General features: G+C 66.4%; 69 protein-coding genes and 4 pseudogenes (1 of these 73 cut by a window edge). 28 read left to right on the top strand and 45 right to left on the bottom strand.

The window, feature by feature from the left end:
* Positions 1-28: 28 nt before the first annotated feature.
* Positions 29-520, top strand: a pseudogene (locus tag L1087_RS10575) (transposase); the annotation flags it as partial.
* A gap of 26 nt (positions 521-546) precedes the next feature.
* Here the strand turns inward: L1087_RS10575 and L1087_RS10580 are convergent.
* The 24 genes and pseudogenes from L1087_RS10580 to L1087_RS10690 all read right to left on the bottom strand — a co-directional run.
* Positions 547-1,316 (bottom strand): annotated as a pseudogene (locus L1087_RS10580) (hypothetical protein); the annotation flags it as partial.
* Between the two features lie 341 nt (positions 1,317-1,657).
* On the bottom strand, positions 1,658-2,197 hold the full coding sequence (locus tag L1087_RS10585; protein WP_234558864.1) for a YceI family protein: 540 nt from the start codon (positions 2,195-2,197) through the stop codon (positions 1,658-1,660).
* 430 nt (positions 2,198-2,627) lie between these two features.
* Positions 2,628-3,053 carry a c-type cytochrome gene (locus L1087_RS10590; protein WP_234558866.1) on the bottom strand — a complete coding sequence of 142 codons (426 nt, stop codon included), beginning with the start codon at positions 3,051-3,053 and terminating at the stop codon, positions 2,628-2,630.
* 14 nt (positions 3,054-3,067) lie between these two features.
* Positions 3,068-3,538, bottom strand: a complete 471-nt coding sequence (locus tag L1087_RS10595; RefSeq protein WP_234558867.1) for a c-type cytochrome — start codon at positions 3,536-3,538, stop codon at positions 3,068-3,070.
* Positions 3,535-3,969, bottom strand: coding sequence for a methylamine dehydrogenase light chain (locus tag L1087_RS10600; protein ID WP_234558868.1), 435 nt, complete (start codon positions 3,967-3,969; stop codon positions 3,535-3,537). The genes L1087_RS10595 and L1087_RS10600 overlap by 4 nt, the downstream gene beginning before the upstream one ends.
* A 56-nt stretch (positions 3,970-4,025) precedes the next feature.
* Entirely contained in the window at positions 4,026-4,622 is a 597-nt protein-coding gene (gene mauD / locus L1087_RS10605) for a methylamine dehydrogenase accessory protein MauD (RefSeq protein WP_234558870.1), read from the bottom strand.
* Positions 4,623-4,780: 158 nt separating this feature from the next.
* Positions 4,781-5,146 (bottom strand): annotated as a pseudogene (locus L1087_RS13410) (MauE/DoxX family redox-associated membrane protein); the annotation flags it as partial.
* Between the two features lie 3 nt (positions 5,147-5,149).
* Entirely contained in the window at positions 5,150-6,253 is a 1,104-nt protein-coding gene (locus L1087_RS10610; RefSeq protein WP_234558872.1) for an amine dehydrogenase large subunit, read from the bottom strand.
* 3 nt (positions 6,254-6,256) lie between these two features.
* Entirely contained in the window at positions 6,257-6,817 is a 561-nt protein-coding gene (locus L1087_RS10615) for a DJ-1/PfpI family protein (RefSeq protein ID WP_234558873.1), read from the bottom strand.
* Positions 6,810-7,445 (bottom strand): IclR family transcriptional regulator domain-containing protein, encoded by a 636-nt coding sequence (locus L1087_RS10620; RefSeq protein WP_234558874.1) that lies wholly within the window; start codon positions 7,443-7,445, stop codon positions 6,810-6,812. The genes L1087_RS10615 and L1087_RS10620 overlap by 8 nt, the downstream gene beginning before the upstream one ends.
* Positions 7,446-7,785: 340 nt before the next feature.
* A pseudogene (locus L1087_RS10625) lies at positions 7,786-8,404 on the bottom strand (transposase); the annotation flags it as partial.
* A gap of 514 nt (positions 8,405-8,918) precedes the next feature.
* Positions 8,919-9,248: a DUF5615 family PIN-like protein gene (locus L1087_RS10630; protein ID WP_234558875.1), complete on the bottom strand. Its 330-nt coding sequence runs from the start codon at positions 9,246-9,248 to the stop codon at positions 8,919-8,921.
* A gap of 30 nt (positions 9,249-9,278) precedes the next feature.
* On the bottom strand, positions 9,279-9,464 hold the full coding sequence (locus tag L1087_RS10635; RefSeq protein ID WP_234558876.1) for a hypothetical protein: 186 nt from the start codon (positions 9,462-9,464) through the stop codon (positions 9,279-9,281).
* Positions 9,452-9,616: a hypothetical protein gene (locus L1087_RS10640; protein ID WP_234558877.1), complete on the bottom strand. Its 165-nt coding sequence runs from the start codon at positions 9,614-9,616 to the stop codon at positions 9,452-9,454. The genes L1087_RS10635 and L1087_RS10640 overlap by 13 nt, the downstream gene beginning before the upstream one ends.
* Before the next feature lie 339 nt (positions 9,617-9,955).
* Positions 9,956-10,270: a putative toxin-antitoxin system toxin component, PIN family gene (locus L1087_RS10645; protein ID WP_234558878.1), complete on the bottom strand. Its 315-nt coding sequence runs from the start codon at positions 10,268-10,270 to the stop codon at positions 9,956-9,958.
* Entirely contained in the window at positions 10,254-10,463 is a 210-nt protein-coding gene (locus L1087_RS10650) for a hypothetical protein (RefSeq protein ID WP_234558879.1), read from the bottom strand. The genes L1087_RS10645 and L1087_RS10650 overlap by 17 nt, the downstream gene beginning before the upstream one ends.
* A 137-nt stretch (positions 10,464-10,600) precedes the next feature.
* Positions 10,601-11,023 (bottom strand): hypothetical protein, encoded by a 423-nt coding sequence (locus tag L1087_RS10655; protein ID WP_234558880.1) that lies wholly within the window; start codon positions 11,021-11,023, stop codon positions 10,601-10,603.
* The gene (locus tag L1087_RS13230) at positions 11,011-11,436 is read right to left on the bottom strand and encodes a hypothetical protein (protein ID WP_267964875.1); all 426 of its coding nucleotides are present in this window, start codon (positions 11,434-11,436) and stop codon (positions 11,011-11,013) included. The genes L1087_RS10655 and L1087_RS13230 overlap by 13 nt, the downstream gene beginning before the upstream one ends.
* A complete protein-coding gene (locus tag L1087_RS10665; RefSeq protein WP_234558881.1) occupies positions 11,426-11,599 on the bottom strand; it encodes a hypothetical protein in 174 nt (57 codons plus the stop codon). Before L1087_RS10665 ends, L1087_RS13230 begins: the two co-directional genes overlap by 11 nt.
* 3 nt (positions 11,600-11,602) lie before the next feature.
* Positions 11,603-11,746, bottom strand: a complete 144-nt coding sequence (locus L1087_RS10670) for a hypothetical protein (protein WP_234558882.1) — start codon at positions 11,744-11,746, stop codon at positions 11,603-11,605.
* 120 nt (positions 11,747-11,866) lie between these two features.
* A complete protein-coding gene (locus L1087_RS10675) occupies positions 11,867-12,169 on the bottom strand; it encodes a hypothetical protein (RefSeq protein ID WP_234558884.1) in 303 nt (100 codons plus the stop codon).
* Positions 12,170-12,229: 60 nt separating this feature from the next.
* A complete protein-coding gene (locus tag L1087_RS10680) occupies positions 12,230-12,583 on the bottom strand; it encodes a hypothetical protein (RefSeq protein ID WP_234558885.1) in 354 nt (117 codons plus the stop codon).
* Positions 12,576-12,836 (bottom strand): hypothetical protein, encoded by a 261-nt coding sequence (locus tag L1087_RS10685; RefSeq protein ID WP_234558886.1) that lies wholly within the window; start codon positions 12,834-12,836, stop codon positions 12,576-12,578. Before L1087_RS10685 ends, L1087_RS10680 begins: the two co-directional genes overlap by 8 nt.
* A gap of 5 nt (positions 12,837-12,841) precedes the next feature.
* Complete coding sequence (locus L1087_RS10690) at positions 12,842-13,144, bottom strand: hypothetical protein (protein ID WP_234558887.1); 303 nt, start codon at positions 13,142-13,144, stop codon at positions 12,842-12,844.
* A 214-nt stretch (positions 13,145-13,358) separates the two neighbouring features.
* On the opposite strand from L1087_RS10690, the gene L1087_RS10695 reads away from it, so the two are divergent.
* Positions 13,359-13,595, top strand: a complete 237-nt coding sequence (locus L1087_RS10695; RefSeq protein ID WP_234558888.1) for a type II toxin-antitoxin system HicA family toxin — start codon at positions 13,359-13,361, stop codon at positions 13,593-13,595.
* 31 nt (positions 13,596-13,626) lie between these two features.
* On the top strand, positions 13,627-14,100 hold the full coding sequence (locus L1087_RS10700) for a helix-turn-helix domain-containing protein (protein ID WP_234558889.1): 474 nt from the start codon (positions 13,627-13,629) through the stop codon (positions 14,098-14,100).
* On the opposite strand, the gene L1087_RS10705 is transcribed toward L1087_RS10700, so the two are convergent.
* The 3 genes from L1087_RS10705 to L1087_RS10715 form a co-directional block, all read right to left on the bottom strand.
* Positions 14,097-14,516: a hypothetical protein gene (locus L1087_RS10705; RefSeq protein WP_234558890.1), complete on the bottom strand. Its 420-nt coding sequence runs from the start codon at positions 14,514-14,516 to the stop codon at positions 14,097-14,099. The genes L1087_RS10700 and L1087_RS10705 overlap by 4 nt on opposite strands.
* Before the next feature lie 612 nt (positions 14,517-15,128).
* Positions 15,129-15,494 carry a DUF5615 family PIN-like protein gene (locus L1087_RS10710; RefSeq protein ID WP_234558891.1) on the bottom strand — a complete coding sequence of 122 codons (366 nt, stop codon included), beginning with the start codon at positions 15,492-15,494 and terminating at the stop codon, positions 15,129-15,131.
* The gene (locus L1087_RS10715) at positions 15,491-15,727 is read right to left on the bottom strand and encodes a DUF433 domain-containing protein (RefSeq protein WP_038044097.1); all 237 of its coding nucleotides are present in this window, start codon (positions 15,725-15,727) and stop codon (positions 15,491-15,493) included. The genes L1087_RS10710 and L1087_RS10715 overlap by 4 nt, the downstream gene beginning before the upstream one ends.
* A gap of 457 nt (positions 15,728-16,184) precedes the next feature.
* Between L1087_RS10715 and L1087_RS10720 the strand changes: the two genes are divergently transcribed.
* On the top strand, positions 16,185-17,846 hold the full coding sequence (locus L1087_RS10720) for an IS200/IS605 family accessory protein TnpB-related protein (RefSeq protein ID WP_456122533.1): 1,662 nt from the start codon (positions 16,185-16,187) through the stop codon (positions 17,844-17,846).
* A gap of 302 nt (positions 17,847-18,148) precedes the next feature.
* Here L1087_RS10720 and L1087_RS10725 read toward each other — a convergent pair whose 3' ends face one another.
* The gene (locus tag L1087_RS10725) at positions 18,149-19,615 is read right to left on the bottom strand and encodes a tetratricopeptide repeat protein (RefSeq protein WP_234558893.1); all 1,467 of its coding nucleotides are present in this window, start codon (positions 19,613-19,615) and stop codon (positions 18,149-18,151) included.
* Between the two features lie 60 nt (positions 19,616-19,675).
* On the opposite strand from L1087_RS10725, the gene L1087_RS10730 reads away from it, so the two are divergent.
* Positions 19,676-20,377, top strand: a complete 702-nt coding sequence (locus L1087_RS10730) for a tetratricopeptide repeat protein (RefSeq protein ID WP_234558895.1) — start codon at positions 19,676-19,678, stop codon at positions 20,375-20,377.
* A 45-nt stretch (positions 20,378-20,422) separates the two neighbouring features.
* On the opposite strand, the gene L1087_RS10735 is transcribed toward L1087_RS10730, so the two are convergent.
* Together L1087_RS10735 and ispF are read right to left on the bottom strand one after the other, a co-directional pair.
* A complete protein-coding gene (locus tag L1087_RS10735; protein WP_234554083.1) occupies positions 20,423-21,019 on the bottom strand; it encodes a trimeric intracellular cation channel family protein in 597 nt (198 codons plus the stop codon).
* Positions 21,012-21,470, bottom strand: coding sequence for a 2-C-methyl-D-erythritol 2,4-cyclodiphosphate synthase (gene ispF / locus L1087_RS10740; RefSeq protein WP_234554082.1), 459 nt, complete (start codon positions 21,468-21,470; stop codon positions 21,012-21,014). Before ispF ends, L1087_RS10735 begins: the two co-directional genes overlap by 8 nt.
* A 16-nt stretch (positions 21,471-21,486) precedes the next feature.
* On the opposite strand from ispF, the gene L1087_RS10745 reads away from it, so the two are divergent.
* Positions 21,487-22,038, top strand: a complete 552-nt coding sequence (locus tag L1087_RS10745) for an HD domain-containing protein (protein WP_038040910.1) — start codon at positions 21,487-21,489, stop codon at positions 22,036-22,038.
* A 36-nt stretch (positions 22,039-22,074) separates the two neighbouring features.
* Positions 22,075-22,395 carry an FUN14 domain-containing protein gene (locus L1087_RS10750; RefSeq protein ID WP_234558897.1) on the top strand — a complete coding sequence of 107 codons (321 nt, stop codon included), beginning with the start codon at positions 22,075-22,077 and terminating at the stop codon, positions 22,393-22,395.
* Between the two features lie 5 nt (positions 22,396-22,400).
* Here L1087_RS10750 and L1087_RS10755 read toward each other — a convergent pair whose 3' ends face one another.
* The 5 genes from L1087_RS10755 to L1087_RS10775 form a co-directional block, all read right to left on the bottom strand.
* The gene (locus L1087_RS10755) at positions 22,401-23,243 is read right to left on the bottom strand and encodes a carbohydrate ABC transporter permease (RefSeq protein ID WP_234554081.1); all 843 of its coding nucleotides are present in this window, start codon (positions 23,241-23,243) and stop codon (positions 22,401-22,403) included.
* Positions 23,240-24,115: a carbohydrate ABC transporter permease gene (locus L1087_RS10760; RefSeq protein WP_038040906.1), complete on the bottom strand. Its 876-nt coding sequence runs from the start codon at positions 24,113-24,115 to the stop codon at positions 23,240-23,242. The genes L1087_RS10755 and L1087_RS10760 overlap by 4 nt, the downstream gene beginning before the upstream one ends.
* A gap of 55 nt (positions 24,116-24,170) precedes the next feature.
* On the bottom strand, positions 24,171-25,460 hold the full coding sequence (locus tag L1087_RS10765; RefSeq protein ID WP_234558899.1) for an ABC transporter substrate-binding protein: 1,290 nt from the start codon (positions 25,458-25,460) through the stop codon (positions 24,171-24,173).
* Positions 25,461-25,613: 153 nt separating this feature from the next.
* Positions 25,614-26,594, bottom strand: a complete 981-nt coding sequence (locus tag L1087_RS10770) for an asparaginase (RefSeq protein WP_234558901.1) — start codon at positions 26,592-26,594, stop codon at positions 25,614-25,616.
* The gene (locus L1087_RS10775) at positions 26,591-26,872 is read right to left on the bottom strand and encodes a DUF309 domain-containing protein (RefSeq protein ID WP_234558903.1); all 282 of its coding nucleotides are present in this window, start codon (positions 26,870-26,872) and stop codon (positions 26,591-26,593) included. The genes L1087_RS10770 and L1087_RS10775 overlap by 4 nt, the downstream gene beginning before the upstream one ends.
* A 31-nt stretch (positions 26,873-26,903) precedes the next feature.
* On the opposite strand from L1087_RS10775, the gene L1087_RS10780 reads away from it, so the two are divergent.
* Genes L1087_RS10780 through L1087_RS10790 form a run of 3 tightly spaced genes read left to right on the top strand, consistent with a single transcriptional unit; the run spans position 26,904 to position 29,000 of the window.
* Positions 26,904-27,704 (top strand): substrate-binding domain-containing protein, encoded by an 801-nt coding sequence (locus L1087_RS10780; RefSeq protein ID WP_386083901.1) that lies wholly within the window; start codon positions 26,904-26,906, stop codon positions 27,702-27,704.
* On the top strand, positions 27,691-28,326 hold the full coding sequence (locus L1087_RS10785) for an ABC transporter permease (protein ID WP_038040897.1): 636 nt from the start codon (positions 27,691-27,693) through the stop codon (positions 28,324-28,326). Before L1087_RS10780 ends, L1087_RS10785 begins: the two co-directional genes overlap by 14 nt.
* Positions 28,323-29,000 (top strand): ATP-binding cassette domain-containing protein, encoded by a 678-nt coding sequence (locus L1087_RS10790; protein ID WP_234554078.1) that lies wholly within the window; start codon positions 28,323-28,325, stop codon positions 28,998-29,000. The genes L1087_RS10785 and L1087_RS10790 overlap by 4 nt, the downstream gene beginning before the upstream one ends.
* A 4-nt stretch (positions 29,001-29,004) precedes the next feature.
* Here L1087_RS10790 and L1087_RS10795 read toward each other — a convergent pair whose 3' ends face one another.
* Together L1087_RS10795 and L1087_RS10800 are read right to left on the bottom strand one after the other, a co-directional pair.
* Entirely contained in the window at positions 29,005-29,514 is a 510-nt protein-coding gene (locus L1087_RS10795; RefSeq protein ID WP_135343383.1) for a ubiquitin-like small modifier protein 1, read from the bottom strand.
* 56 nt (positions 29,515-29,570) lie between these two features.
* On the bottom strand, positions 29,571-31,394 hold the full coding sequence (locus L1087_RS10800) for an aldehyde ferredoxin oxidoreductase family protein (protein ID WP_234558905.1): 1,824 nt from the start codon (positions 31,392-31,394) through the stop codon (positions 29,571-29,573).
* Between the two features lie 133 nt (positions 31,395-31,527).
* On the opposite strand from L1087_RS10800, the gene L1087_RS10805 reads away from it, so the two are divergent.
* Entirely contained in the window at positions 31,528-32,436 is a 909-nt protein-coding gene (locus L1087_RS10805; protein ID WP_234558906.1) for a carbohydrate kinase family protein, read from the top strand.
* Here the strand turns inward: L1087_RS10805 and L1087_RS10810 are convergent.
* Together L1087_RS10810 and L1087_RS10815 are read right to left on the bottom strand one after the other, a co-directional pair.
* Positions 32,425-33,384: a quinone oxidoreductase family protein gene (locus L1087_RS10810; protein ID WP_234558907.1), complete on the bottom strand. Its 960-nt coding sequence runs from the start codon at positions 33,382-33,384 to the stop codon at positions 32,425-32,427. The two genes, L1087_RS10805 and L1087_RS10810, sit on opposite strands and share 12 nt — an antisense overlap.
* A 20-nt stretch (positions 33,385-33,404) precedes the next feature.
* A complete protein-coding gene (locus L1087_RS10815) occupies positions 33,405-34,454 on the bottom strand; it encodes an NADH:flavin oxidoreductase/NADH oxidase (RefSeq protein ID WP_234558908.1) in 1,050 nt (349 codons plus the stop codon).
* Between the two features lie 95 nt (positions 34,455-34,549).
* On the opposite strand from L1087_RS10815, the gene L1087_RS10820 reads away from it, so the two are divergent.
* On the top strand, positions 34,550-35,239 hold the full coding sequence (locus L1087_RS10820; protein ID WP_135260141.1) for a hypothetical protein: 690 nt from the start codon (positions 34,550-34,552) through the stop codon (positions 35,237-35,239).
* Between the two features lie 88 nt (positions 35,240-35,327).
* On the opposite strand, the gene L1087_RS10825 is transcribed toward L1087_RS10820, so the two are convergent.
* Positions 35,328-35,795, bottom strand: a complete 468-nt coding sequence (locus tag L1087_RS10825; RefSeq protein WP_038040882.1) for an NUDIX hydrolase — start codon at positions 35,793-35,795, stop codon at positions 35,328-35,330.
* On the bottom strand, positions 35,795-36,859 hold the full coding sequence (prfA, locus tag L1087_RS10830; RefSeq protein WP_038040880.1) for a peptide chain release factor 1: 1,065 nt from the start codon (positions 36,857-36,859) through the stop codon (positions 35,795-35,797). Before prfA ends, L1087_RS10825 begins: the two co-directional genes overlap by 1 nt.
* Before the next feature lie 65 nt (positions 36,860-36,924).
* Between prfA and L1087_RS10835 the strand changes: the two genes are divergently transcribed.
* Positions 36,925-37,722: a ZIP family metal transporter gene (locus tag L1087_RS10835; RefSeq protein ID WP_234558919.1), complete on the top strand. Its 798-nt coding sequence runs from the start codon at positions 36,925-36,927 to the stop codon at positions 37,720-37,722.
* 27 nt (positions 37,723-37,749) lie between these two features.
* Here the strand turns inward: L1087_RS10835 and L1087_RS10840 are convergent, their stop codons facing one another.
* The gene (locus L1087_RS10840) at positions 37,750-38,340 is read right to left on the bottom strand and encodes an SCO family protein (RefSeq protein WP_135260144.1); all 591 of its coding nucleotides are present in this window, start codon (positions 38,338-38,340) and stop codon (positions 37,750-37,752) included.
* Entirely contained in the window at positions 38,337-38,750 is a 414-nt protein-coding gene (locus tag L1087_RS10845; protein WP_038040874.1) for a copper chaperone PCu(A)C, read from the bottom strand. Before L1087_RS10845 ends, L1087_RS10840 begins: the two co-directional genes overlap by 4 nt.
* A 100-nt stretch (positions 38,751-38,850) precedes the next feature.
* On the opposite strand from L1087_RS10845, the gene L1087_RS10855 reads away from it, so the two are divergent.
* Genes L1087_RS10855 through L1087_RS10905 form a run of 10 tightly spaced genes read left to right on the top strand, consistent with a single transcriptional unit; the run spans position 38,851 to position 44,970 of the window.
* On the top strand, positions 38,851-40,038 hold the full coding sequence (locus L1087_RS10855) for a NosD domain-containing protein (protein ID WP_267964876.1): 1,188 nt from the start codon (positions 38,851-38,853) through the stop codon (positions 40,036-40,038).
* Positions 40,017-40,694, top strand: coding sequence for an ABC transporter ATP-binding protein (locus L1087_RS10860; protein ID WP_234558920.1), 678 nt, complete (start codon positions 40,017-40,019; stop codon positions 40,692-40,694). The genes L1087_RS10855 and L1087_RS10860 overlap by 22 nt, the downstream gene beginning before the upstream one ends.
* On the top strand, positions 40,678-41,379 hold the full coding sequence (locus L1087_RS10865) for a nitrous oxide reductase accessory protein NosL (protein ID WP_234558921.1): 702 nt from the start codon (positions 40,678-40,680) through the stop codon (positions 41,377-41,379). Before L1087_RS10860 ends, L1087_RS10865 begins: the two co-directional genes overlap by 17 nt.
* A gap of 3 nt (positions 41,380-41,382) precedes the next feature.
* Complete coding sequence (locus L1087_RS10875; RefSeq protein WP_267964877.1) at positions 41,383-41,898, top strand: nitrous oxide reductase accessory protein NosL; 516 nt, start codon at positions 41,383-41,385, stop codon at positions 41,896-41,898.
* Positions 41,895-42,644 (top strand): hypothetical protein, encoded by a 750-nt coding sequence (locus L1087_RS10880; RefSeq protein WP_234558922.1) that lies wholly within the window; start codon positions 41,895-41,897, stop codon positions 42,642-42,644. Before L1087_RS10875 ends, L1087_RS10880 begins: the two co-directional genes overlap by 4 nt.
* A 10-nt stretch (positions 42,645-42,654) precedes the next feature.
* Positions 42,655-42,993, top strand: a complete 339-nt coding sequence (locus L1087_RS10885) for a YbjQ family protein (protein ID WP_234558923.1) — start codon at positions 42,655-42,657, stop codon at positions 42,991-42,993.
* The gene (locus L1087_RS10890; protein WP_135260152.1) at positions 42,993-43,436 is read left to right on the top strand and encodes a hypothetical protein; all 444 of its coding nucleotides are present in this window, start codon (positions 42,993-42,995) and stop codon (positions 43,434-43,436) included. Before L1087_RS10885 ends, L1087_RS10890 begins: the two co-directional genes overlap by 1 nt.
* The gene (locus L1087_RS10895; protein ID WP_038040858.1) at positions 43,411-44,007 is read left to right on the top strand and encodes a MazG family protein; all 597 of its coding nucleotides are present in this window, start codon (positions 43,411-43,413) and stop codon (positions 44,005-44,007) included. The genes L1087_RS10890 and L1087_RS10895 overlap by 26 nt, the downstream gene beginning before the upstream one ends.
* A gap of 29 nt (positions 44,008-44,036) precedes the next feature.
* Positions 44,037-44,507, top strand: coding sequence for an NUDIX hydrolase (locus L1087_RS10900; RefSeq protein WP_234558924.1), 471 nt, complete (start codon positions 44,037-44,039; stop codon positions 44,505-44,507).
* A complete protein-coding gene (locus L1087_RS10905; RefSeq protein WP_135260154.1) occupies positions 44,470-44,970 on the top strand; it encodes a type 1 glutamine amidotransferase domain-containing protein in 501 nt (166 codons plus the stop codon). The genes L1087_RS10900 and L1087_RS10905 overlap by 38 nt, the downstream gene beginning before the upstream one ends.
* Here L1087_RS10905 and argB read toward each other — a convergent pair.
* Together argB and L1087_RS10915 are read right to left on the bottom strand one after the other, a co-directional pair.
* On the bottom strand, positions 44,936-45,706 hold the full coding sequence (gene argB / locus L1087_RS10910; protein ID WP_234558925.1) for an acetylglutamate kinase: 771 nt from the start codon (positions 45,704-45,706) through the stop codon (positions 44,936-44,938). The genes L1087_RS10905 and argB overlap by 35 nt on opposite strands.
* A complete protein-coding gene (locus tag L1087_RS10915) occupies positions 45,699-46,190 on the bottom strand; it encodes a hypothetical protein (RefSeq protein ID WP_234558926.1) in 492 nt (163 codons plus the stop codon). The genes argB and L1087_RS10915 overlap by 8 nt, the downstream gene beginning before the upstream one ends.
* Positions 46,191-46,207: 17 nt before the next feature.
* Here L1087_RS10915 and dnaX point away from each other — a divergent pair, with 17 nt between their 5' ends.
* The 5 genes from dnaX to L1087_RS10940 all read left to right on the top strand — a co-directional run.
* A complete protein-coding gene (gene dnaX / locus L1087_RS10920; RefSeq protein ID WP_234558928.1) occupies positions 46,208-48,076 on the top strand; it encodes a DNA polymerase III subunit gamma/tau in 1,869 nt (622 codons plus the stop codon).
* Between the two features lie 7 nt (positions 48,077-48,083).
* Positions 48,084-48,365, top strand: coding sequence for a metal-sensitive transcriptional regulator (locus tag L1087_RS10925; RefSeq protein ID WP_015716013.1), 282 nt, complete (start codon positions 48,084-48,086; stop codon positions 48,363-48,365).
* Between the two features lie 49 nt (positions 48,366-48,414).
* Complete coding sequence (locus L1087_RS10930; protein WP_038043288.1) at positions 48,415-48,876, top strand: HD domain-containing protein; 462 nt, start codon at positions 48,415-48,417, stop codon at positions 48,874-48,876.
* A 77-nt stretch (positions 48,877-48,953) separates the two neighbouring features.
* Positions 48,954-50,807 (top strand): 2-oxoacid:acceptor oxidoreductase subunit alpha, encoded by a 1,854-nt coding sequence (locus L1087_RS10935; RefSeq protein ID WP_234558930.1) that lies wholly within the window; start codon positions 48,954-48,956, stop codon positions 50,805-50,807.
* A gap of 2 nt (positions 50,808-50,809) precedes the next feature.
* Positions 50,810-51,223, top strand: the start of a protein-coding gene (locus L1087_RS10940) for a 2-oxoacid:ferredoxin oxidoreductase subunit beta (protein ID WP_135260160.1). It continues 501 nt past the right edge of the window; 414 of the gene's 915 nt are visible here — the first part of the coding sequence; it begins with the start codon at positions 50,810-50,812; its stop codon lies beyond the right edge, outside the window.

Consider the following 51,223-nt stretch of genomic DNA (forward strand, 5'->3'; position numbering starts at 1 on the left):
GAAAAGGGCCGCCGNGATGAAGGGTGCCATGCACCAGACGGCCCAAGCTCTACTCTGGACCCTCCTAGCCCTCCTGCCAACCCCCCACCTCCGGGAGTCCCTCAAAGCCCTGCTCTATCTCCTCCTCACCGGCCACGGCAAAGCCAGGCCCCAGCACAGCAAGACCAAGTCCCCCTCTTGCTTACGCAAATCTGTTTGCCCTACGGGCAAAGCAACCGCCCTCTCCCGCTTCCTCAACCGCTATCCCTGGCCCACCCGCACCCTCATCCGCCTGGCCCATCAAGAAGCCCAAGAGGCCCTGCACCGGACCAGGCCCAAGCGGGGGCCCAAGCCCAGGCTCCTGGTGGTCCTGGACCTGGTCACCCTGGAGAAGCGGGGCCTCTTCCCAGCCCTGCCCCTCGCCTTCTTCCACGGCCAGTGGGGGCTCCACCTGGTGGTGCTCTACCTGGTCCTGGGAGAGCTGCGCATCCCCTGGGCCTACCGGGTGTGGCGGGGGGAGGGGGGGAAGACGCTTTTCCTCCTNGGATCCCACATTCCGCACCCCTCTCACTCCAGGAGGTAATATCGCTCCACCCTCAAGAGGCGCACCACCCGCTCGTGATGGGGCTTGAGGTTCAGCACCGCCACCCGTCCTTCCAGGACCACCAGACGCAACCAGGTCACGGGCGTAGCCCGTATCTCGCAGAAGGGCTGGAACACCCACCGCAAGGTGGGCCTCGCCGTGGGCTTCCCCTTCTGGCCCGGCACCCCCTCCCCCTCAAGCCTCCGCCGCAGCTCCCACTCCCCCAGGGCGTACACCAACAGCGCCAGGGCCATCACCCCGCTCCACGTCCCGCTCCACCCCCGCCCAAAGGCGGTACCCCACCCCCAAAGGGCTTTCCTCCTTCCGGGGGCGCCCCACCTTTTCCCTCCGCCGCTCCTCCCGCACCCCCAGGTACACCCGGCGGTGGTAGGCCAGTCCCCGGCTCGCCTCCTCCAAAGCCCGCCGGGCATCCCTCTCGCAGGCAAACCGCCGCGCCAAAAGCCTCCGCAGGACCTCCTCCCCAAGCAAGGCCTTGGCCTCCGGCAATGTGGCCGGCACCCGCAGGATCCAAGGCTTGCCGGTACCAGGACACCAGGTCCACCAGGGTCTTGCGGTCCGCAGCGTTCCCGTCCTCAGGGGGAAGAACAGGGGGATGCCCCCCGTGTCCGCGCACACCAGGCCCATCACCCCTCTCGTGCACGTGGAAGCTGGTGGTGTCCACGTGCAAGGCCCGCGCCAGGAAGGCAAAGGCCCGGTGGGCCTCCTTGGCCACCTCCGGGAAGAGCTCCGTCACGCATACAGGCTGTCCAGCATCCGCCCCATGCGGTCGTCGTTGAGGAGGTCCGGAGGGATACCAGTCCGACGCGGTCCAGGATGCCGGCCACCAGGCCCAGGTGGCCGAGGTCGTACACCTGCAGGTCGGGAGTCTCTGCCACCCCAAAATCCTACGGGAAGGTGGGAGGGGTGCAGAATGTGGGCTCAACGCGGGCTCCCCCTCCCAAGTTCGGCTTGCGCCCCGGCTGAGGAAGAGTCCCTCGTCCGTGCCGGTGAAGACACCCTTGGGGTCCTTCTGTTCATCAGAACCCGCTACTCCCAGAAGCCAACAAAACCGGAACCACAGGTACGGGCCGACCCCTAGTGGATCTCTTCCAGCTCCAGATCTATCTCCACGTCGACTCTGTCCTCCACCTCAAGGCCCAGAAGACGGGGTGGCTTTAAACGCCATTTCCCCAGGCTAAGGTAACCTTCCAGACTAAGGGAGACCTTTCCGGAATCCTCCTGCAGCGTACCGGATAAGGTCCATGGTCCTTTCTGACCGTTCAGGAAAAGATCGCCTACGACGGTAAGCCTGCCGGTTCTCAGCAAGGCTAGGCTTCGGGGAACAAAGCAAGCCTCAGGGTACCGTTCTACTCGGAACATCTTCCGGGTGTGCGCATCCCGAAGGGCGTTTCCAGAGTCCCACGCCGAGAGGTCCACACAGAGTTTTCCCCCGAGCACGCCAGCTTGGGATAGCGTCACCGCCCCCGAGATCGCCTTGTTTCTCCCCGTCCATGCGCTCAGTACGGTCCGGGCCCGATAGGTCACCTCGCCCCAGGAAACCCGATATGTGGCAGGTTTGAGGTTAAGGGCAAAAACCGGTATTAGTGCCAGCAACAGGCCTAGAGCTAGTCGCATGGTGGCCTCGGAAGGGTATTGAGGAGGATCCCCCGCTCCCGGAACATATCGTTTGGCGTAGCCCTGGGGGATCTGTAGCGCTTCACTTCCCCTGCGGTAAAGGCTGGATAAGGGCGATGGAGTAGGCGCAAGAGGTCATTCAGGATGAGGGCAACAGTCTCGTCGTCTAGAAAGGCACCAAAAGAAGGCATATAGCGGGTACCCCTGTAGATTGCCCCTTCCACCTCGATGGGACCTACGAGCCCGTAGAGGATTACACGGGTCGCGTACCTGCGGCCCTCGACACGGCAGAGGTACCCACCCAGGGGTTGGAGGGGGGGATAAAGACTGGGGACTCCCTGGGCGTTTGGCAGGTGGCAACTCCCGCAATATCCATGGTAGAAGGCCTGGCTCCAGGCCAAGCCAAGAGCAACCAGTAGCGCCAAAAGTCTCATGGCTTGATGATGCCCATGCTCCGTAGTTTTTGTAAAATCGCCTCCCGGACGGGAGAAACTTCCAAGAGGGGGGCTTTTCTCCGGAGCTGAGTAACTTCCTCTGGGGAGTAAGGCCGGAAATCCTTGGGAAGCTGCTCAGGGCTGAACGTCCGTAGAATCCAGTTCGTCACCTCGGCGAGCTCGGCATCGGATAAGGAAGAATTGGCGACCCCCGGCACTTGGATCAGAAAAGCCCGCCCTTCAGGGATGTACACGAAGTAACCCACGAAGCCCCGTAGGGTCGGTACCCTTCCGGGAATCCCTTCCCCTTTCGACCCGTGGCATCCCATGCAGTGCAGGAGGTAGAGCTTCTCCGGGCTAAGGGCTAGACTAGTGGACATTCCCACCAGGAGAAGGACGGCGGTGTATGCCCACCTGTGCATCTTTCTCATCCCCCTCAGGGAACGGGGAGTCCCTTCTGCTGTAGCTTAGCGACCAGCATTTCCCTCAAGCGCCTCAGTTCGGCCGGGGTTTTCTTGTCTTTGACAAACCCCTGCACCTCCTCCGGGGTAAAGCGCCTGAAGCCGCCCGGAAGGTAGCCGGCGTTTAACGCAAGAAGGTGGTTGAGGAGATCTGCCCGCTCCGCTACCGATAAGCCCGGGTAGGCGAGCATGACCCCGTTGTACTCCACCCCCCCGGAGCGTATGGGCCCGGACAGACCGTAGGTCGTGACCCAGACGAGGTAAGCCCGGGCTTCCTCTAGGGCGAGCAACCGTCCCAGGCTACCCGCCAAAGGAGGGTACACCCCGGGATGCCCTTCCCCCTTCGCACCGTGGCAGACAGCACAACGGCTCTGGTAGATGGCCTCCCCCTGGGCAAGGCTCCAAGAAAGGGCTAGCAAGGTGCCCGCCACCAAGAACCACTTCATCCTTCGGCTACCCCTACGATGGCTGCCCCGGAGCAGTGGTAGATGAGGCTCGGTGCCCCCAAGCACCAAACGATGTCGTTGTTGAGCTGAGGTCGGTAGACAGGGAGTTCCCCCTCGAGATTGAGGCAGGCGCACCGGCCGCAACTGTCCTTGCCACAGCAATCACGGTAGGCGATGATGTAGCGTTTCCCGTCTGCCGGGTTGAGGCAGGTGCCCACCCAGGCAGTGGGGGAAGGGACCGTACCCGGGGGGCAGGTGGAAGGCGTACCCCCGCAGCAGGAGCACAGGTAACCGTCGATGGCGCAGTACCGCCAGTAGTCGCAGCGGGTGGGGTCCCCAGGATCGGCGGCCTCCGCCCGGGCCACGCGAGCCACGGGCAACAGGGGCACGGCGAAACCCCCTACCAGAATCCGGGCCAACCAGGCGAGCACCCCTCGCCTGGGTATACGACCGGCAAGCCCCCGAGTCCAGGTTTCTACCCAACGGTCTAGACTTTCCATCTCTTACCTCCTTCCGCCAGAAAGTCTTGTATCGAAGCCACGCCCAGCCGGTAGGCCTCCACCAGGCTTTCCAAATGTTCCCGGCTGTTTACCAATCCCTTTGCCCGAATAGCTCCCTCTCGGTCGATGAGGACAGCGTAGGGGATTTTCCCGATCCGGTAGCTTCGCCCCACCTCTGGGGCGTTGATCACGGTGTGCTCTCCAAGGCCGTTAGCTTCGGCGAAGCGTTTCAAGGCCTCTGGAGACTCGTCGCCCACCACGACCAGGTCCAAACCCTCTTCCCTCGCAAGGGCTTTGGCAATGGGCAGGACCTTTTTGCATACGGGACAGGTGGAGGATGCGAAGAGCAGAAGGGTCGCCCGGTCCCGTTTGCCCCCGAGGCGCACAGGGCGACCGAGGATGTCGGGGAGTTCGAAGAGTGGAGCCGGCTCCCCCACCTTGGGGCCCTGGTCCAGCATCAAGGCCCCGAGGGGGGCTATCCGTTCATGGAGGATCCCTATCTGCCGGGCTAGGGCAAACAGGAGCAGGCTCAGGGCGACGACCGCGATCCAGAGGAGAACTGTCGACACATAAAGCAGGGTCATCAGGACCTCCTCAGTTCGTAAAGCCGCACCGCGTTGGCCAAAAGAAGGCTTAGGCCCAGATAGGCAAACAGAACGAAGAGGCTCCCCAGCCCTACCACCACCAGGTCCGCTGCCGTTAGGGGCCGGGGTGTAGCAGGTAGTAAGGTCGGCACGGCCAGAAGCCCGAGAAGGCCATTGCGTAGGAAAAGCCACGGACTTAGGGGTTCTTCAATCCCGCCGAGGCACCCGCAATTAAAGCCCCCCCCTTGCCCTAACCCCCAGAAGATAGCCATGCTGAAAAGGGCCAGGAGGCCCAAGATCAACAGCCCCCCTTTCTCCGGCCGCACCAGGAGAAGCAGGGCTCCCAAAAGCTCCAGTGAGGGGACGGCAACGCTAACGGGTGCTTCCAGGGATGCCGGAAGCAACCGGTAGTGGCGTAGGCCCTGACGAAAAGCCTCGCGGTCGAGGAGCTTGCTCAGTCCTGAGAGTAGGAAAATGAGCCCAAGGCCCAGCCGGGGAATCCATTGAACCAGTGGGTCTATCACGGGTTACCTCCCGATGAGGACGAGTGGCGAAATGCCGATTTCGTCGATCCGGCCCTGGTACCGGCCGGAGAAAGCCCCGTAAACTTGGACAAATCCGTGTTCCGAAAGAGCAAAGAGGAGCGGACGCCCATCCTGGGTCACATAGATGGAGTTCGCGGGCTCCACGAGCCGAATCCGGTCCACCCGCCGTCCTTCCCGCAGACTGATTACCCACACCTCTTCCCCGGGGTACTTGTGGGTCCAATCTCCGCCTCTGTGGACGAGCACATAAAGGAAGCCATTCGGGTGAACGGACAAAAGCTGCCATCCTCCGGGTCGGAACCCCTCCTCGGGGAGGGCAAAGGTACGCAAGAGACGGGGTGGGACTCCACTTCCGTCAATCTCGTAGACCTTTCCCTTGTAGGAGACTAAGTACAAACGGTTTCCAAGGGTAACCGCGTGCTCAAACACGGGGTCTTCATCCGGGTTAAAGATCTGGGAGCTACGGTTCAGGGATCTGACCCGTCCGTTGTCATCCAGGCTCACACCTAGCAAGGCACCATCAGCACAAATCATGACGAATTGTCGAGGACCTATAGGGTAAACAAGGGCGCATCCCGGAGTCTCGATCTCGCCAATGAACCGGCGGGCTCTCAGGTCCACCACGCTGACGGACTGCCCAGGAGTGTAGTTGTAGACAAGGAGAAACCGGCCATCTGTGGTTAAGCCCGTGACGTTCCTCTTGGTGACTACCAGGAACCGCTTCGCAGGAATAGGAATTTCCCCTAGGGGAAGAAGTGTTTTCGCATCGTAAATGGTAACCACATCCGTTCTTTCGCCCCGGGTGAGACGCGAGTGGAAGGTTTCTATGGCATAGATCTCTTTGCCGTCAGGGGAGACCTCCAGGTTGGCGAGATACCCCATACTGATCATGCCAAGCATGTCCAGCCTATCCCCATCCAGAAGGGTCGCTTTGTTGGCAGTCAGATAGGGAAAATTAGAGTCCAACACAAAGACCCAGTGGGGTTGCCAAGCCGGTAAGGTGGCGGTGGAAGAGGTCTCGGGGGGCAGCTGGGCCAGAGCGAGGTTGAAGAGGGAAAGGAATAAGGTCAAGGTCAGTAACCGCATGGTTCACCTCGGAGATGTCCTCAAGAGGTGGATGAATTCACGTAGGATTGCCGGATTGTCCGGCCAAGCCCTTCCCGTGACCAGGTTGCCGTCCACTACTACCTCCTGGTCTACAAAAGTACCTCCCGCAACCTCCACGTCCGGTTTAAGAGCCCAATAGGCAGCCAGCTTCCTACCCTTGACCACCCCAGCGGCTATCAAGACTAAGGGACCGTGGCACAGGGTGCCCACCGGTTTCTCTGCTTCGAAGAAGTGCCTGACGATGTCCAAAGCCCCTGCTTCGTTGCGAATCCACTCCGGGGCACGCCCACCCGTTATGTAAAGTCCATCGTAGGTTTGCGGGTCTACTTCGCTGAAAGCCAAGTCCGCCGATACCCGGTATCCTGGCTTTTCAGTGTAGGTGTCCATGTGGGGTTCGAAGTCGTGGACCACAGTTTGGAAGACCTTCTTCTTGGGGGCTGCCACATGGACAGTGAACCCCTCTTCCTTTAAGCGCTGAAGAGGGTACATGGTCTCCAGAGCCTCCGCCGCATCTCCGGCCAACAGGAGCACCTTTTTAGACATGCTGCACCTCCTTGGGAATCTGCCTGCGGAGCCAGTCCGCAAGCTTATCCCCTTCCGCCAGAAACCGACCCGAGGGTAGGGCCAAACCGAGTGCAAGGATGGCTCCGTTGTTCACCCGTATCGGTACGGCAACGCAACACACCCCCTGTTGGTATTCTTCTACGTCAAAGGCCACACCTTCAGACCGTATTCGCTCCAACTCGACGTACAGTTCGTTCCAGGAAAGGGTATTAGGAGTGAAGCGCGGTAGAGGATGTGGAAGAAGTTCCTTTACGCTAGATCCAAGAAAGGCAACCACGGCCTTGCCCACAGCCAGCGCATGGGCCGCCCTGTTTAAGCGGCGGCCTAAACCTGCAGGGCCTACCTGTCCCTGGTGGCCAAAGGTGGCTTCCAGGCAGATGGCTTGACCCCTAAGCGAAACCACATAGCTTCGGCATTTGCTGAGCAGATTAGCCTCGCGGGCAACGTTCTTGAGCTCGCCAACTAGGTTACTGAGGAGGGAGGTTTTGGGCACATAAACACCGCCCTCTAAGCGGAGGGCGAAGTCTTCCTGACATAAAGAATTCAAGAGGTAATAAGCGGTATAAAGGCTTTTCCCCAGCTTAAGAGCCACCTCTTTCGCGGTCAACCCCTCGGGGTGCTCATACAGGAACCTGAGTACCCTAAGGACTTCTTGAGCAGTGGAAAGGGTGCGGCCTCCAGCCACCTCTACCCCCAACGCTGTACCTTGGCTCTTAAACTAGACGGAAAGCCAAGGGGTGTCAACCGGCGATACCCTCCAGGTTTTGCATATTCTGCAACAGAAGGCCGTCTCTTGTTCCTCAGTCCCAGCTGGGTACCCACGCTTCCCCGGCCTGCGTCCCCAGCACCCGGAGGCTCGGGAAGCCCTGGAGCGGGCCAGGGCAAGGCATGGCCCCAAGCCCAGGCTTCCAGGGGTCCTGGACTCGGTCACCAAAGTGGGGGCTTGCCTAGTAAATCGCCTTGTAGCCCCCCTGAGGAGGAAGCAGGGTGAGCAAAATCCGCAGGCCATAGGCGAGGAACTCCATAAAGGCCCGCCACATGGCCGCAAAAGGCTTCCTTTGGCAAATAACCCCTCCGCAAACGCGTCTTCATCCCCCCAAACACCCCCTCCACCACCCCTCGCCTCCGGTACACCTCCCCGTCCCACCTCGCCGCCACCTCCCGCCGCACCTCTCCCCCTCCCCGCAACCGGATCAAGGGCCACACCCCAAGCCCCCGCACCACCTCCCATACCTCCCTCCCGTCAAAGCCCGCGTCCCCCAAAAGCACCCCTCCCCCCAGCCCAAACCGCAGGAGCACCCCCGCCCCAAGCCTCGGGTCAGGGGCATACGCCCGCCCCACCCCGCCCAAGGGGCCAAAAGCTTCTGCCCCCTCCTCCACTGCACCAAGGCCAAAAGCCGACTGTACCCCCGCATCCGCCGTTCCTCCTGCCCCCTGCGCCAACGCAGCACCGTGTCTTTGCTGCGGTACGCCAAACCCGTGCTGTCCATCAGGAAAAGGGGGGCTCCCCTTCCTCTTGGGGAAGCCGGGCTTCCACCTCCCGCACCCGCCGTTCCAGCAGCGCCTGCGGCACCCCTTCCGGGTGTTTCTGGGCGTAGGCGGCCAGGGCCTGGTGAGAGGGGAAGGGAGTCTGCAGGAGGTCCTGTAGTGGGCCTCTGTGGCCCGGTAGGTGAGGCCGTAGAAGGCGCGGAAGAGGAGCAGGGCCAGGTACAGGGCGTGGGTGTAGCGCCAAGGTCTGCCGCGGTGCCCTTTGGAGGTGGGGCCACCTCTTGGGCCAGGTACTGGCAGAGTTCCAGGACTTCCTTGGGTCTCGGTTCCCTTCGGACCAAGCCGCGCTTGCCCATCTCGGGCAATGCATAACTCAAAAGGGCTTACAAGGCAAGCTCTGCTACGCTTGCTGGTGAAGCGGCTGGCGAGGGCCGCGTGAGGAGCGGCGGAGAGCTTTCACAACAGCCTCTAGGTCCGGCCGAACACCTCCCTCGCCCGCCCCAAAGCCACCAGGGCCATGCGGGTTTCCTCCCAAACCCATAGGAGCTCTTCCCTAAGATCCTTGCGGGCCTCGGGGTCGTAGAGCATGAGCTTAACCTACCACCCCATGCTTCCGCAGGGCCCAGGCCACCCGGTCCGCCTTCGCCAGAGGCGGCAAGCCCTCCAGGCGCAGGAGCAACACCCCGGTGCCGAGGAACCCTTGGCGGAAGACCAGCTCACCAAGGTCCTCGTCCGTGGTGAGGAGCAGGGCCCCTTCCCCCCGGGCCAGGGCCAGAACCTCAGGGTCTTTCATCCCCGGGCGCATCTCCAGGACCAGGGCCGCTTCCGGTGTGGGAAAAGGGGCCTCACCCCGCCAAGCCCTCAGGGCGGGGATGCCAATGGCCGTGGCCAGGGCCAGGGTGCCTACCAGGAGGTTCTTCATCTTCACCTCCTGCCCCTTCCCGGGGGGCCGCTAGGCCCCCCTGTCTTCCTCCTCAAAGAGGGAGAGGGGCCAGGGAAGTTTCCCTTGCCACGCCTCCTGCGGCCAATCCTCCTCGGAAGGGGGGCGCATGACCCCGAGCTCCTCCAGGGCCCCCACCAGGAGGGCCAGGACCAGGAGGGGTGCCCCCAAAAGGGCCATGAGGATCAGGAACTCCATCGTCCCCTTCGCTCCAGCCCCCTCAGGACCCGTCGCACCCGCCGCTCTCGCCGCCTTGTGTGGAGGGCCTCGAGGCCCATCCAGGGGGGGAGGGCTTCCCCCTTCCGCCGCGCCGCCATCTCCAAAGCCGCAAGTCTTCCCCGCAAGCTCATCGCCCACCTCTAAAGGGAAGGGGCCCTGGGCCAAACCCCGGGCCGCTATCCTCTCTTCCTTCAGGCCACGGGCCGCTCCCCGGGCCGGGCCTCCCCTACCCGGTAGCGCTCCCGGAACGCCGTTTTGCGGTTGACGATCCCTAGGTGGGAGCGCTCCCCGTAGCCCCCACAATCAGGGCCAAGGTGCTCTTCCCCGACCCCGATTTGCCGATGACGAGGGTGGGGAAGGTTGGCCTACCGCTTGTAAGGAGAAAGGAGTTTCAAAAAGCTGCTGAGGCCGATAATCCTTGTGCCCGCCACCTTTTTGAGCTTGAGGAGATCGTCCTTGTCCCCTGTCACCTAATCGGCCTCTCCAGCCAGGGCGATTCCTAGGATGATGTTGTCGTCAGGATCGGGAGAGTGCTTCACCCCAGGTTGGGGCTTAACCATCAGCGCAGCTTCCCGGAAGCGATTGATGAAAGTACCCACCTCCGCCCGCCTCAAAACGCCAGGGAACTTCTCCCGAAGAACGCGCTTCAGCTCAGCGACTTGCTCTTTGGAGGAGAGGATGTCGAAAGCCTCCTTTTCTAAGCCGAAGTGGAGCACCAGGCGATAAGCTTTACCCTTGGTAAGCAGGGCAGCGATGAGGACGTTGGTATCAAGAACGACCTTCAAGACGGGCGAAAACCTCTTCCTCTGTCAAACCAGAGCGCCCAGCCACCTGGCGCATGAACTCCGCCAGCTCCCGCTTAGCCTTTTTCCGGCGAGCTTCCTCTCGCAGCAAGGCTTGGAGGCGGCGGGCCCAACCAGGGCCGTAGGCCTGCTTAAAGCGTTCAGTCTCCTTTTCCAAGGCAGCAGGCAAGGGCATACCTCCATTCTAGGGCTTACCGTTCCCGAAGCACCCGCCACATCACCCACCCGGCCTAAGCGGCCAAGGTGAAGGCCGCCACTGCCTGGGGGATCTCGCACTTAGGCCCCCCTCGGCCACCTCACGGCTTCAGCTCCTCAGCACCTTCTCCAGGTCTGCCCTTTTGGGAAGGCCAGGAGGCGGGCTTCCGGCCAGCGCTCGCAGAAGAAGAGGCCCAGGAAGCCCCGAGTTGGGGTGATGGAGCCCAGGACCAGGGTCATGCGGTCGGTGGCCTCGGGCTCTTCCAGAAGGGCCTCCACCTCCAGGGGCATGAGCCGGAGGCTTCTCCCTCCATGAACCTCCTCGAGGGCCCTCCTGAGCCCCGGGCTTCCCACCCGGTCCGCCCGCACCATGTGGCCTGCCAGGTACTTGGCCAGCAGGGCGGCGAAACCGTGCCCCCTGGCCTCAGCGTCCCGCCATAGCCCCGTCAGGGCGCTCAGGTCGTCCAGGCGGAAAAGCCCCACCGCTGGGGAAGCCTCCCCTCCCGGCAGGGCCTCCAGGGGCACGGCTACCCAATCCACACCGCTCTCCCCTCGTCATCCAGCAGGGCCGCCCGCAAGGGCTTCACCGCCCCCTCGCCCAGGACCAGGTAGCCGTAGAGGGGCTCGTACTCCTGGCTCAGGGCGATCACCTCCCCCTTGGGCAGGAAGTGGGAGAGGAGGAGGGCTTCTTCCTCTGTGCCCCCGTTGTAAACGCTTCCCAGGTGGAGGTAGCCGTCCCCGTCCAGGTAGGCCCCGGGGGCGTTCAGGAAAGCCCCCACCCCTTCAGGGGTGAAGGCCTCTGCTAGGTGGGGAAGCTCCCGCTTGAGAAGGTCGGCGAAAGCCTCCCGGCTCAGCAGGAGGTTTTCCTCCCGGAGCTTGAGGATCCTCCGCACGTCCTCCAGGCGCTCCGGGCGCACCTCGAGGGCCTCCAGGTAGACCGCCTCATACCCCATGTTCTTCCTCCACCTGCAGGGCCACCATCCGCTCCCCAAAACGCTCCAGGAGGTCCTCAAAGTCTTCCAGGCTCCGGGCTTCCTCTTCCGTCAGAACGACGATGTGCGTGATGGGGTTGTAGTCCTTGGTGTCCACGTTCACTCCGTACACGAACCGCCTCATCCCTTACCTCCGCACCAGGTAGTAGCCCCCCGTGGGGCTCTTCCGGGCCAGGCCCTCCTCCTTGAGCCAGGTCCTCAGGCTCTCCCGTATCTCCTCCAGGGCCTTAGGCAGGTAGCCCTCGTACTCCTGTTCCGCCTGGAGGTTCATTTGGGGTAGAGGCCCCAAAGAGGAGGTTGAGGAGGGCCACCGCCTGCTCGGGGGTGAGTTTGAGCTCCTTCATCCCGCCTCCTTTCACCCTGGACCGGGGGGCCTTCAGGCCCCCCTGCCCTAGGCCGCCTGGAGCTCAGCGAAAAGGGGAATGCGCTTATCTCCCCTAGCCCCCTCCCGGGCCGCCTCCCGCCAAGCCTCGGGCAGGGGCAGGGAGAGAAGGGTTTGGGCCAGGATGGGATCGGCCCGGAGCCTCCGGGCCACCAGGGCTCCGGCCCTCCGCCCCTCCCGCCCTCGCAAAAGCTCCTGGAAGAGCCTGCTCCTCAGGAAGGGGAGGCCGAAGAGGGCCTCTTCCAGGAGCCCCTGCAGGATGCGGCTAGCCCTTCCCTCCGGTGTCTTGGGCAGCACAGAAGCCTCCCTCACCTGGGCCTCCCGTGTCTTCCCGGGTGGCCGCTGGGACCTCTGAGCCTATCCCTAGCCCCCTCAAGCGTCCAAGAGAAAGGCCTCCACCTGGGCGTACTCCCTCTGGGCTGTGGTCCAAAGCGCTTTGCCTTCCGCCATGGGATCGTACCGGGCCTGCCAGCTCAGCCCCAAGAGGCGCTCGTAGGCCTTGCGCACCTGCCGGGGAAGCCCTGCCCGCTTTAGAAGGCTCTGGGCCTGGGCGTAGCTCTGAGGGATGGGGGCTTGGGGCAAGCGCTCCAGGGCCCAAGCCAGGAGAGCGTGGTGTACCGCATAGAAGAGCACCACCGCTGCCCAGCGGGGGCTTTTCTCCGAAAGGGCAAAGGCCAGGGCCAGGTCTTCCCCAGCCCTGACCCGCCGCGCTTCCGCCTCAGTCATGGGGCACGAGGATCACCGCTACTCCCAGGTCCAACTCGTCCTCCAAGTCCAGGAAGGCCTCCTGGAGGTGATCGATCTCCTCCGGGGAAACCTCCCGCCCGTAGAAGGCGATCCCTTCCACCCCGGGCAGGGGCTCCCCGCTGAGGCTTCTGAGGCTCCACCTCCGCACCACCCCCCGGGCCTGGGCCTCCTCCAGGAGGGCCTCCCCCCGGCGGGCCGCCTCCAGCACCTTGGGGGGCAAGGTGGCCTGCATCCCCTTCATGCTACCTCGCTCCGCCGCGGCTTGAAAGGTGGCGTACCCAGGCACCACCACGGTGAGCCCTTCCCAGAGGTCAGCTTGGTCACGGGCGCAGCCCGTATCTTGCGGAGTCCGCTGGTTTCCAGGAAGAGCACGCCTATCTTCAGGGCTTCCTTGAGGTAGTCCGTGGTGGCCTTGCCCTCCCGGGGCACCACGGGTTCGGGCAAACGGGGCTTTCCAGGCTTGCGCGGGAGCAGGACCACGAAGCCGTCGGCCCTGAGGTCCCTGAAGGGGGTTGTACCCGCTTTGACCACCTTAGCCATCCTGACCAGAGTCCACAAGAAAAAGGAGCGGCCCCGGGAGAACCCGTTTCCCCCAGCCCCGAGGGCACCTTGCCACCTCTCGCCGGGGGGCCACCAGGCCCTCTGGGCCCTTGACAGCGGGTTCGCATATTTGCGAATATAGGTACGGGTCCTCGAGGGTTCCATCCCCAAGAGGCTTCAGTTTGGAGGGGAGGTCGCTATTAGCGGAAAGCTTGTGCCTCCTAAGTACCGCGAGCTTCGGCGCTGGCTTCGGCAAGCGGGCTTTGAACTCCAGCCCGGAAGGGGCAAAGGCGACCATGAGGTGTGGAAGCACCCGGATGGGCGCCTGGTGATCCTGGATCCTGGCAAGGATCCACCTCCCCTAGGCACCTTCAAGAAAATGCTTCGGGATGCCGGGTTGCCCGAAGAACCCTTCCAGGAGCGGGGTAAGGCGAGGAAGCAAAGGGGTTGAAGCGGGGCGCTGACCCCGGGAAGGAACGGCGATGAAAGGTTATCCCTGCTACTTGGAAAGGGACGGGGAGGGCAGGTGGGCAGGCTTTGCCCTGGACCTGCCCGTTTACGCCTGGGGCAAGGCCACTCCGGAGGAGGTGGAGCGGAGCCTGGCCAAGGGCCTGGCCCTGGCCCTCCTGGCGTTCCAGGAGGAGGGCAGGCCTCTCCCCCCTCCCGGCCGTCCCCTGACCCCTGAGGAGGAGGGGGAGAGGGACCGGGAAGGCTACCTCCTGGTCTACGTGGAGCCCCACCCCGTCAACCCCACGAGCCTGGAGCTCCGCAGGGCCCTCAAGGCCAGCGGCCTCACCGCCCGGGAAGTGGCGAAGCGCATGGGCACCACCCCTTCCGCCCTTTCCCGCCTCCTCGATCCCTTTTACTTCGGCCACAGCCTGGAGAGCCTGCGCCGCTTCGCCCAAGCCCTGGGCGGCGAAGTGCGGGTCCAGGTGGTAGCCCGGGGGGAAGGCTAGGTGGCCCCCACCCGGTAGGCCCCCATCCCCAGGTGGGCGGCCCTCAGGGCCGGGCGGGGAAGGTGAACCTCCCTCAGCACCCTGTAAGGTCCCCGGAAGGGCCAGCCGGGGAGAAAGGCCTCGAGGCGCTCCAGGTGGGGCGGGAGGGGCTTGCCCTCGGCCATGGCCTTCAGGCTCCGCTCGAAGAGGAAGCGCCTTCCCTGGCCGTCCTGGACCATCCCGTCCCCCCCGTGCGCCGTGGCCCGGAAGACAAGCCCCGCATCCTCCAAAAGGAGGGCGTAGTCCCTCTCCCTGGCCCGCCCGCTTACCCCAAGGGGCTCCCCCCCTCGGAAGGCGACGGCGAAGCTCCCGGCGATTTGGGCGTAGGCCTTGAGCCGTTCGCTGGCCTGCATGAGGTCTGGAGTCGTCCCTTCCATAGCGTCCGCCACCGGGGGGCACCCGTGCCCCCTGGCTTTGGGGCTGGGGTGGGGAGTTCCCCCTGGACCTCGAGGCCCCCAGGAGGGCCCCGGGGTCAGGGCCTGGGGGGGAGGGCCTCGAGGGGGGCGGGGAAGAAGCCTACCCACCCCTTGGCGGATGGCTCTTCAGGTAAGCTCACCCCCCGGGCCGAGCGCTACAAAAGCCTGCTCACCCCACGGGGCGGGCAAACCAAAAGCGTGCTCGCCCGCGGGAGCGTGCATAGCAAAGGTGACGGGATTTTGGGGAAAGTAGGGGTAATCGGGCAACACTTGCAAGCATCACCCCCGGGGGTGATCGCAACCGGGCAGAAAAGCGAAAACCCCGGAAGGATAAGGGCGTCCTTCCAGAGCTACAAGGTTGGAAGGCGCTACTCCAGCACTACCTGGGGCTCAAAGCCCGCCCAGGTGGCCGCGGCCAGGATCTGCCCCAGGGTAGCACCCCGCACCCTGAGGGCCGGGTGGGTCCAGTCATGATCATCCCCCCTTATCTGGGGAGCGGGGAAAGAGGGGGGTTGATGCCCTTTAAGACTTGGCCTTATTCTACCCTTTAGGCGGCAAGCGGTCCGCAGAAGCTCAGAAGTGCACCGTAATGAAATCCCGCCCAAGCTCCACAAAGGTGTGGGCTTCCATGAGGGAAGCCAGGGTAGGCAGGTTGCGCAAGAAAAGCCCTTCCAGGTCGCGGTTGCGGATATTGCCGGTGGAGATAAGCAGGAGCTTGTAGGGCTCCTTCCGGAGGAAAAGGTCCTGAACAAAGTCCCCGTCCTTGGTGACCACCACCCGCCGCTCCCGGAGGGAAAGGGCGCATATCTCCCGGTCTGGCGTGGCATTGCCTAGGGGAAGCTCGCTGGTGTGCACAGCATCGTAGCCCACTTCCCGCAAACGGCCCACCCGCCGGAGGGGAAGGTGGGCGTCCACCAGAAAGCGCAAGGGCTCCTTCACGCCACCCTTAGGACGGTCTTCACCTCGGCCAGCTTGGCGGCGTAGAGGAGAACCGCCTGGAGATCCTCGGGTTCCAGGTCAGGGTAGTCTGCCAGGATCTCCTCCGGGGTCATGCCCGAGGCCAGGAGTTCCAGGAGCACCTTCACCGGGTAGCGCAACCCCCGCACCGTGGGCTGTCCATGGTTGACCTCGGGGTCCACGGTGATGCGGGCTAGAAGCTCGGCCTGCTCCATGGCCTCATGATACCGGGGCGAAGCACGGAATTGTGGTCAGGAGGTGCGGGCCTGCCGCAGTGCCCTCTGAGGTGGGTGGGGCCACCTCTTGGGCCAGGTCAGGCGGAGCCCCAGGACTTCTTTGGGCCTCAGTTTTCTCCAGACGAAGCCGTGCTTGCCCATATCGGGGAATGCATAACCCAAGAAGGTTTGCAAGGCAAGCTCGCCGGGGGCATCCGGACTTCCCGGGAATGCAACACGTAACAACAGAGAACCCTACCACTCGCCCAAACGCACCCCCTCGGGCTCCCTGCCCTCCAGGAGGTCGTCAAGGGCTTGGGCCAGGTCCGGGTAGAGGAGGTTGCGAACAGTTGCCCCCCAGCCCCCCTTTCCCCACCCCACACCCAGTCCTGCTCCCAAATCCCGTCTTCCCCCACAGCTCCCCCTCCGCACCCAGCAAAGGGCTTGAACCCTTACAATGCTCCCAGGAGGCCGAGTCGTGAAGAGGGGAAAGAAGAAGGGAAAGAAAGGGGAGCCCAAGCCCTACACCGGCCTGGAAGCCCTCCTCCTCTTCCCCGACCACGGGGACTACGTGGCCACCCTTGGTCACGGGCGTAGCCCGTATCTTGCCCTCATGCGCCGCTTCTCCGCCGCCTTCCGCTTCGCCTACAACAGGCTTCTGGAGGGGGAAAAGCGGGAGGATCTGAAAAAGGAAGACGGCCCCCTCTGCACCCTCTTCTGCCTCAACACCCGCTACGCCGACGACGCCCTCCTGAAGGCCCAGGCCCTCCTCACCGCCCAAAGGGAGCTGGGGGAGAACCCCCGCAAGGTGGTCTTCGGGGGGAGGAAACTTCTTGCAGACCTGGCCCGGCTCAAACGGAGCAACCTCCCGCTCTATGAGCGGAAGAAGGCGGAGTGGCGGGAAAGGCGCAAGGGCACCCTCTACGCCCGTGGGGATAAGAGCAAAAAGGGCAACCCACACCTGCGCTTGGTGGTGCAGGACGGAAGCCTCTTCGGGGCCCCTACACCCCAAATGAACCTCTGGCTTCAGATCAACCTGGGGGAAAAGCGCTACGCCTGGGCCCTGGTGAAGACCTCCCACCCCAGGCTCCAAGCGCTTCTGTCCCGGGTGTATGCCCATGAGCCCTACAACGTGGAACTCGCCTTGCGGGAGGGGAGGGTCTACGCCCTCTTCTCCTGGGAGGAGGAGCTTCCTCCAGTTTCCCTCACCCAGGAGGGGGGCGTCCTGGCCCTGGACGTCAACGCCGACCCCTACGGGCTGGCCCTGGCGGTGGTGAACCCGGACGGGAGCCTCAGAAGGCACCTCACCCTCTTCCTGGAGGAGGTGGACCGGGCCAAGAACCGGGGGGCCAAGGAGATCGCCCTCTGGCGGATGGCCCACCAGATCGTCTCCCTGGCCCAGGAGGAGGGGGTGGCCATCGCCACGGAGCGGCTGAAGCACCTTCCCAAGGGCAGACGGGGAGATGGTCTTGGGCCTGCTTTCCGCCGCCAAGCCCACCGCTTCGCCTACCGCTCCCTCCTGGGGAAGGTGCACGCCTTGGCCCGAAAGCGGGGCATCCAAAGCCTGGAGGTGAACCCCCAGGACACCTCCACCATCGGGATGCTGAAGTACGCCCCCCTCCTGTCCTTGTCCAAGGACGTGGCCGCGGCCTACGTGATTGGCCGNGGGTTCAAGGAGGAGATCCCCAAACCCCTCAAAGCCCTCCTCCAGGACCCCTCCTTTCACGACCGCCCCCGCCGCTTCTACGAGGGGCGGATAGCCCAGCTCAAGGAGCGGCACCGTGAGGAGAAGAACCCCTACCTCAAGCGCAAGCTCAGGCGGGAGCTTGCCCAGATGAGAAAAGCTCTCGCCACCCTTCCAAGCCTTCAGGGTGAGCCAGGCGGCCCTGCGGGGTCTACCGCGGGAAGGAACCCCCAGGGCATCCACGCCTGGCGAGCCCTGAGGGTAGGCCTTTTCCTTCCCCTCCTTGGGCGGAAGGTGCCGAGGGATCTCTCGGTCCTCAAGCCCATCCTGCTGGGATCGTGGGAGGGGTGGAAGGGAGGCTTAGACCCTCATCCTGGTGGGGGGTCGGCTGCTGCGGATGCCCACCTACGCGTGGGGGTGGGTAGTGGTGGCTAGGGTTGACCAGGCGTGGATCCCTCGCATCCCAACATGAGCGCCGTGGGGTGAGGGGGAGCCAGTGGCGCAAGCGGCCCCGGACCTTTTTGGAGGTGAAGCATGCGCAAGCTAAGTACCCCGTCGTGGCGCAAGCCACGACGGGGTACTTAGGGCCCCAAAAAGGCCATGAGCACGCCACTTTGGCTTTGGCTGGTGGGGCAACCTTTGCGCGGGGGTACTTAGATAGGCTTTGTCCACCGCTCTTCCTGCCCATTGGTCCTGGGCGAAGCTCGCATCTGGCGGCAACCCCCATGCGCTAGCCCTTAAAAAGCTCGAAGCCAAAGGGCGGGGAAAAGGGCTAGGATCACCCCCGCCACCACCCAGCCCAAGGCCAAGCCCAGGGTGCCCTCCGCCCGCTCCTTGGCCCAAAGGAGTCCGGCCCCCAAAAGAAGGAGGAGGAAGGTGGGCCCGGGCACAGCCACGGCGAAGAGCAAGACCGCCAGATGGGGAGCGAGGTCCCGGTACCGCTCCCTAAGGACCAGGGGGACCAAGCCGCGGAAGAAAGGCTCCATAAGGGCCAGGCCCAGGAAGGCCAGGAGGTTTAGGGGCAGGGTGCCAAGCCCCAGGAACCCCCGGGCCCAGCCGTAGACAAAGAGCAATAGGACCAAAGCCGGTCCCACCCAGAACCCTTCGATCCATGTGGACCAGGGACCCAGCAGGGCGGGAAGGCGGCTTCGGAATCCCTTGAGGAGAAGGAGGTTTACGAAGAGCAAAAGCCCATAGAACAGGTAGAAGCTGGGGAGGATCAGGTCCTTTTGGTAAGGGGTGATGAGGGCTAAGGCGTTGCCGAACAGGGCTTTTCCCAGGAAGAGGGTCAGCAGGAGCGATACAAGAAGACCCCCCAGGAGGGTCAGGTAGAGGCTTCCTGGCCCCGGCAAGGGATCCTCCACCACCTCGAGGGTGCGCAAGGGCTCGATGCGGCTTTCCCCCAGGAGGACCAGGAGCAGGAAGGCCAGGAAGACGATAAGCCAGGGCCAGGCCTGGGCCAGGAAGCGGGCCGGGAGGTTTTCCAGGGCAGAAAGCTGCTTCAAGGCCGCCTGCCCCTGGGCCAGCTGGCCCTGCCCCAGGTAGGCCAGGGCCAGGAGGGAAAGGGCTTGGCTTTGTAGTTTGGGCTGGGCCGAAAGCTCCGGCAAGAGCCCCTCCAGAATAGGGATGGCCTCCTGGGGCTTCCCCGAGAGGAAGAGGAGGCGGCCTTGCTCCAGCCTTTCCGCTGGGGTGGAGCCCAGAAAGGCCAGGCCCTCCTGGGGCCTTCCCAGGGCCAGATGGAGCCGGGAAAGCAAAAGGCGCGCCTCGGGGGTGGAGGGCAGGCCTTGGGCCAGCCTCAAGGCTTCCTCGTACTGGCGGAGGGCCTCGAGGGCCATGGCCCGCAGGAGGTTGGCCTCAGGCCCCGGGGGGAGGGAAAGCCTGAGTACCTCGGCGGCCTGGCCCTTTTGCAGCAGCAACCGGGCGCGAAGGAGCTGGGCCTCCGGCTCATCCCCTAGGCGTCCCAGGTAGCTTTCCGCCTGGGCCAGGTCCCCCCTTTCCAGGTGGATGCGGGCGAGAAGGAGGAGGCTTGGCCGGTGCTCCGGATCGCTGGTGAGGGCCAGCTCGCAGGTGGCCTGGGCGCTGTCCAGTGCCCCTCGTTGGTATAGGCGCTGGCAACGGGCGAAATACTCTTCGGCTCCCTGGGCCAAAGCGGAGGAGAGGAAGTGTAGGCCCAGGAGAACCAGCAATCCCCCAATAAGCCTCATGCCTTCCAGTTTACGCCCTCCCTCTCTTGTACCGGGTATAATCCCCCGCGGGTGAAACCCATGAGGCGCTGGATAACCGTACTTGCCGCGATGGTTTGGGTTGCTGGCCTGGCCCAGGCGCCCCAGGTGGCGGCCCTGGTGGACGCGGGGCGGTTTCAGGAGGCCTACGAGGCGGGGCTGAAGCTGGGCACCCCTGAGGGCCTGGCCCTGGGGGCCAAGGGGGCGAGCTTCTACGCCATGTACCAGGCCAAGCCCGAGGAGAAGCGGGCCTGGTTTGAACGGGCGGAGAAGGCCGCCTCCCAGGCCATCGCCAAGGCCCCGGACTACCCGGAGGGGTATTTTGAGCGGGCCCGGGCCCTGGGCAGGCTTTCCCAGTTCAAGGGGATCCTCGAGGCCCTGGCCGAGGGCCTGGCCCCCAAGATCAAGGGGGACCTGGAGAAGACCCTTAAGCTCAAGCCCGACCACGCCGGGGCCATGGTGGCCCTGGCCCTCTGGCACTTTGAGCTGGTGCAGAAGGGCTGGCTGGTGGCCGCCACCCAAGGGGCGGACGCCTCCCGGGTGGAGCCCCTCATGAAGAAGGCCATGGAGCTGGAGCCTGAGGTCATCATCCACCGGGTGGAGTACGCCAAGGTCCTGGCCGCCTGGAACAAGAAGGAGGAGGCCAGGAAGCAGCTGGAAACCGCCCTCGCCCTCCCCGCCAGGACCGCCGCTGACCGCTACGACCAGGAAAGGGCCCGGCAGGAGCTGGCCAAGCTGAAGTAGGCTCCTGCCGGGGTCCCCACGGGGCCGAAGGCCTCGTGGGGCCTTTCACTTTGGGGTGGGAAGCCTCAGGCCAAGCCGCCTGCCGAAGACCCGGAGGAGGACCGTGGCCAGGGCCCCGGCGAAGAGGGAGGCTTCCGGGTGGGCGCCGTGGAGGGCGTAGACCAAAAGCGCCCCCACCAAAGCGGCGGAGGCGTAGAGGTCCCCCGCCCGGTAGAGGATGCCGGGCACCTCCCCGGAGAGCACGTCCCGCAAGACCCCGCCTCCCACTCCCGAGAGGGTGCCCGCCAGGGCCACCCCAAAGGGCCCAAGCCCCGCCTCCAGGCCCCGCTCCGCCCCTAAGGCGGCGAAGAGGCCGAGGCCCAGGGTGTCCAGGTAGTAGATGGGCCTTTCCAGGGCCTGCACCCTGGGGTGGAAGCGGAAGACGAGAAGCCCCACCAGGACAACGCTCCAAAGAAGGGGTTCGTTCCTCAGGGCCGTGGGGGGCAGGGTGCCCACCAGGACGTCGCGGATGGAACCGCCCCCCACCGCCGTCACCGTGGCCAGGACCAGGACCCCGAGGAGGTCAAAGCCCTTCTCCACCCCCTTCAGGGCCCCGGTGGCGGCGAAGACCAGGGTGCCGAGCCAGACCAGGGCCTCAACCATCCAAAAGCACCACCGCCCGGGCCTGCACGTGCTCTGGCGCCAGGCCCTCCGAGGTCTTGAAGGTGAGGCCGATGCGGTCTATGGGCAGGCCGAGGAGGCGGGAGAGGTTTTCCAAGAGGGCCTCCCGGTGGGGAGAGAGCTTGGGCCGGTCCAGGATGAGGACCAGGCTCGCCTGCACCAGCTTCCCCCCCCGCGCTTCCACCTGGCGCAGGGCCTCCTTCAGGAAGACCTCGCTCCGCACCCCCTGCCAGCGGGGGTCGGTGTCGGGGAAGTGGAGGCCGATGTCCCCAAGGCCGTAGGCGGAAAAGAGGGCGTCGGTAAGGGCGTGCAGGGCGGCGTCCCCGTCGGAGTGGGCCAGGGCCCCGTGGGGGCTTGGAATCAGGAGGCCGCAGAGGTATAGGGGTTTTCCCTCTATAAGGCGGTGGCTATCCTCCCCGTAACCTAGGCGCATGGCTATACTTTAGGGCATGCCGAGCTTTGCGGAAGCCCTAGCCCTCATGGAGGCTTGGACGGAAGGCGAGTCCCTGAGGCGGCACATGCGGGCGGTGGAGGTGGCCATGCGGGCCTATGCCCGCCGCTTTGGGGAGGACGAGGAGCTTTGGGCCGTGGCCGGCGTCCTCCACGACATGGACTACGAGAAGTACCCCCAGGAGCATCCCTACCGGGGGGTGGAGGAGCTAAGGCGCTTGGGCTACCCGGAAGAGGTCCTCGAGGCCATCCTGGGCCACGCCTCCTACACCGGGGTGCCCCGGAAAAGCCTCATGGCCAAGGCCCTCTTCGCCGTGGACGAGCTCACGGGCCTCATCACCGCCGCGGTCTACGTGCGCCCCGACCGCTCCATCCTGGGCCTGGAGCTCCCAAGCCTCAAGAAGAAGTTCAAGGACAAGGCCTTCGCCAAAGGGGTGAACCGGGAGGAGATCCGGATGGGGGCCGAGGACCTGGGCCTTTCCCTGGATGAGCACATGGCCTTCGTCCTCGAGGCCATGAAGGAGAAGGCCGACCTGTTGGGCCTCCGGTAGTTGCCCCTCTTGGCCTTTCCCGCTAGGGTGAGAGGCGTGGAGCTACCCGACCTCACCCCTTACCTGGGGCAGATGACCTTCGGCGGCCTGGCGGGCTACGCGGTGGGCTACGCCCTGAAGAAGGTGGGCCGCCTCCTGGCCATCGGCCTCGGCCTCCTCTTCATCGCCCTGCAGCTCCTGGCCCAGGCCGGGTACGTCCAGGTGGACTGGACCCGCATCCAAAAGGACGTGGAGCCCCTCCTCCAGCAGCCGGGTCTGCAAAGCCTCTGGGAAAGGCTACTCCAAACCCTCACCTACAACCTCCCCTTCGGGGCCAGCTTCGTGGGGGGGTTGCTCTTGGGCCTGCGGGCGGGGTAGGTGCTTTACCCCTTAACCGCTCCGGCGGTGAGCCCGGCCACGATGCGCTGCTGGAAGACCAGGACCAGCACCACCAGGGGCACGGTCACCGCCACGCTGGCGGCCATGATGGACCCCCAGGGGATCTCAAAGGGCGTGGCCCCCCCAAAGCTGGCGATGGCGGGGGGCACGGTCTTGACCGCGTCTCCCACGGTAAAGGTCAGGGCGAAGAGGTACTCGTTCCAGGCGGCGATGAAGGAGAGGAGCCCCGTGGTCACGAGCCCCGGCCCCGTGAGGGGGAGCATGATGCGGAGGAGGGTTTGTAAGGGCGTGGCCCCATCCACGTAGGCGGCTTCTTCCAGCTCCCGGGGAAGCCCCCGGAAGTAGCCCACCAGCACCCAAACGGTGAAGGGCAGGGTGAAGAGGAGGTAGGAGAGGATGAGGCCCAGGTGAGTGTTGAAGAGGCCCGCTTGCCGAAGGAGCATGAACAGCCCTCCCAACACGGAGATCTGGGGGAACATGGTCATGGCCAAGACCAGGTAGAGCACGGCGTTCCGGGGAGGGAAGGGGAGGCGGCCCAAGGCGTAGGCGGCCAAGACCCCCAGGACCAGGGAGAGCAGGGTGGCCCCGCCCGCCACCAGGAGGGAGTTCAGCAGGTTGCGACCGAAGTTCGCCTGCAGGAAGACGCTCTTGTAGTGTTCCAGGGTGAAGGGCAGGGGCAAAAAGCTGGGGTCGGCGGCGAAGAGGGCACCCGAGGGCTTGAAGCTGGAGATGACCGCCCAGTAAAAGGGGAAGACGCTGTAGACCACCACGAAGATCACCAGGAGGTAGAAGAGGGTACGGCTCAGGATGCGGGAAAGCGGCTTCATTTCAAGGCCTCCTTCCCCAGGGTGCGCATGTAGAAGACCACGAAAAGGAAGATGAGGACCAGGATGGCCACGCTGATGGCCGAGCCGTAGCCCAGGTCCTGGAAGTCGATGAGGGTCTGGCGGTTGTAGACCGCCAGGGTGCGGGTGGCGGGGTTCACCCCGCTCATCACGAAGATGACGTCGAAGACCCGAAGCGCGTCCAGGGTGCGAAAGATAAGGGCCACCACCAAGGCGGGGGTGAGGAGGGGGAGGGTGATGGTCCAAAACTGCTGCCAGCGGGTGGCGCCGTCGATGCTGGCCGCCTCGTAAAGTTCCTCGGGGATGAGTTGTAGCCCCGCCAGGAGGAGAAGCGCCATAAAAGGGGTGGTCTTCCACACGTCCACGGCGATGATGGCGGGCAGGACCAGCTCAGGACGGGCCAAGAAGGCCACCTTCTGGGCCAGGAGGCCGAGCTTCACCCCGAGGACGTTGATGACCCCGTAGACGTCGTGGAGCATCCACTGCCACATCTTGGCGGAAACCACCGTGGGGATGGCCCAGGGGATGAGGATGGCGGTGCGCACCAATCCCCGTCCCTTGAAATTGGAATGGATGACCAGGGCAATGGCCAGCCCCAAGAGGGTTTCCAGGCTGACCGAGATCACCGTGAACTTCACCGTGTTCCATAGGGCCTGGCGGAAGTCGGGGTCTTGGAGGAGGAAGCGGTAGTTCTCCAGGCCCACGAACTGGGGAGGTTCCACGAAGGCGATGTCGGCCTTGAAGAAGGACCAGTAGAAGACCTGGGCCAGGGGATAGCCGGCCACCAGGGCCACCACCAGGAGGGTGGGGAGGACCAGAAGCCAGGCCAGGCGGACTTGCCGTTGCGTGAGCATGATGCTTGAGGATAGCCCGCCGGGGGGCCTAAAGGCCCCCCGGGAGATCAAGGGCTTAGCGCAGGATGCGGCGGATGCGGCCCTCGAGGTCCCTCACCGCCACCTCTCCGGTCTTACGCCCAGTGAGGACGCTGTGCACCTCGGTCCAGATGGCCTCGGATACCTGGTTGTATTTGGCCCCGGCCACGTCGGAGGGGCGGGAAACCGCATTCTGGAAGACGGGGAGCAGGTCTTTGAACCAAGGGTTCTTAGCCAGGACGTCCTTGTCGGTGTAGAGGGCGGGGCGGGTGGGCAAGCGGGAGAGCCGCACGGCGTTGTCCTTCTGCACCTCGTAGGAAGCCAGGTACCGCACCAGGTCGGCGGCCTCCTTGGGGTAGCGGCTGTAGGCGGAAACCATAAGCTGCCAGCCCCCCAGGGTGGCGGCGTTGGGCGCGTCTGCACCGCCTTTGGGAAGGACCGTGACCCCGAACTTGCCGCGGATGGGGCTTCCCTCCGCCTGACCCAAGGCGTAGGCGTAGGGCCAGTTGCGCATGAAGAGGCTATTGCCCTGCTGCCAGACGTTTCTGGCCTCCTCCTCGGCGTAGCTGGTGACCCCAGAGGGGGCGATGGTGCCCACGAAGCGGCGGATGGTGTTGAGGGCCAAGGCGGCGCGCCCGTTGTTGATGCTGATGGTGCCGTCGGGCTCAATGATGCGCCCGCCCTTGTGGGAGTAGATCCACTCCAAGGCGTCGCAGGTGAGGCCCTCGTAGGCCTTGCCCTGGAAAACAAACCCCCAGAAGTCGCGGTTGCCCGCTTTGCGCTCTCCCTCCATCACCTTTTTGGCCATCTGCTCCAGCTCGGCCCAGGTGCGGGGCGGGTTCTTGAAGCCGTATTTTTCCAAGAGGTCCTTGCGGTAGTAGAGGATGCCCGCGTCGGTGAAGAAGGGGATGGAGGTGAGCTTGCCGCGGATGGTGTTGTTCTGCACGATGCGGGGGAAGAACTCTTTGAGTTCCGCCTCAGAGAAGAACGCCTTGAGGTCGGCGGCGTGGGGGGCCACAATGCCCGGCCAGATGACGTCGATCATGTAGACGTCCACGTCGGGGCTCTTGGCCGCCCAGTACTGCTGGTAGAGGGCCAGGCGGTCGTTGGTGTCCGCGGGAGCGTCGATGTACTCCACCCGGGTACCGGTCTTCTTGCCCCAAGCCTCCACCATCTCCTTCATCCAGCGGCCCCCCTCGCCCACCGCGGTGGAGTCCCCGGCTACCCGGATGATGGGGCCCGCCTGGGCCCGCACCACCGCAGGCCCCAGAACGAAGCTGGCCGCAAGCCCCACGCCCGCCTTCTTGAGAAAATCCCTACGCCTCATATCATCCTCCTATGGAAGCTTTTCCAAGTAGGAATTATATACCTCCCCTCCTAGGATGTCAACACGGGAAGGGGGCGGCGGCGGTGCGGGTGGCGGAGCGCCTGGAACAGGCGGGGAGAAGAGGTAGCCCTAGCTGAGACGCGCTCTTGTTTCCTACACCCAGGTGAGGTCCAGCTGGGCCTCGAGGTGGCCCACCACGAGCCCCCGGTGGTTCCGCACCTCCGGCCGGTCCCAGGGGGTGGGGCCCGGGTCCAGGCCCAAAAGGCGCAAAAGGGCCACCACCGCCACCTCCCGGGCCTGGGCCGAACCGTCCTCCACCTTCAGGGCGATCCCCAGGGGCCCGCGGGGGCTTTCCAGAAGGGCCAGGCCGTAGTAGCCGTCCGCCCCCCGTTTGGCCACCAAGGGAAGCCGCTCCATGAGGAGGGTATCGATGCTCCCCGGCCCCGCCACCAGCTTGGGATGGCGACGCATGGCCTTTTGCACCCGGAAAAGGGGTTCCCGGTAGGCCTCGAGGGCCTCCTCCGGGTGGGCCAGGAGGTAGAAGGCCCGGGCGGCCCGGGCCAGGGGTAGGGCGAAGGTGGGCACGCTGCAGCCGTCGGTGGCGTGGGCGGGCTCCTTCCCGGAAAGGTCGGCCAGGGTTTTGCGGTTTAGGCGCTGCACCGGGTGGTCCGGGCTTTCGTACCCCTCTACCGGGGCCCCCAGGGCCAGGGCGGCGGCCAGCATGCCCGCGTGCTTCCCCGAGCAGTTGTGGTGGAGGGGGGTGGGGCTCAGTCCGGCCGCCTCCAGGGCCCGCCGGGCCTCCCGGGAGAAGGGGGGGTGGACCCCGCAGACCAGGTGCTCGGGGCCCAGGCCCAGCTTCTCCAGGAAGCGGGCGGCCACGGCCACGTGCTCCGGGGTGCCGTCGTGGCTGGCGGTGGCCAGGGCTACCTCTTCTTCGGTGAGGCCAAACCGCTCCACCGCCCCCGTGAGGAAGAGGGCCAGGGCCTGGAAGGGCTTGGCGGAGGAGCGCATGTAGCTCCATAACCCCGGGTTTCCCGCATAGGCCAGCAGACCCTCCGGCCCATGGATGGCCAGGGAAATGCGGTGCCGGTTCTCCACCTGCTCGCCGCGGTAGACGTGGACGAAGGCGTTCACGCTCCAAGTCTACGCCGGGCCTCTTCAAGGAGGGGCTGCCAGTCTAAGCCCAGATAAGGGGAGGGGAGGCCCAGGAGCTTCCCTTCCGCCTTCCTTAGGTTCCGCAGACCCTTGTTCCCGCTCTTGGCCTGGTGCAGGGCCGCCGCCAGGAGGATGAGTCCTTGGAGGAAGCGGCGCTCCTCCCCTTCCGCTTGCCGCCAGGCCTCCTCGAGGACCTCGTGGGCCTCAAAGTATTCGCCCTCCTGGAAAAGGCGCCAGGCCTCCCTCAAGGCCTCCACCCCTTCAGGCTAAACTCCCGCTATGGGCTCCATGCGGGCGATCTTCCTCCTGGCGGCTTGCCTTTCGGGCCAAGCTTTGGGGCTCAGGCTGGCCACCACCACCAGCGTCTACGATTCGGGGCTTCTGGACCGAGTTTTGCCTGCTTTTGAAAGGGCCACGGGGGTGCGGGTGGAGGTCCTGGCCGTGGGCACGGGCCAGGCCCTGCGCTTGGCGGAGCGCAAGGACGTGGACGCGGTTTTGGTCCACGCCCCGGAGCTGGAAGGGGAGGCCCTAAGGCGGGGGGTCTTGGCCGAGCCCTTCTGCCTGGCCCAGAATAGCTTCCTCCTGGTGGGGCCCAAGGGGGATCCCGCCCGGATCCGGGAGGCAGGGGGCATCCTGGAGGCCTTGCGGCGGATCGCCCGGGCCCAGGCGCCCTTCGTCTCCCGCGGGGATCGCTCGGGCACCCATCTGAAGGAGCTGGCCCTTTGGCGGGCAGCGGGCCTAACCCCCCGAGGAGGCTGGTACCTGGAGTCGGGGGCGGGCATGGGCCAGACCCTGGTCCTGGCGGCGGAGAAGGGGGCCTACACCCTCTCCGACCTGGCCACCCACCTCACCGTGGGCCGGAAGCGGGGCCTGGTGGCCCTTTACGCTGGGGAAGACCCCTTGCTCCTGAACCCCTACACTTACTACCTGGTGCCCGGGGGGCCCAAGGCCAAGGAGGCGGCGGCCCTGCGCCGCTTCCTGGCCACGGAGGAGGCCGCCCGCCTGGTGGCAGGCTTGAAGGTGGAAGGGCAGGCCTTGTTCCAGCCCCTGAGGGGGTGGTGTATCATCCCTGGAAGTGGAGGCCGCTGAGCTTTGGGAAATCGCCCTGCGGAGCCTCTGGGTGGCGGGGCTCGCCACCCTCTTGGCGGCCTTGCCCGCGGTGCCCTTGGGGCTTTGGCTGGCCTTGAAGGGGGGCGGGGGCTTTTTCGGGCGGGCGCTCCTCTACGCAGGGCTGGCCCTGCCCTCGGTGGTGGTGGGGCTTTTCTTCTACCTCCTCCTTTCCCGCTCTGGACCCCTGGGCTCCTTGGGCCTTCTCTACACCCCCTACGCCATGGTCCTGGCGGAGGCCGTCTTGGCCTTTCCCCTCATCGCCGCCTTCGTCCTTTCCGGCGCCCGGGGGCGGGTGGAGGAGGTGCGGCTTCTGGTGCGGAGCCTGGGGGGCAGGGAGGGGCAGGTGCTGCCCACCCTCTTCTGGGAAAGCCGCCGCACCCTGGCCGCTGCCCTGGCCGCGGGGTTCGGGGGGGCCATCAGCGAGGTGGGGGCGGCCACCCTGGTGGGTGGGGATATCCGCCACCACACCCGGGTCCTCACCACGGCCATCGTGGTGGAAACCCGAAAGGGGGAGCTGGAAAGCGCCTTGGCCCTAGGGTTTATTCTCCTGGGGGTGGCCCTCTTGGTCACCGCCCTGCTGATCATCCTGGAGCGGGAATGAGCCCGGTTTTGAAGGCCCAGGGGTTGGTCCACCGCTACGGGGATTTTCGCCTCGAGGTTCCCCGCCTCGAGGTGTACCCTGGGGAGATCCTGGCGGTGCTGGGGCCCTCGGGGAGCGGCAAGACCACGCTTCTCCGCCTCCTTTCTGGGCTTCTCCTGCCCGAAGAGGGCCGGGTGGAGGGGGGCTTCCGCGCCTACCTGCCCCAGGCCCCGCCCCTCCTCCGGCGGAGCGTGTTGGAAAACGCCGCCTTCGGCCTCCGCCTCCGGGGGGTGCCCAGGGGGGAGGCTTGGGCCAGGGCTTCCGCCATGCTGGAGCGGGTGGGCCTGGGGGCGAAGGCCCGCCAGCCCGCCCACCTCCTCTCCGGCGGGGAGGCGGTGCGCCTGGCCTTGGCCCGCACCCTCTTGGTGGAGCCGGGGGTGCTCCTTTTGGACGAGCCCACCGCCAGCCTGGACCCGGCCAACGCCGCCCAGGTGGAGGCCCTGCTCCGGGAGGCCGCTGGGGAGGGGAAGGGGGTGGTCCTGGCCACCCACGACCTCTTCCAGGCCAGGAGGCTTGCCCACCGGGTGGTTTTCCTCTTCCTGGGCCAGGTGGTGGAGGAGGCCCCCGCTTCCCTCTTCTTCCAAAGGCCCCAGGACCCGCGAAGCCAGGCCTTCTTGGAGGGGCGTCTGCTTTAGAGGCTTACCCTCCACCCCGGCTGGCGGCCAGGAGGATGCGCGCCCACCAGGCCTGGGCCTTTTCTCCTTCCACCTGCACGAGAAGCTGGGGGACGACGAGGCTTCCCACCCTGAGGGGCTCGGCCTCGGCGAAGCGCACCCGGGCGCCGGGGAGGGCGTAGACTCCTTCCTCTAGCTTTCTCCCGCCCCATTCGCTGAGGTACCTTTCCAAGAGCCAGGCGGGCAAAGCTCCGAAGCGCTGGGCGAAGGTTCCGCCCGCCACCGGGGGGAAGAGGTCCAAGGTGGCTTCCTCCGCCAGGGGGGTGGCAAGCCCGTTTAGGTAGCGCACGTCCCGCCCTTCCAGGAAGACGGAAACCCGCTCGGCCAACGCTTCTCCCTCAAAGAGTTCCTCCCGCATCCGGGGGTAGAGGCGGATGAGGTTTTCCAGCACCTCCCCCACCGTCTGGCCCTCCACCTGGAGCTGGCTCGTTCCCGTGAGGTCGCGGAAGGTGGCGTAGAGGTTGACCTTGGGCATAAGGGGAGTCTAAGGGAAAACCCGGCCCCTTGGGGGCCGGGCCTTGCCCAAAGGGCTTAGTCGGCGGCTTGGGAGAGGATGCCGAGTTCCTGAAGCTTGGCGGGAGGCACCACGCCCCGCTCCCAGCCCCGCTCCCGATAGTACTCCTCCAGCATCAGGTCCAGTTCGGTGAGCTGGCCCTTGGAGCCTGCGCAGTCGGAGGGTTCCTTGAGGAAGCGCTCGGGCAGGTAGTCGGAGCCCTCTGCCCATCCTGCCAGGTTGTTGTAGTAGCGCTCCAGGTTGTAGATGCGCTCCCCGATGCGGAGGATCTCCTCGGGGGTCACGGGCCGTCCCCAGTAGGCGGCAAGCTGCTTGGCGTACTCCTCGGGGCCCTCGGCGAACTGGCTGAACTTGCAGAGGTCCAGGGAATCGGTGAAGGCAGAGAGGTCCTGGAGGAGCTTGGTGAGCTTGCCCTTCCCCTCCCAGGCCAAGGGGTCGGTCTTGTAGGGAACGCCCAGGATCTCCGAGGCGGGGGTGTAGGCCCGGAGGTGGCAGGCCCCGCGGTTGGAGGTGGCGTAGGCGATGCCCATGCCCTTGAGGCCCCTTGGGTCGTAGGCGGGGATGGACTGGCCCTTGACCTCGAGGGCGATCTCCGGGTGCCCGATGCTCTTGGCCCAGCGGGCCGGGCCCTCCGCCAGGCCGTCCCCCACCCCCTTGCGATAGGCGATGGCCTCGATGAGGCGGGCCTCCCCCTCCTTGTCGCCGAAGCGGAGGCCGTCTTCCCCGGTGTAGTAGCCCTTCTCCGTGGCCTCCATGAGGACGGCGATGGCGTTGCCCGTCTCGATGGTGTCCATGCCGTAGGCGTTGCAGAGGTAGATGGCGTACCCGGTCCAGTCGGTGTCCGTGTGGCCTGCGTGGGCCCCCAAGGCCCAGGCGGACTCGTACTCGTAGGATTCGAAGCGGATGGCCTTGCCGTCGATGTGGACCTCCACCATCTTCTTGCAGGCCACGGGGCAGGCGTGGCAGGTGTTGTCCTTGATGAGGCGGTGTTCGCGGATGTACTCCCCGGAGATGGTCTGCACCCCATCGATGCAGGTGTGCTGGGCGTTGAAGGTGGGCAGGGCCCCCATCACGTTGGTGATGTTCATGAGCACGTTGGTGCCGTAGAGGGAAAGCCCTCCCTTCTTGGGGGCGGTCACATTCTTGGGGTCGTTGATGGTGGCCGAGGCCTGGCGGTCGGCCTCCCGCCAGGCTTCCGGGTCCTTGGGCTGGGGCATGGCCTCCTGCTTGCCCACCACCACGATGGCCTTGAGCCGCTTGCTCCCCGCCACCGCCCCGGTGCCCCCGCGGCCTGCGGCCCGCTCGTCGTTGTTGATCCAGTTGGCGAAGCGCACCAGGTTCTCCCCGGCGGGGCCGATGGCCATCACATCGGCATCCTCCCCGTGGCGTTCCCGCAGGATGCGGTGGACCTCGTGGGTGGTCTTGCCCCAGAGGTCGGAGGCGTCGTGGATGGACACCTGCCCGTCCTGGACCAATAGGTAGACGGGTTTATCGGAGGCCCCCCGGATGAGGAGGCCGTCGAACCCCGCCCACTTCAGCTTGGCCGCGGTCCAGCCTCCCATGTGGCTATCCGTGACCGTGCCCGTGAGGGGGCTCTTGGTGACAATGGCCAGGCGGCCCGACATCTTGGCCCGGGTGCCGGAGAGGGGGCCGTTCATGATGCAGAGGAGGTTGTCGGGGCCAAGGGGGTCTACTTTGGGCCCATTTTCAAACACGTACTTAACCCCGAGACCCCTTCCGCCCACATACATCTCCAGGTCCTTGGGGTCGGGGGCGAAGTACTCCACCTGGCCGCTGGAAAGGTCTATACGGGCCAGCCTATGGGCATATCCGCCGAGCATCTGCCACCTCCTTAGGGCTTGGAAGACGGGCACCCGTCGCCAGGAAGGTCTCGCAGGTCTGCCCTGGTTTCGCGGGGATTATACCACGTGGCCCCCGGGGGATTGTGAGGGGGATGACGGGGATAATGGGGGCATGCTGGCCCTTGCGGGCGAGGTCCTGGTGGACCTGATCCTGGAGAAGGAGGCTCCCTTGGGCTTTTCCGGGGTGCTGGGGGGCTCGGCCCTGAACACGGCCACCACCCTGAGCCGTCTGGGCTTCCCCGTGCGCTTCTTCTCCGAGGTGGGGGAGGACTGGCTGTCCCAATGGAGCGAGGAGGAGATGGGGCGGCGGGGCCTCGAGGCCTTCCTGCAGCGCCACCCAGGCCCCATGCCCCTGGCCCTGGTGCGCCTGGGCGAGGGAGGAAACGCCCTCTACAGCTTCCACCGGCCCTTCCAGGCGGCCTACCGGCCTGCGCCAGGGGGGCTAAAGGGGGCCTGGGCCTTCCACTTCGGCTCCCTCTTCGCCCTGGAAGGGCGCACCGCCGGGGGCCTCGAGGCCCTCCTTCAGGAGGCGGAGGGGGAAGGGGCCCTTCTCTCCTACGACCCCAACCTGCGGGCCCGCCCTTCCCCGGAGGAGCGGCGGCGCCTGGAGGGCTACCTGGCCCGGGTGGACCTCCTGAAGCTTTCCCTGGAGGACGCCCAACTCCTTTTCCCCGAGGGGCCGGTGGAAGCGGTGAGGCGCCTCCCCCCGCCCCTCAAGGTCCTCACCTTGGGACCGGAGGGGGCGGTGGCCTTCTTCGGGGAGGAGGAGGTGCGCCTCCCCGGGGAAAGGGTGGCGGTGGCGGACACCGTGGGGGCGGGGGACAGCTTCACCGCCGGGCTGCTCGCCCTCCTCCTGGGGAAGGGGTACGGGAAGGCCAACCTTCCCCAGCTTTCCCTTCAGCACCTGGAGGAGGCCCTAAGAGGGGCCATCGCCCTCTCCGCCCTGGCCTGCACCGTGCGGGGGGCCTATTTGCCGGAAAGGGGGCTTGGAGCCTGGAAGAAGCGCTATTTAGGGGATTAGGAGGACCTTCCCCGTGGTTCTCCGCCCCTCCAGGGCCTCGTGGGCTTCCCGGGCCTTCTCCAGGGGGAACTCGGCCCCGATGCGCACCCTAAGCCACCCCTCCCGCACCGCCTGGAAGACCTCCCCCGCCCGAAAGAGGAGCTCCTTGCGGCTGGCCGTGTAATGGTGCAGGGTGGGGCGGGTGAGGAAGAGGCTTCCCTTCCGGTTCAGGACCTGGGGGTCCAAGGGGGGCACCGGCCCCGAGGATTGGCCGAAGAGGACCAAATAGCCCCTGGGCCTTAAGGCCTCGAGGCTCCCTTCAAAGGTGCTCTGCCCCACCCCGTCATAGACCACGTCCACCCCCCCTCCGGAGAGGGCCTTCACCGCCTGGGCGAAGCCCTCGTAGGGCAGGGCGTAGTCGGCCCCTGCCTCCTTGGCCAGGGCCCGCTTGGCCTCGGTGCTGGCGGTGGCGTAGACGGTGGCCCCCAGCCGCTTGGCCCACTGGATGAGGAGGAGGCCCACCCCCCCGGCCCCCGCGTGCACCAGCACCTGGTCCCCAGGGGCCACGGGGTAGGTGCTCTTGAGGAGGTAGTGAACGGTCATCCCCTGAAGGAGGACCGCGGCGGCAAGCTTGGGGTCCAACCCTTCGGGAACGGGCACGAGCCTTTCCGCGGGCACCACCTGGTACTCGGCGTAGGCCCCTTGCACGTTGGCGAAGGCCACCTTATCCCCTGGGGCCACGCCCAGCACGCCCTCCCCCACCTTTTCCACTACCCCGGCTCCCTCTTCTCCTAGGGTGAAGGGGAGGGGCATGGGGTAGAGGCCCTTCCGCTTGTAGGTGTCGATGTAGTTGACCCCGATGGCCAGAAGCCGCACCAAAACTTCTCCGGGTCCCGGCTCGGGAATGGGGATATCCTCCAGCCGCAAGACCTCGGGGCCGCCTGTCTGGTGAACCCGGACCGCCTTCATGGTAAGCCCCAGTCTACCCCTTAAAAGGCCCTCTGGTACTGGGGGGGTACCTCCGGGACCGCCCCCAAGGCCTTGGCCGCGCGAAAGGGGAAGTAGGGGTCCCTGAGGAGCACCCGGCCCAGGAGGATGAGGTCGGCGCTTCCTGCTTGCAAAAGGGTTTCCATCTGCTCAGGGGTGGTGAGGAGGCCCACCGCTCCCGTCCTCAGGCCCACCCGCTTGCGCACGGCGTCGGCGAAGGGCACCTGGAAGCCGGGGGCCACGGGAACCTTCACCCCGGGCACCACGCCCCCGCTGGAGCAGTCCAAAAGGTCCACCCCCAGGGCCTTGAGCCTTTCCGCGAAGGCCAGGGTGTCCGTTAGGCCCCAGCCCCCTTCGGCCCAGTCCGTGGCCGAGACCCGCACCAGGAGGGGAAGCTCGGGGGGGACCACCTCCCGCACAGCCTGGGCCACCTGAAGGGGAAAGCGCATGCGCCCTTCCAGGCTGCCCCCGTAGGCGTCGGTGCGCTGGTTGGAGAGAGGGGAGAGGAAGGAGGAAAGGAGGTAGCCATGGGCCATGTGGAGCTCGATCACCTGAAAACCTGCCCTAAGGGCTCGTCTAGCTCCTTCCACGAAGGCCTGGAGGATGCGCTCCATCCCGGCCTCGTCCAGGGGTTCGGGTACCGGGTAGCCCGCGTCAAAGGGAATGGGGCTTGGCCCCACCACCCGCCAGCCCAGGGGCTTCCCCCCTTCCCAGGGCCTGGCGGTCCCCGCCTTGCGCCCGGCGTGGGCCAGCTGGATCCCCGGCACCGCTCCTGCTTCCCGGATCCTCCGGGCGAGCTCCCTCAGGCCCGGCAAGTGATCCTCCGACCAGATGCCGAGGTCATAGGGGCTGATGCGGCCCAAAGGTTCCACGGCGGTGGCCTCCACCAGGATGAGCCCCACACCCCCGAGGGCCCGCGTGGGGTAGTGGAGGAGGTGCCAGTCGGTTACCTCTCCCTCCAGGGTGGCGGAGTACTGGCACATGGGGGACATGGCCAGACGGTTTTTCAGCTGGAGGCCGCCGAGTTCCAGGGGGGTGAAGAGCAACCCCATGACCCCATTATGGAGGGCTCTTGGGGGAAAGTGTAAGGAACCAGTTCCCTGGGGGCCGGGTTCTCCCGCGCTCTTTTTTGGGATAGACTGCTCTTATGAACCCCGGCTTCGGTCAGGGGCAAGGCTCCGATCTGGCGGCTGCCTTCCGCTACGTGGAAAGCCTCCTCTTCGGGGATATGGAACGCCCCGGCCTTACCCTCTATGACTTGGAGCGCTTGGTGGGCTACCCTGCCAAGGGGGAGGGTCCTTTGGCCTACACCCTGCCCCGCAGCAAGAGCCTTTCCGGGGTGCGGGCGGTGCGCTTGTACTACTATCCCAAGGATCCCGTCCTTCAGCTCATCGTGGAGATTGAGGATCTGGAGGGGAGAAAACACCTTCGCCACTTCCGCTGGAACGGGTTTACCTGGGAAACCCCCGAGGGGGGACAGGGGGAGCTGAAACCCACCCGGGAGGACCCTGCCTCCGTTCAAGTGGGGGAGGATTTCTTCTTGGGCTTCCCCCAGGAGGAGGCCCTGGAGCTGGAGGAGGCGGTGCGCAAGGGGGAGGCCTCGGGGGTTAAGTACCTCCTATGCCCCCGGTGCCACACCCGGGTCTTTTACGCCCCCTCAGTCCGCCCAGGTGGCCTGGTTTGCCCGCGGTGCGGCAACCCCACCCTCCTCTTCAAGACCCTTTCCGCGGCGGAGGGAACCAAGGACCCCCTCGAGGCCCTGGCGGAGGAGCAGCGGGCTTTGAGGAGGGCCATAGAGGAGCTCACCGCCTACCTGAAGCGGAAACTGGGCCCTTAATCCTGGTTCCCGCTCCATCGTGGCCCAGATGGCCTAGGCGAGGGATTCACCGGGGCTCCTACTCTGGCGAAGCTGGGATGGGGTGGCGTTAGACCCGTGTTCCCGGCTGGCTCCAGCCGGTGTAGGCGTAAAACCTGCCCCGTTCCCCCCCAAGGTAGTCCAGCAGGGGTTCCAGGAGGGGGCGGTGGCCGGAAAGCTTGGCTACCACCTCCTCTGGGGAGAAGAAGCGGGCTTCCACGATGTGCCCGTCGGGGTCCCGGGGGTTCAAAAGCCCCTCGTAACTGGCCCTGAAGGCCATGGCCAGGGTACGCTCGTTCCTGCGGCGGTCCTCCACCTGGATGGCGTAGGCCAGGTGCTCAATGGCCTTCACCCGGAGGCCCGTTTCCTCCCGGACCTCCCGCACCAGGGCCTCCAGCACGGTTTCCCCCGGCTCCACCGTGCCCCCGGGGAGGGTGTAGCGCACCTGGCCCCGCCGGCCCCAGTCGTTCCCCACCAGGAGGACCCGCCCCTGGCGGTCCAACAGGATGGCCGCCACCACCAGGATCTCGCGGCGCATCACGCTTCCATCATGGCCTCCAGCTGGCGCTCCTGGTCGGCCCGCTTGAGGGCCTCGAGAAGGGGCTGGAGGTGCCCCGAGAGGACGCCCTCGAGGTCGTGGGTGGTGAAGCCGATGCGGTGGTCCGTGACCCGGGACTGGGGGAAGTTGTAGGTGCGGATCTTCTCCGAGCGCTCCCCGGTGCCGATCTGGGCCAGGCGGGTCTTTCGGAGCTTCTCCGCCTCCTCCGCTCGCTTCATCTCCAGGAGGCGGCTTCTCAGGATCATGAGGGCCTTCTCCCGGTTCTTGATCTGGCTCCTAGAGTCCTGGCAGGTGACCATGATGCCCGTGGGCAGGTGCACCACCCGCACGGCGCTGTCCGTGGTGTTCACCCCCTGGCCCCCTGGCCCCGAGGCCCGCATCACGTCGATGCGGATCTCGTCCATGTTGAGCTGGAAATCCGCCTCCTCCGCTTTGGGCAAAACCGCCACCGTGGCCGTGGAGGTGTGGATCCGCCCCTGGGTTTCCGTGGCCGGGACCCGTTGCACCCGGTGGACCCCGCTTTCGTACTTGAAGGTACCGTAGGCTCCGGGCCCCCGCACCTCGAAAACCACCTTGGAGAAGCCCCCCAGGTCCGTGGGGTGGGAGTCCAGGATCTCGGTTTCAAACCCCATCTCCTCGGCGAAGCGCAGGTACATCTCCAAAAGGTCCCGGGCGAAGAGGGCGGCCTCCTCCCCCCCGGTGCCGGCGCGGATTTCCACGATGGCGTCCCTCTCGTCCATGGGGTCCTTGGGCAGGAGGTGGCGTTCCAAGGCCTTTTCCAGCTCCGCCTTCCGGGAAAGGAGGGCTTCCTTTTCTGCTCTGGCCACTTCCTTTAGCTCGGGGTCTTCCAGGAGGCCTTCCACGCCTTCCAGGTCCTCGAGGACCTTCCGGTACTCCCGGATGAGGGCGATCACCTCCCCCATCTCTGCATAACGCCGGGAGAGGGCCTGGTAGCGCTTCTGGTCCTTCAGAACCTCGGGGTCGGCAAGGAGCGTTTCCAGCTCCCGGTATTCCTCTTCTAGGCGCCCAAGCTTATCCAGCATACCTTACCTCAGGATACTCCAACCCGGGCTTGCCTTCGGGTTTAGGTATGCCTAAACTGAGGGGCATGGAAACCCCGGTTTTCCTCTATGCTCTCTTGGGAGGCCTCTTCACCTGGGGGCTTACCGCGGTGGGGGCGGCCAGCGTGTTCCTGGCGCAAGAGCCCAGCCGGAAGCTCCTGGATGGGATGTTGGGCTTTGCCGCTGGCGTGATGCTGGCGGCCAGCGTCTTCTCCCTTCTCCTTCCGGGGATGGAAATGGCCGAGGCTCAGGGCATGGTGCCCTGGGTGCCCGCCGTGGTGGGCTTTCTCCTGGGCGGAGCCCTTTTGCGCCTGATGGACCGGTTTCTCCCCCATGTTCACCTAGGGCCAGGGGCGCAGGAGGAGGGGGTTCGTACCCTATGGCGGCGCACCACCTTGCTGATCCTGGCCATCACCCTCCATAACTTCCCCGAGGGCCTGGCGGTGGGGGTGGCCTTTGGAGCCGCGGGGCTTGACCCCACAGGGGCGGCCACCCTGGGCGGGGCCATCGCCCTGGCGGTGGGCATCGGTTTGCAAAACCTGCCCGAGGGTTTGGCGGTGGCCTGGCCCCTGAGGCGGGCGGGCATCGGGGCGGGAAAGGCCTGGTTTTACGGGCAGCTTTCCGCCATCGTGGAGCCCATTGGGGCTCTGCTGGGAGCCCTTCTGGTCACGCAGATGTTCTACCTGTTGCCCTACCTCATGGCCTTGGCGGCAGGGGCCATGGTTTTCGTGATCGTGGAGGAGGTCATTCCGGAAAGCCAGGCGGAGGGCAACGGGGATATCTCCACCTTCGGGGTGATGACGGGCTTTGCCCTCATGATGGCCTTGGACGTGGCCCTGGGTTGATTCCTTTCTTGGGCTTGGGAATCCCTGTTACAACAAGGCCCGGAGGTCCCCCACGACTTTCTCCGTTTCCTCCACCTTGTCCGGGCTAAAGAGGAGGATCAGCTTTCCCTCTTTCACCACGAAGGTGGTGGCGGTGTGGTCCACCAGGTACTCCCCCGGGCCCCGGTACTGGGTCTTCTGGTAGTAGACCCCGAAGGTCCGGGCCACCTCCTGGATGGTTTCCGGGCTTCCCGTGAGGCCCAGGAAGCTGGGGTGGAAGCCCTTGGCGTACTGGTCGGAGATCTGTGGGGTATCCCGCTCGGGGTCCACGCTGATGAAGATCACCTGTACCCTTTCCTGTTCCTGGGGGGAGAGCTTCTCGTAGGCCCGTTTTAAAGCCAGCATGGTGGTGGGGCAGACATCGGGGCAGTGGACGTAGCCAAAGAAGATGAGGACCAACTTGTCCTTATGCTGGGAAAGCTGTACCGGGCCCTGGGGCCCCTCGAGGGCAAAGTCCACGGGCTTGGGATTCAGAAGCCGGGTGCCGTAGAAGCTGTGGGAGCCCTTGGGCAGGAGAAGGTAGGCCACCCCCACCAGGCCGAGGACCAGGAGGACGGGCAAGAGGAGTTTCCCTTTCATCGCATCTCCACCGGTAGGATTACCTTGAGCCTGCTACCGTCTTGGAATTTAAGCACCAGGGTCACCTTCTCCCCCGCTTTTAAGGGGCGTTTGAGCCCTTCCAGCATGAGGTGGTACTTACCGGGGCGGAACTCCACCCGGCCTCCTGGGGGGATGTCCAGGTAGGGCAGGGGGCGCATGCCTAGGACCACGTGGCCTCCCCGGTGCTCCCGGTGGTCCTGGTGGAAGGAAACCCGCTCGGCCACGTCCGTTTCCGCCCCCACCAGGCGCAAGGGGGTCTTCCCCCGGTTTTCCAGGGTCAGGTAGGCGGCGGTGTCCTTCACCACCGGGGGCACCAGGCGGACCCAGCCAGGGATGGCCACCGCCTGGGCCAGGGCCAGGCCTCCCAGGAGGATCAGGAGCCATCTCACACATCCACCTTACCAATCGGGAAGGGGACAAATGTACTCCGCAGTTCAAGCGCTTCCTGGGAGTACGAATGTCCCGTCCCCGGGGCCTACCCTTAGGGTGATGCACCATTTGGGATGGTGGCCTTTTTTCCTGGGCATGGTCCTCGCCGCACCGGTCCTCCAGCTAAGAGGGGAGGTGGAGGGACCCTTGGTCCTGGCTACCCCCGGCCTTTTGCTGGAGGGGAGGGGAGCGGTCCTGCGGGGGGATAAGGGGCACACCCTGAGCCTCCTGGCCCCGGGCATACGGGTGAGGGGGCTGACGGTGGTGGGGGCGGGGCCAGGGGACGACTTCTTTGAGCCGGATGCGGCCATCTACCTCCGGGGTTGCCGGGGGTGTCTCCTCGAGGGGATAAGGGTGGAGGGTGCTCCCACCGCGGTGCGGATGGAGGACTCCCCAAGGGCGGTGGTGCGGGGCCTGAGGGCCAAAGGCCTGGGGGAGTCCCCGGGGGTTCTGGTCTACGGGAGCCCGGGGGTGCGGATGGAGGGGAGCCACCTCCTTGGCTACATGGACGCGGTCTACGTGGAGTACAGCCCGGACATGGTCATCCGGGACAACCTCTTGGAGGAGAACGGGCGCTACGGCTTCCACGTGATGTTCTCCTGGGGGGTGCGGGTGGAGGGAAACCAAAGCCTCCGTAACGGCATCGGCAACGCGGTGATGCACGGGGTGGCCAACCGTGTGCGGGGGAACCTGCTGGCTGGACAGGGGAGCCCGGTGGGCTACGGGCTCCTGGTCCAAGACGAGCGGGGGACCCGGGTGGAGGCCAACCGCTTTCAGGAGAACACCCTGGGTCTGGTCCTCATGGATGCCCAAGGGGTGGAGGTCAAGGGGAACCGCTTTCAGGAAAACGGCACCGCCCTGCGCATCACCCGGGAGCGGGGCGGGAACTCCGCCCGGGTGGAGGGGAACGCGTTTCAGGGAAACCTCTACGACCTCCTGGTGGACGACCCCGAGGCCAAGGCCAAGGTGGTGGGCAACCGCTACGACCGGGCCAGCGGCCTGCCCGTGCCCCACCTGCCCACGGGCTCCTTCGCCCTTCTCCTGGCCCGCCAGCCGGAGCTTTCCCTCTTCGCCCTCTCCCCAGGGGTGCTCCTCTGGGAGGCGGCGGAGGCCCAGGTGCCGGGGCTAAGGCTGGTGGCCCTGGCCGATCCCAAGGCGGAGCCCTTGGCCAGGGAAACCCGGCCCCATGGGGGGTGGCTGGTCCTAGGTCTTTTGGGAGGTGTCCTATGGTGGCGGTGGAGGGCCTGAGGAAGCGGGGGCGGCTCCTAGGGGTGAGCCTCCGGGTGGAGAGGGGCGTGGTGGGCCTTTTGGGCCCCAACGGGGCGGGGAAGAGCACCCTTTTGGCCCTCCTCGCCGGACGCCTAAGGCCCGACGGCGGGGAGGCCCGCCTCCTGGGCCACGCCCCCCGGGACCCCAAGGCCTTGCCCCTTCGGGCTTACCTCCCGCAAAGCCCGAGGCTTTTTCCCCACCTGAAGGCCCTCGAGGTCCTGGAGGGAGCCAGACGGGTAAAGGGCCTGGGGAAAGGGGCCCTGGAGGAGGCGGTGGGGCGCATGGGCCTGGAAAGTTTTCTGCACCGGCCTGTGGCCGTCCTTTCCGGAGGGCAGCGCCAGCGCTTGGCCCTGGCCGTAGCCCTCATGGGGGACCCCCCCATCTGGCTCCTGGACGAGCCCACCGCCGCCTTGGACCCCAAGGGGCGGGAGCGCTTCTGGGCCTGGGTGGGGGCCAAGCGGGAGGGGGTGGTCCTCCTGGCCCTGCACCACGTGGAGGAGGCCCGGCGGGCGGACCGCCTGGTGCTCCTGAAGGGGGGTGAGGTCCTGGAAGAGGGCCCCCCCGAAGCGGTTTTGGGCCTAAGGGACGAGCGCGTTCCCTGGCTAATGGAGGTGCTCTATGAGGAACCGGCGTGAGGTGCTGAAGGTTTTGGGCGGTCTGGTGGTGGCGGCCCCGGTGCTGGCCCAGCACGGGGGACACGGGACGATGGGCGGGGCGGCTCCCACCGCCTCCCCGGGCGCGGTGATCCCCGCCAAGCCCATCCCTTGGGAGGACGGCCAGTGCGCCTTCTGCGACATGCCCATCAAGACCCCGGAGGGGCAGTGGCGGGGGCGCACCTTCCCCAAGGGCTTCTTCGAGCAAACCTATTCCCAGATCGCCTTTGAGAAGCCCAGGCCCGCCCCCCACGACCCCAAGCAGGTGGTGGAAGCCCTGCACTTTGAGAGCATCGCCTGCATGGTGAACTACGCCTGGGTGCACGGGATTAGGGACGGGGAAGGGGCCACCTTCTACGTCACCGACCGGGGGGCCTACGACCCTGCCCGCCCCCAGGAGAGCGTGCGCCTCATCCCCGCCCGTCAGGCCACCTATTACTGGGGGGAGAGGATGATGGTGGTGATGAACGCCCGGCTGGTGGCCTTCGCCGACCCCGCCCAGGCCCGCGCCTTCGCGGAGCGGCACCGGGAAGCCCACGGCCGCCAGCGGTTCCTGGACTTCCAGACCCTCTGGGACCTGGCCCCCTTGCCGGAGATGAACCTGGTGGCCCTTCTGGCCCGGCACGCGGGGCTCTTGGAGGAAGGGCACGGGCACCACGGGCACTAGGCCATGCGGCGGCGTGAGCTCCTGATCGGGGCCCTAGGGGTGGCCCTCCTGGGGCGGGCCCTGGCTGCCCCCCGGGCCCTTAGGGTGGGGGTGGACGCCTGCCCCTACTGCTTCATGACCATCCTGGACGCCCGCCATGCGGCCCAGGCGGTGAACCCCCAGGGGAAGGCCTTCTTCTACGACGACCCCGCCTGCCTCCTGGACCAGCTGAACGGCTGGGGAGGGCCTTCCCTTACCGCCAAGGAGGTCTACCTGGCGGACTTCGCCGAAAGCTCCCGCACCGCACCCAAGTGGGTGGCGGCGGAGAAGGCCCTCCTCTACCACAACCCCCGGATCCGCACCCCCATGGGCTCGGGGCTTTTGGCCTTCAGGAGCCGGGAGGCCCTGGAGCGCCACCTCAAGGAACGGCCCGAGCGGGCCGGGGGGCGGGTGCTCACCTGGGCGGAGGCCCTCAAGGAAGGGGAGAAGCGCACCTGGGTGCCTGCCGACTTCTTCCCGCCGCCCCCCAAGGCCCCATGACCGCCCTCTTCCTGAAGGAGACCTGGCGCAACCCTTGGACTTTGGGGCTTCTGGCCCTGCCCCCCCTCTTGGCCCTGGGCTTCCTGGGCCGGGGGGAGGGGGTGGGGCTAGTGGGGCTTTACTCGGGGCTTCTCCTCCTCCTACCCCCCCTGGTCCTGGGCCTGGGGGTGCCCCTTTTGGCCTCGAGGGAGGAGTGGGCCTTCCTCCTGGGCCTGCCCCTCCGCCCCTTCCGGGGGTTCTTCCTGGGGGCCTTGGGGGTCTTCCTGGGCCTCGGCCTGCCCCTGGCCCTGGGCCTCCTTCTGGGGGCGGGGGTCTTGGGGCTTACTGGAGAAGCCCTTCTCTGGCTCCTCCTCTCGGGGGCGGGGGTGCTGGCCTTCTGGGTGGGGCTGGCCGCCCTCCTTTCCGCCCTTCTCCTGGAGGAAAGGCGGGCCTTGGGCCTGGGCTTCGCCCTCTTCGGCCTCCTGAACGTCCTCTACGGACCCCTGGTGGTGGCCCTGGCGGTGCGCCTCAAGGACTACCCCTTGGAGGGCTTCCTCGCCCTGGCCCTCCTCCTGAACCCCCAGGAGGTCCAGCGGGTGGGGCTCCTTGCAGGCCTGAAGGCCCCCGTCCTCACCGGGCCCGTGGGCTACCTGGTGGCGGAGAGGCTGGGGGAGGTGGGGCCCTTTCTGGGGTTCGCCCACCTCTTCCTCCTTGGCCTGGCCTTGACGCTTCTCGGCGCCCTGGTCTTCGCCCGCCGGGACCGGTAGCATGGGGCGTATGAAGGTCTTGCTCACCACCTTGGACGCGGTGCCGGGCCACCGGGTGGCTCAGGTCCTGGGGGTGGTCAAGGGGAGCACGGTCCGGGCCAAACACTTGGGCAAGGACCTCTTGGCGGGGCTTAGAACCCTGGTGGGAGGGGAGATCCCCGAGTACACGGAGATGCTGCAAGAGGCTCGGGAGCAGGCGGAACAGCGCATGGTGGAAGCGGCCAGGCAGCTTGGCGCCGATGCGGTCTTGGGGGTGCGGTACGCCACGGCCAGCGTCATGGCGGGGGCGGCGGAAATCCTGGCCTACGGGACCGCCGTCCGCCTAGAGCCTTCCAGGGAGCGCCCCTAGTGCGGCTTGCGGCCCTTTTTCTGGTCCTCCCCTTCTTCCTCCAGCTTTTGGGCCTGGGGGATACCCCCTTGGGCGGGGGGCTTTGCGGGGAGGTCTTCCGGGTGCGGGACCCCGCTTTGGCCCTGCAGACCCCCGGCTTCTGGTACGGCCTTCTCTTCATGCTCCTCCTGGCCCTGCAGCTGGGCTACGGCCTGAGCCTGCTCCTTCTGCCCCTCCTGGAGGTCCGCCTGGGCCCGGGGTGGCTCCGGGTGGGGCGGTACCTGGTGGGGGTGCTCGCCCTCCTCTTCCTCCTCACCCGCCTCACCGGCCTTCCTGCGCCTGGGCCTGGGGGATGGGTGCTGGAGCGCGCCCCCCTGGACCTCCTTTCCCTCCTCCTGGTGGGCCTCTCCCTAGCAGGGGGGGCCCTCCTGCGGGAGAATGGGGGGCATGGAACGGCTGCTTGAGGTGATGCGCCGCCTACGGGGCCCCGGGGGCTGCCCTTGGGACCGGGCCCAGACCCATGAGAGCCTGGTCCCTTACCTGCTGGAGGAGGCCAGCGAGGCAGCGGATGCCCTTCTGGCCGGGGATGCCGAGGCGATGGCGGAGGAGCTGGGGGACGTCCTCCTGCAGGTGGCCTTCCACAGCGTCATCGCCGAGGAGGAGGGACGCTTCACCTACGGGGACGTGGAGCGCCGCATCGTGGAGAAGCTCATCCGCCGCCACCCCCACGTCTTCGGGGACGCCAGGGCCGACACCCCCGAGGAGGTCAAGGCCCGCTGGGAGGTGCTGAAGGCGGAGGAGGGGAAGGAGGAAAAGCCCTGCGGCTTGCCCAAACACCTGCCCACCCTCCTCCGGGCCTACGAGCTGCAGAAGCGGGGGGTGGAGAGGGGAAGCGAGGCGGGCCTGAGGGCCGCGCTGGAGCGGGGGGACCTGGAGGAGGCGCTTTGGAACCTGGTGGGGCTTTTCGCCGAGCGGGGCCTGGACCCCGAGAGCGCCTTAAGGCGGCGCTCCCTCAGAGCCTGCCGGGAGGGCTAGACCTCCCCGAGGGCTTCCGCCTGGCGGCGGTGGCCGTGCCCCTTCTGGGGGAAAGCCTGCTCTTTACCCTAAGAAGCCCCCACCTGCCCACCCACGCCGGCCAGGTGAGCTTCCCCGGGGGGGCGGTGGAGCCGGGGGAGACGCCGGTGGAGGCGGCCCTGCGCGAGGCGGCGGAGGAGGTGGGGCTTGAGGGGGTGGAGCCCCTGGGCTTCCTCTCCCCCGCCCTTTCCCCCCAGGGCTTCCTGGTCCAGCCGGTGGTGGTCTTCCGGGAGGACCTTTCTCCCCTAAGGCCCAATCCCCTCGAGGTGGCCAGGGTCTTCCTGGCTCCTTTAGAGGAGCTTCTCCGGGTAAATCCCTGGAGCGAGGTGCGCCATGGCCGCACCGTTTGGCATTTTCCCTGGCGGGGGGTGGACATCTGGGGGGTCACGGGGAATATCCTGAGGGAGTTCCTGGAGGTGTGGCGTGGAGCGCATCGGGATCCTCCTGGCGGACCTCTTTGACGAGCGGGAGTTCCTCTACCCCTACTACCGGGTGCAGGAGGCGGGCTACACCCCGGTGGTCCTGGGCCCTGAGGCCCGAGAGTACCGGGCCAAGTCGGGTTTTTCCTGGAAGGCGGAGGCAGGCGCCCAGGAGGCCCCAGAGCTTAGGGGCCTCCTCATCCCCGGGGGCTTCGCCCCGGACTACCTGCGCCGGAGCCCCGAGGTGCTTTCCCTGGTGCGGCGGGTGGCGGAGGAGGGCAAGCCCATCGGGGCCATCTGCCATGCGGGCTGGGTGCTGGTGAGCGCCGGGCTGGTGCGGGGGAGAAGGGTCACGGGCTTTCCCTCCATCCGGGACGACCTGGAAAACGCCGGGGGGCTTTACCAGGAGGCGGGGGTGGTGGTGGACGGGAACCTGGTCACCGCCCAGGGGCCTAAAGACCTCCCCGGCTTCATGCGGGCCTTCCTGGACCTCCTTGGAGGCTGAAGCGGGTCCCCGCCTCCCCAGAGAGCACCCTCGCCAAAACGCCCCGTTCCCCCTTGGCGATGGCCGCCCAGGGGGCCCCTGCCTCCAGGGCCCTTAGGGCCGCCTCTACTTTGGGGATCATCCCTCCCTGGACCACGCCCTGGGCCTTGAGGGCCTCCACCTCCTGGGGGGTCAGGCGGGGGAAGCGGGTCTGGGGGTCCTTGGGGTCCTTTAGCACCCCCTCCACGTCGGTGAGGAAGACCGCAGGCCACCCTAAGGCCCCGGCCACCGCCCCGGCGGCGGTGTCGGCGTTCACGTTCAAGGGGCCTTCCTCGTCCAGGGCGATGGGGGCCAGGAGGGGGGTGTAGCCCTTTTCCAGGAGGTCCAAGAGCAGGTCCACCCCCACCCCCACCACCTCCCCCACCCGCCCGAGCCCCGGCAGGGCCCGGCCCCGGAGGGTGAGGGCATCGCGGCCCGAAAGGGCGAGGGCCCTTCTTCCCCTTCGGGAAAGCCCCTCCGCCAGGCGCTTTCCCGTGAGGCAGAGGCTCATCTCCACCGCTTCCATCTGCTCGGGAGGCGTCACCCGCAAGCCCCCCACGAAGCGGCTCTGGAAGCCGAGCCTTTCCAGGAGGGCCCCGATCTCGGGCCCGCCCCCGTGCACCAGGACCAGGGGGCCGGGGTAGCCCGAAAGCTCGTCCAGCAGGGCTTCGGCCCCCCTTAGGCTTCCCCCTACCTTCACCACGAGGGCTTCACTCAAGGTAGACCACCTCCTCGGGCAGGCCTTCCTCCTCCTCGGCCTCGAGGAGGTCCAGGAAGCCCAAGGCGGCGTGGTCGGGGTGGAGGCCGAAGGGGGCCGCCAGGGCCTGGACGGCGCTCACGGGGGGCATGGCCTGGGCCGCCTGGAGCAGGGGGAGGAGGTCTTCGGGGCCCCATAGGGCCTCCCCCAGCTCCGGGCCCCGCCTCAGCTCCGCCTGCACCCGGCCCCCTTCCGCCAGGAGGAAGAGGAGGTCCTCCTCCGCCAGGACCAGGAAGGCCAGGGCCTGCCCCAGCTGGGAAAGGGCCTCCAAAAAGGCCCGCACCCCTTTTGGGTCCTCCTGGGCCTCGAGGGCCTCGTGGTAGAGGCTCACCCAGGGGAAGTCCGGCACCAGGTAGACCCCCGCGCCCCCCGTGCGCTCCTGGGCGAAGGCCAGGACCTCCTCCAGGGGGGCCTTCACGTGGAAGGAGAGAAAGCTCCGCACCAAGCCCTATACTAGCCTCTGTGAGCGCCCTCTACCGCCGCGTGCGCCCCCTCACCTTCGCCGAGGTGGTGGGCCAGGAGCACGTGAAGGAGCCCCTCATGCGGGCCATCCGGGAGGGGCGGCTGGCCCAGGCCTACCTCTTCTCCGGGCCCCGGGGGGTGGGGAAGACCACCACCGCCAGGCTTCTGGCCATGGCGGTGGGGTGCCAGGGGGAGGGGGAGCGCCCCTGCGGGGTCTGCGCTCACTGCCAGGCGGTGCAACGGGGGGCCCACCCCGACGTGGTGGAGATCGACGCCGCCAGCAACAACTCGGTGGAGGACGTGCGGGAGCTTAGGGAGAGGATCCTCCTCGCTCCCCTTTCCGCCCCCAGGAAGGTCTTCATCCTGGACGAGGCCCACATGCTCTCCAAGAGCGCCTTCAACGCCCTCCTCAAGACCCTGGAGGAGCCCCCGCCCCACGTGCTCTTCGTCTTCGCCACCACCGAGCCCGAGAGGATGCCCCCCACGGTTCTCTCCCGCACCCAGCACTACCGCTTCCGCCGCCTGAAGGAGGAGGAGATCGCCTCCAAGCTCCAGCGCATCCTTAAGGAGATGGGGCGGGAGGCGGAGGCGGAGGCCCTCCTCCTGGTGGCCCGGCTGGCGGACGGGGCCATGCGGGATGCGGAAAGCCTTCTCGACCGCCTGCTCCTCCTGGAGGGCCCCCTGACCCGGAAGCAGGTGGAGGAGGCCTTGGGCCTTCCGCCCAAGGAAGCCCTTTCCCGTTTGGCCCGGGGCCTGGCCCGGGGGGACCTCAAGGAGGTGCTCTCGGAGGCTCGGGGGCTTTACGCCAAGGGCTTTGCCCCAAGGAGCCTGGTGGGAGGGCTCATGGAGGTGCTCCGGGAAGCCCTCTACGCCGCCCACGGCCTGCCGGGGGAGGGCCTCGAGGCTCCTCCCGAAGCCTTACTGGGAGCCCTCACCGCCTTGGACGAGGCCATGGAGCGCCTTGCCAAGCGCTCGGATCTCCTGGCCCTGGAGGCGGCCTTGTTGCAGGCGGCCAGGGTTTTCCCGAGGGCCTCCTCCTTCCAGCCGGGTAAGGAGGAGGTTCAGCCCACGGCCAGCCCTCCTTCCGGGGAAGGGGTGCGGGCCGAGGCGGCTTTGCCTGAAGGGCCAGCTCATTTGCGTGGGCAAGGGGCTTTCCAGGAAGGCCTGCCCGAGTTCCATCCCACCAAGCCCCTGGTGCCGCCAGGGGCCAGGGAAGCAGGCCTTTCCGGGGAGATGCCGAGGGACCTGGCCGGGAGGTGGCGGGCGTTCCTCGAGGCCTTGAAACCCACCCTGAGGGCCTTCCTCAGGGAGGCCCGGCCGGACCTGGAAGAAGGGCGCTTGGTGCTTCGCTTCCCCGAGAGCAAGGCCTTCCACCACAAGCGGGCTGAGGACCAAAGGGCCACCCTTCTCCCCCTGGTGCGGGCCCACTTCGGGGTGGAGGAGGTGGTCTTTCTCCTGGAAAAAAAAAGCCCAGACCCTAGGCCTCCTTCCCGGAACCTTCCTTTGCCCGGGGAAAAACGTGGGCGTGAGGAAGAGCCCAAGGCCTCCGAGCCCGCTTCCCCAGCCTTGCCCCATGGGAGTGTCCAGGAGGCCAGGGATTTTCCTGGAGGGGAGGAGGAGCCGTGGGAGGCCTTGCCCGAGCCAGCCGAAAGGCCGCCTTCCGCGGAAGCTCCTTGGCGAGGGGAGGAAGACCCCTCCGGCCAAGACGCCATGGCGGAGGAACCCATAGGGCTTCCTGAGGATCCCAACCGGCGCCTGGCGGAGATCACCCGGCTCTTGGGGGCGCGGCTTCTATGGGTGCGCAGGCCCAGGCTTTCCGAGGCTGAGGAACCGCTGAGTGAAGACGACATAGGGGGTACTGGTATATAATGCCCCCATGACCAAGACCACCGAGCTGGGTCAAGAAACCGTAGAAAACATCCTTAAGCGGCTACGGCGTATCGAAGGCCAGGTGAGGGGTTTGCAGAAGATGGTGGCGGAGGGGCGTCCCTGCGATGAGGTCCTTACCCAGATGACCGCCACCAAAAAGGCCATGGAGGCGGCGGCCACCTTGATCCTCGAGGAGTTTCTCAACATCTGCGCCGCCGAGGTTTCCGAGGGCAAGGTGGATCCCAAAAAGCCCGAAGAGATCGCCACCATGCTGAAGAAGTTCATCTAGTCCCTTGGCGGGGGCCAGGAGCCAGGGCTTAGGGCAGGGCTTCGGGAAGGTGAAAAAGAGGCTTAGGCGCCTCTTGCGGGCCTTCTTCCCTCGAGGGGAGGAGCCGGACGATGCCTTCGCCCTGGCCTTTTTGCAGGGGGAGGAGCGCACCCTTTACCTTTCCATGGACCCCAGGGACCGGGCCCATGCGGTGCGGGTGGCCCGCCGGCTTTTGAAGCAGTACCCGGATGCCCCTACCTTCGCCATCCGGGCTGCCCTTCTTCACGATGCGGGAAAGGCCCTGAGGCCCTACCGTCCCCTGGAGCGCATCCTCACCGGGCTTTACACCCCCCCGGTACCCCCTTATCCCCTGCGGAGGGGGATCTTGGGGGCCTTCCAGGTGCGGCGCCACCACCCCCTGTACGCCGCGGAACGCATCCAGGACCCGGAGGTGCAGGCCTTGGTACTGGAGCACCACCATCCGCAAAGCCTCTGGGGAAAGCGGCTTCACCAGGCGGACCAGGAGGAATAAACCCCCCCTTTTGGGCAAATGCCCCTAGCCAAGCCGGACCCTTAAGGAGTAGGGTATCAAAGAACGAAGGAGGGCTTATGGAAGACTTCACCTGGCGCGTGGGCGGCCCCCAAGGGGGCGGTATAGAGACGGCGGCCACCCTGTTCGCCCGGGCGGTGGGCAAGGGGGGCTGGTGGGTGGCCACCAAGCGGGAGTACCACTCCAACATCATGGGGCGGCACTCCTACCTGGACGTGCGGCTCTCGCGAAAACCCGTGGAGGCCTTCCGAGAAAGGGTGGAGATGCTGGTGGCCCTGGACGGGGAGACCCTGGCCCGCCACCTGGACCAGGTGCGCCCTGGAGGAGCGCTCCTTTACGACCCCAAGGTGCTGGACCTTACGGTGCACAAGCTCCCCATGCTGGACCACCGGGTGGCGGATGCCCTCTCGGAGCGCTTCGGCAAGCTGGACCCGAGCTTGAAGGAGATTCTGCAGGTCTACGTGGAGGCAGGGGTCCAGCCCCTACCCTACCCCTTTGAGGAGGTGGCGGACCGGATTGGGGCGGAGCTGGGCGTCCCTTCCCTGCAGGCCCGGCGCACCCTGAACACCATCGCCGTGGCGGCGAGCCTCCACTTCCTGGGCTTCCCCCTGGAGCCCCTCTTGGAGGCTCTGGCCCTGCAGTTTAGGGGTAAGGTATTAGAGCTAAACCAGAAGGTGGCCGAGGCGGTGTACCGGGAGGAGGTGCCCAAGCTTCCCTTCCAACTTCACCTGAACGGCTATGAGCCGGGCCGGGTCTACCTCACCGGGGCCCAGGCGGCGGCCTTGGGGAAGCTGGCCGGGGGGCTTCGCTTCCAGACCTACTACCCCATCAGCCCGGCCACGGACGAGTCCACCTACCTCGAGGCCCACACCGCCTTCCAGGGGGCGGACGTGGCCGTGGTCCAGACCGAGGACGAGATTGCCGCGGTGACCATGGCCGTGGGCGCCGCCCTCACCGGGGCCAAGGCCGCCACCGCCACCAGCGGCCCCGGCTTCAGCCTCATGGCTGAGGGCCTGGGCTTTGCCAGCATGATCGAGGCCCCCTTGGTGGTGACCCTCTACCAGCGGGGTGGGCCTTCTACCGGCCTTCCCACCCGCACCGAGCAGGGCGACTTGATGTTCGCCATCCGGGGTGGGCACGGGGAATACCCCCGGCTGGTCCTGGCCTCGGGGGACATTCTGGACGCCTTCTTGGACGCCCAAAAGGCCTTGGTCTGGGCCTGGCGCTACCAGACGGTGGTGGTGCATCTTTTGGACAAGTTCCTGGCCTCCATGGCCCAAAGCCTTCCCAAGGAGGCCTTGAAGGTGCTCTCCCTGGATGGAGAGAAGCGCCTTACCCCCAGAAAGGAGGGGTTTGGCCCCTACGAGCGCTACGCCCCTTCCGAGGACGGCATCTCCCCCTTCATCCCCATCGGTGCCCCTGGGGGCTTCTACTGGATGACCTCGGACGAGCACGACCTCGAGGGCCACATCACGGAGGATGTGGCCCTCAGGGAATACCAGATGGAAAAGCGCATGCGCAAGCTGGAAGCCGCCCGTAAGGAGATCCCCCTCGAGGACCAGTACACCCTTTACCGGGATGGGGAGGTGCTGGTCCTGGGCTGGGGCACGGTGAAGGGCACCCTCCTGGAGGCCCTGGACCACCTGCCCGGGGTAGGGTATCTGCACCTCAGGCTCCTTTGGCCCTTCCCCGAGATCGGCCCCCTCCTGGAGGGAAAAAGGCTGGTCACGGTGGAGCACAACTACTCAGGGCAGCTGGCGGACCTGGTGCAGCAGGAAACCTTAAAGCGGGTCCATCACCGCATCGTGAAGTACAACGGCCGCCCCATCACCTTGGATGAGGCGGTGGAGGCCTTGGAACAGGTGCTTGCGGGCAGGGCCCCGGAGCGCCTGGTGCTTAGGAGAGGAGTGTAACCATGTTGGAACTCAAACTTGCCGATTACAAGGCGGAAAAGCAACCGGACTGGTGCCCGGGCTGCGGGGACTATGGCATCCTTTCTGCGTTGCAGATGGCCCTTTTTGAGCTGCGGAAGGACCCCAGCCAGACCGTGGTCTTCTCGGGGATCGGTTGCTCGGCCAAAACCCCCCACTACCTGAACGTGTACGGGGTCCACACCTTGCACGGCCGCGTGCTGCCCATCGCCCAGGGGGCCAAGCTGGCCAACCCCCACCTCACGGTGGTGGCGGTGGGCGGGGACGGGGATGGCCTCGGCATCGGGGCCGGGCACTTTGTGGCCGCAGGCCGCCGTAACGTGGACATGCTCTACATCCTCTACGACAACGAGGTCTACGGCCTCACCAAGGGGCAGGCGGGGCCCACCTTGGGCCTT

The sequence above is a fragment of the Thermus tengchongensis genome (assembly GCF_021462405.1).
Lineage (GTDB): Bacteria > Deinococcota > Deinococci > Deinococcales > Thermaceae > Thermus > Thermus tengchongensis.

Bases quoted from the DNA above. Each gene is read 5' to 3' on its own strand.
- L1087_RS10895 (WP_038040858.1), top strand. From the start codon at position 43,411: ATGGGGGGCATGGAACGGCTGCTTGAGGTGATGCGCCGCCTACGGGGC.
- L1087_RS10815 (WP_234558908.1), bottom strand. From the start codon at position 34,454: ATGGGGTTGCTCTTCACCCCCCTGGAACTCGGCGGCCTCCAGCTGAAA.
- L1087_RS10630 (WP_234558875.1), bottom strand. From the start codon at position 9,248: ATGAAGAACCTCCTGGTAGGCACCCTGGCCCTGGCCACGGCCATTGGC.
- L1087_RS10865 (WP_234558921.1), top strand. From the start codon at position 40,678: ATGAGGAACCGGCGTGAGGTGCTGAAGGTTTTGGGCGGTCTGGTGGTG.
- L1087_RS10700 (WP_234558889.1), top strand. From the start codon at position 13,627: ATGAAAGGTTATCCCTGCTACTTGGAAAGGGACGGGGAGGGCAGGTGG.
- L1087_RS10635 (WP_234558876.1), bottom strand. From the start codon at position 9,464: ATGGAGTTCCTGATCCTCATGGCCCTTTTGGGGGCACCCCTCCTGGTC.
- L1087_RS10795 (WP_135343383.1), bottom strand. From the start codon at position 29,514: ATGCCCAAGGTCAACCTCTACGCCACCTTCCGCGACCTCACGGGAACG.
- ispF (WP_234554082.1), bottom strand. From the start codon at position 21,470: ATGCGCCTAGGTTACGGGGAGGATAGCCACCGCCTTATAGAGGGAAAA.
- L1087_RS10585 (WP_234558864.1), bottom strand. From the start codon at position 2,197: ATGCGACTAGCTCTAGGCCTGTTGCTGGCACTAATACCGGTTTTTGCC.
- L1087_RS10680 (WP_234558885.1), bottom strand. From the start codon at position 12,583: ATGACTGAGGCGGAAGCGCGGCGGGTCAGGGCTGGGGAAGACCTGGCC.
- L1087_RS10855 (WP_267964876.1), top strand. From the start codon at position 38,851: ATGCACCATTTGGGATGGTGGCCTTTTTTCCTGGGCATGGTCCTCGCC.
- L1087_RS10800 (WP_234558905.1), bottom strand. From the start codon at position 31,394: ATGCTCGGCGGATATGCCCATAGGCTGGCCCGTATAGACCTTTCCAGC.
- L1087_RS10730 (WP_234558895.1), top strand. From the start codon at position 19,676: ATGAGGCGCTGGATAACCGTACTTGCCGCGATGGTTTGGGTTGCTGGC.
- prfA (WP_038040880.1), bottom strand. From the start codon at position 36,859: ATGCTGGATAAGCTTGGGCGCCTAGAAGAGGAATACCGGGAGCTGGAA.
- L1087_RS10755 (WP_234554081.1), bottom strand. From the start codon at position 23,243: ATGAAGCCGCTTTCCCGCATCCTGAGCCGTACCCTCTTCTACCTCCTG.
- L1087_RS10715 (WP_038044097.1), bottom strand. From the start codon at position 15,727: ATGGAGCAGGCCGAGCTTCTAGCCCGCATCACCGTGGACCCCGAGGTC.
- L1087_RS10590 (WP_234558866.1), bottom strand. From the start codon at position 3,053: ATGCACAGGTGGGCATACACCGCCGTCCTTCTCCTGGTGGGAATGTCC.
- L1087_RS10840 (WP_135260144.1), bottom strand. From the start codon at position 38,340: ATGAAAGGGAAACTCCTCTTGCCCGTCCTCCTGGTCCTCGGCCTGGTG.
- L1087_RS10790 (WP_234554078.1), top strand. From the start codon at position 28,323: ATGAGCCCGGTTTTGAAGGCCCAGGGGTTGGTCCACCGCTACGGGGAT.
- L1087_RS10780 (WP_386083901.1), top strand. From the start codon at position 26,904: ATGCGGGCGATCTTCCTCCTGGCGGCTTGCCTTTCGGGCCAAGCTTTG.
- L1087_RS10885 (WP_234558923.1), top strand. From the start codon at position 42,655: ATGAAGGTCTTGCTCACCACCTTGGACGCGGTGCCGGGCCACCGGGTG.
- L1087_RS10705 (WP_234558890.1), bottom strand. From the start codon at position 14,516: ATGGAAGGGACGACTCCAGACCTCATGCAGGCCAGCGAACGGCTCAAG.
- L1087_RS10595 (WP_234558867.1), bottom strand. From the start codon at position 3,538: ATGAAGTGGTTCTTGGTGGCGGGCACCTTGCTAGCCCTTTCTTGGAGC.
- L1087_RS10835 (WP_234558919.1), top strand. From the start codon at position 36,925: ATGGAAACCCCGGTTTTCCTCTATGCTCTCTTGGGAGGCCTCTTCACC.
- L1087_RS13230 (WP_267964875.1), bottom strand. From the start codon at position 11,436: ATGGGGTATGAGGCGGTCTACCTGGAGGCCCTCGAGGTGCGCCCGGAG.
- L1087_RS10925 (WP_015716013.1), top strand. From the start codon at position 48,084: ATGACCAAGACCACCGAGCTGGGTCAAGAAACCGTAGAAAACATCCTT.
- L1087_RS10820 (WP_135260141.1), top strand. From the start codon at position 34,550: ATGAACCCCGGCTTCGGTCAGGGGCAAGGCTCCGATCTGGCGGCTGCC.
- L1087_RS10875 (WP_267964877.1), top strand. From the start codon at position 41,383: ATGCGGCGGCGTGAGCTCCTGATCGGGGCCCTAGGGGTGGCCCTCCTG.
- L1087_RS10745 (WP_038040910.1), top strand. From the start codon at position 21,487: ATGCCGAGCTTTGCGGAAGCCCTAGCCCTCATGGAGGCTTGGACGGAA.
- L1087_RS10610 (WP_234558872.1), bottom strand. From the start codon at position 6,253: ATGCGGTTACTGACCTTGACCTTATTCCTTTCCCTCTTCAACCTCGCT.
- L1087_RS10860 (WP_234558920.1), top strand. From the start codon at position 40,017: ATGGTGGCGGTGGAGGGCCTGAGGAAGCGGGGGCGGCTCCTAGGGGTG.
- L1087_RS10615 (WP_234558873.1), bottom strand. From the start codon at position 6,817: ATGTCTAAAAAGGTGCTCCTGTTGGCCGGAGATGCGGCGGAGGCTCTG.
- L1087_RS10765 (WP_234558899.1), bottom strand. From the start codon at position 25,460: ATGAGGCGTAGGGATTTTCTCAAGAAGGCGGGCGTGGGGCTTGCGGCC.
- L1087_RS10735 (WP_234554083.1), bottom strand. From the start codon at position 21,019: ATGGTTGAGGCCCTGGTCTGGCTCGGCACCCTGGTCTTCGCCGCCACC.
- L1087_RS10685 (WP_234558886.1), bottom strand. From the start codon at position 12,836: ATGCAGGCCACCTTGCCCCCCAAGGTGCTGGAGGCGGCCCGCCGGGGG.
- L1087_RS10880 (WP_234558922.1), top strand. From the start codon at position 41,895: ATGACCGCCCTCTTCCTGAAGGAGACCTGGCGCAACCCTTGGACTTTG.
- L1087_RS10670 (WP_234558882.1), bottom strand. From the start codon at position 11,746: ATGAACCTCCAGGCGGAACAGGAGTACGAGGGCTACCTGCCTAAGGCC.
- L1087_RS10640 (WP_234558877.1), bottom strand. From the start codon at position 9,616: ATGAGCTTGCGGGGAAGACTTGCGGCTTTGGAGATGGCGGCGCGGCGG.
- L1087_RS10665 (WP_234558881.1), bottom strand. From the start codon at position 11,599: ATGAGGCGGTTCGTGTACGGAGTGAACGTGGACACCAAGGACTACAAC.
- L1087_RS10805 (WP_234558906.1), top strand. From the start codon at position 31,528: ATGCTGGCCCTTGCGGGCGAGGTCCTGGTGGACCTGATCCTGGAGAAG.
- L1087_RS10825 (WP_038040882.1), bottom strand. From the start codon at position 35,795: ATGCGCCGCGAGATCCTGGTGGTGGCGGCCATCCTGTTGGACCGCCAG.
- L1087_RS10650 (WP_234558879.1), bottom strand. From the start codon at position 10,463: ATGCCCTTGCCTGCTGCCTTGGAAAAGGAGACTGAACGCTTTAAGCAG.
- L1087_RS10760 (WP_038040906.1), bottom strand. From the start codon at position 24,115: ATGCTCACGCAACGGCAAGTCCGCCTGGCCTGGCTTCTGGTCCTCCCC.
- L1087_RS10725 (WP_234558893.1), bottom strand. From the start codon at position 19,615: ATGAGGCTTATTGGGGGATTGCTGGTTCTCCTGGGCCTACACTTCCTC.
- L1087_RS10690 (WP_234558887.1), bottom strand. From the start codon at position 13,144: ATGGCTAAGGTGGTCAAAGCGGGTACAACCCCCTTCAGGGACCTCAGG.
- L1087_RS10810 (WP_234558907.1), bottom strand. From the start codon at position 33,384: ATGAAGGCGGTCCGGGTTCACCAGACAGGCGGCCCCGAGGTCTTGCGG.
- mauD (WP_234558870.1), bottom strand. From the start codon at position 4,622: ATGACCCTGCTTTATGTGTCGACAGTTCTCCTCTGGATCGCGGTCGTC.
- L1087_RS10935 (WP_234558930.1), top strand. From the start codon at position 48,954: ATGGAAGACTTCACCTGGCGCGTGGGCGGCCCCCAAGGGGGCGGTATA.